This is a genomic window from Paraburkholderia sp. RL17-383-BIF-A, from assembly GCF_046028015.1.
Lineage (GTDB): Bacteria > Pseudomonadota > Gammaproteobacteria > Burkholderiales > Burkholderiaceae > Paraburkholderia.
This window is the reverse complement of record NZ_JARESR010000006.1, coordinates 1-55647: the sequence shown is the minus strand read 5'-3', so window position 1 is coordinate 55647 and position 55647 is coordinate 1. Positions and strand designations below refer to the sequence as shown.

Here is a 55647-nt window from a genome sequence, read left to right as displayed (position 1 = left end):
TGTTCCCCACGCGCATTCGCTATACGTCGATGTCACTGCCGTATCACATCGGCAACGGCTGGTTCGGCGGCTTCCTGCCGGCGACCGCGTTCGCGATCGTGGCGGCGAAGGGCAATATCTTTTCGGGACTGTGGTATCCGATCGTGATCGCGCTCGTTACCTTCGTGATCGGCATGCTGTTCGTCAAGGAAACCAAGGACTCGGACATCTACGCGAAGGACTGAAACGCCTGATAGCGGCGGCAACTTGAAAAAGTTGTGCGCCGGGGGTTGACAGCCTCCGGCGGCGTCCGCATAATCTCGCTTCTTTCGGCGAATTAGCTCAGTTGGTTAGAGCGACGGAATCATAATCCGCAGGTCCGGGGTTCGAGTCCCTGATTCGCCACCAGTTGCAAGAAAAAGCCGCTGATCCGCAAGGTTCAGCGGCTTTTTTGTTTTGGCTTTCCAAACTGCAACTACAGCAACTTCAAGGAGGTTTCTTGATGACGTTCCGCACCGCCACACTTGCCGTGGCCACCGCTTCCATCGTGCTTCTCGGCGGCGCTGCCGCGTCGGCCGTTCAGGCCCAGACCCCGTCCGACAGCCAATGGCGCACGAGCGCGACCACGCTATCCACGCTGCTGCAGAACGGCTACAAAATCGTCGCTGTCGTGAACGGCGCTCAAGGCAGCGCCGGCCTGGCCGACACGATTTTCGTCCAGCGCGATCAGAGCGCCTTCAAATGCTTCGACCCGCAGCAGCCTGACGCGAAAACGAAAACGTCTGTCGCGCCGCCAGTCTGTTTCGAACTGGTTCCGCCGTCTGGAGCGGCGGGAACTCCCGAGTCGAAGTAGCCGTCGCGCGGGCAACCGCATGACTCGCACGGCCGTCGTGCGGGAAAACGCAATGACCTGATTCATGTGGCGCCCCTGATCGCGGGGCGATCGCGACGCGGGCGCCACCGCCCGACTAGGGCCGCGCTCCATTTAACGCATCCGCGCGACGATCGAGTCAGCCTGCTCGGTGACGCGTCGCGGATCCCTCGATCGAGCCGCGATATCAATGCATCACCGGTCCACCAACCGGCTCAGATTGCCCCGCACCCGCTGCAACAGGGCGATCAACTGCTTCGCTTCTTCGTCGGTGAAACCGCTCAGCGCTTCGAGCGCAACTTCGTCGCCGACCTTGCGCGCCCGGCCGAGGGTGCGCTCGGCCTTCGGCGTCATGCGGACCTGCCGTTCGCGGCGGTCCTGCGGGTTGGCGATCCGCTCGATCCAGCCACCCTCTTCCATGCGGTCGAGCAGACGGCCCGCCGATATCGGTGCGACCTCGAGCAGGTCAGCAAGCCGAGCCTGATTGGTGTCGCCGTAATGCGCGAGATAGGCGAGCACGCGACATTGCGCGCGCGTCAGGTCGACTGAGGACTTCGCAAGGTCGTCGAAACGCTTGCCGGTCAGACGGCCGACGTCGGAAATCAGAAAGCCGAAGCGCTCATCGAGTTGGGTTTTCATGGGCGGATTATACGAAAGGCCGCCGTTTTTCAGCGCTGAAGCCCGCGCAATTCAGGCTCCGCATAATTCCCGATGGCGCGCACTTCCTCAACCGATATACTAAGCATGCTTACTATATCGACGATCCTCGCTCATTCATGCATTCCGATACCCCGGCGGCAAAGACCGCCGCGCCGCTCAACCGATCGATGATCACCATTTCGATCATGCTGGCGACGCTGATCCAGACGCTCGACAGCACGATCGCCAACGTGGCGCTGCCGCACATGCAGGGCACGCTGTCCGCGTCGCAGGATGAGATCACGTGGGTGCTGACTTCGTACATCGTCGCCGCCGCGATCGCCACGCCGCTCACGGGCTGGCTCTCGGACCGGTTGAGCGTCAAGCGGTTGCTGATCGTCGCGATCGGCGGCTTCACGGTGTCGTCGGCACTGTGCGGATTGTCGGAGACGCTCACGCAGATCGTGGCGTCGCGCTTGTTGCAAGGCGTTTTCGGCGCGTCGCTGGTGCCGTTGTCGCAGTCCATCCTGCTCGATATCAACCCGCGCGAAAAGCAGGGCCAAGCCATGGCTGTGTGGGGCATGGGCGTGATGGTCGGACCGATTCTCGGGCCGACGCTCGGCGGCTGGCTCACCGACAGCTACAACTGGCGCTGGGTGTTTTTCATCAACGTGCCGATCGGCGCGTTCGCATTGTTCGGCGTGGCGACCTTCCTGCCTTCGCGCGAGCCGAAGCACGACGTGAAGTTCGATGCGTTCGGCTTCGCCACGCTCGGTCTGGCCATCGGCGCTTTGCAGGCCATGCTCGATCGGGGCGAGCAACTCGACTGGTTCGGGTCGAACGAAATCGTCATCGAAGCGCTACTCGCCGCGATCAGCTTCGCGTTCTTTCTCGTGCATACAGCAACGGTCGGCAAGAAGTCGTTCTTCAAATACGAGCTGCTGAGGGATCCGAACTTCGCCACCGGCACGTTCTTTATCTTCGTGATCGGCGCGGTGATGTATGCAACGCGCGCCTTGCTGCCGCCCATGTTGCAAAACCTGATGAACTATCCGGTCGCGACCACCGGGCTCGTCACGGCGCCGAGCGGCGCGGGCACGATGGTCGCCATGCTGTTCGCCGGGCGACTGCTGAAGCGGATCGACGCGCGGATCTTGCTGCTCGCCGGCTTCCTGATCTCGGCGTTCGCGCTGTGGCAGATGATGCATTACACGATCGTGCTGTCGGCGTCGGATATCGTCTGGCCTGGCGTAATTCAAGGTTTCGGCCTCGGCCTCGTGTTCGTGCCGCTGAGCGCGCTGACCTTCTCCACACTCACTCCCGAACTGCGCGCGGACGGCACCGCAACCTACAGCCTGATGCGCAATATAGGCAGCAGCATCGGCATTTCGATCGTGCAGACGCTGATGACCCGCAACACGCAGGTCTCGCACGCGGACCTTGCGGCCAATATCTCGGCGTTCAATCCAGCGGTCCAGCCCATGCTCAATAGCGGCTCGAACTACGACATGGCCGCGCTGAACGTCTCGATCACCCAGCAAGCGTCGATGATCGCGTATCTGAACGACTTCAAGCTGATGTTCATGGCGACGCTGCTGGTCATTCCGCTCCTGCTGCTGATTCGCCCGTCGCACAGGGCGCCGGATGCGTCGGTGGCGCACGCCGCGATGGATTGAGGCGCGGCGGCTGGCATGTCGCCCCGAGTCCGGCGGGCTCCGAACCGGCAACCGAGAAACGTTCTGGCGCGGCCGCTGAACCATCACCGCCGCGTGACCCTACGTGCAGCGCCGCGGGCCGCCTAGGCCTCGATCCGCGCGCGTGTCACACCTAACAGTCCCGCCATCGCCGCGCGCGCCGCGGCGGCATCGCGATCACGAATCGCTTCGAATACCGCCGTGTGCTCGGCCAGCGATGCATTGAACACGTCCGCGCGTTTTGCATTCAGACGCAGTTGCGCTTCGAGCGTGCGCTCGATCAGCGTACCGAGCGGAATCAGCAACTCATTGCTGCACGCAATCAGCACGCTCAAATGAAACTGCAGATCGGCGCGCACCCATTCGTCGACATTGCGCGCGGACACCATGGCCGCATGAGCCGCCGCGAGTGCGTGGAAGGTGACGTCCGTGTGCGAGTCCGCCGCGAGACCCGCGGCATACGGCTCGATCATCTCGCGCATTTCCTGCAGCTTGAGCGCGAACGCCATCGGCTCGGCGACCCGCGAGTACCAGTCGAGCACGTCGGCATCGAGCAGGTTCCACGCATGTTTCGGACGCACGCGCGTGCCCACGCGCGGACGTGATTCGATCAAGCCCTTCGAAGTGAGCGTACGCAACGCCTCGCGCAACACCGTGCGACTCACGCCGAAGGTCTCCATCAACTCCGCTTCGCGCGGCAGGATCGAATCGGGCGCGTAATCGCCGCGCAGAATCGCGGTGGCCAGCAGATGGGCCACACGCCCATGCAGATCATGCTGAATAGCTTTCTCCCAGCGGCCTTGCGGCGCTATTGATATTGGAACTGAGCCCGGAAAAGAGCGCGATTATCGGGTATCTCCACCTTGATATCACCTGCTTCGGCTACGTCGTGTCGAGGTGGGGTCTCTCCACTATCTGGCGAATAGTACTATTAATAGTACTTAAATGCGCTTTTGTTGTAGCATGTGAATCCTCAAATATTCCGCATGGGACGAGGGAGCGCTAATCCGCTCACCAGACCGATGCCTCGCATGGGGCGGGAGTAAGCGCTAAAGCGCTAACTCCCGCCGTGCTTTGCATGGGGCCGGACTAAGCGCTAAAGCGCTAACTCCGGCCGACACACAGGAGACGTACACCATGAAAATCACCAAGCTCGAAACCTTCATCGTTCCACCGCGCTGGTGCTTCCTGAAAATCGAAACCGACGAAGGCATCGTCGGCTGGGGCGAGCCGGTGGTGGAAGGCCGCGCGCATACAGTGGCGGCCGCCGTGGAAGAACTGTCCGACTATCTGATCGGCAAGGATCCGCTGCTGATCGAAGACCACTGGCAGGTGATGTACCGCGCAGGCTTCTACCGTGGCGGCCCGATCACGATGAGCGCGATCGCCGGCGTCGACCAGGCGCTGTGGGACATCAAGGGCAAGCATCACGGCGTGCCGATTCACGCGCTGCTCGGCGGCCAGGTGCGCGATAAGATCAAGGTGTATTCGTGGATCGGCGGCGACCGTCCGAGCGACGTGGCCAATAACGCGCGCGCCGTGGTCGAACGCGGCTTCAAGGCCGTGAAGATGAACGGCTCCGAAGAGTTGCAGATCATCGACACCTTCGACAAGGTGCAAGGCGTTATCAACAACGTGGCGGCGGTGCGCGAGGCGGTCGGACCGAACATCGGCATCGGCGTGGACTTCCACGGCCGCGTGCACAAGCCCATGGCGAAGGTGCTGGCGAAAGAACTCGACCCGTACAAGCTGCTCTTCATCGAAGAGCCGGTGCTGTCGGAAAACGCCGAGGCGCTGCGCGACATCGTCAACCAGACCAACACGCCGATCGCGTTAGGCGAGCGCCTGTATTCGCGCTGGGACTTCAAGCACATTCTGTCGGGCGGTTACGTCGACATCATTCAGCCGGACGCGTCGCACGCGGGCGGCATTACCGAGTGCCGCAAGATCGCATCGATGGCCGAAGCCTACGACGTCGCGCTCGCGCTGCATTGCCCGCTCGGCCCGATCGCGCTGGCAACCTGCCTGCAGATCGACGCAGTGAGCTACAACGCGTTCATCCAGGAGCAGAGCCTCGGCATTCACTACAACCAGGGCAACGACCTGCTGGACTACATCAAGAATCCGGAAGTCTTCAAATACGAAGACGGCTTCGTGTCGATTCCGCAAGGTCCGGGCCTCGGTATCGAGGTCAACGAAGAGAAAGTGCGGGAGATGGCGAAGGTCGGCCATCGCTGGCGCAATCCGGTGTGGCGCCATGAGGACGGCAGCGTCGCCGAATGGTAATCGCATGACGCAACGCCGCCCCAAGGGCGGCGTTTTTGATTTGCGCGGACGCGCTTTGGTATTCGCGCTCTGTTATTCGCGCTCTTGCCTTTGCGCTTTCGTATTTGCGTTCCGACCTTTGCGCCTCCATAAGGCACGGCTGACGCGTTACGTCGACGTGACGCGCACAGCGTCGCAGTAACGTAACATCCCGGACCGAACGGACTGAAACAGGCGTTTTGCGGCCCTTTCCTGCCTTGGCGTCATCCTCGCAAAGCCTTATCCAGAAAGGCTTTCACGCGATCTGTTCGGCATCGGACATACGCATGGCCCACTCCTTGCTCAAATGCATTCAAACGACAAATGCATCGGGGTACATCATGGGCGAATTCCTTCCAGACTATCTGCTGCGCGAACAGGCCGCCGTCGGCGCGCTGGTGATGTTCGGCGTGCTGCGCATCATCGGCGCGGCGCTGGCATACGAACGCGGCTGGCGCATCTCGGTCGTCGAGAAATGCTTTATCGGCGCCGCGGTGGTCTACTGTCTGCCGCAACTATTCGATCTCATGACGCATACATACGGTATGCGCGCCGCGGGAGCCGAACTCGAAGGCAAAGCCGCGGGCTGTGCCATCGCACTTTTTTGCGCGCCGATCCTCGGACATCGGCTCGGCCTCGAATAATCGGAGGCTGATCATGCAGCTGGCCAAGCGGCTCACGAGGCGGGCAAGACCCGCATATCGAGCGGGCGACGTGCTGAAGCTCAAATCGGGCGGCCGTCCGATGACCGTGACCTGGAGCGGGCCCGTACTGTTCGCGTCGGGCAACTGGCTGATCTGCCAGTGGTTCAACGCGGCTGGCGACTTGCAGCAGGAGATGTTTCCGGAGGAGACCCTGGAACGGGCGAGCCACGCGCTTGCCGCCTGAAGAGCAGTAGCGGATTGCCGGCCACCGCCGGGCGACCGTGTGTATTGCGCCGCACGCGTTTTAACGTGCGGCGCTTTTTTTGACGTTCAGGGCGCCTGCGGGCCGTCGCAGACTTGAGTCACCGCGGACACGCACGGCGCTCAGATGGCGGCAGCCGCGTCGCTCGTTTTGCGGCCGGTTTTGCGACCCGTTTTGCGGCCAATTTTTGCGACCCGTTATGCGGCTCTTTTACGACTCGTCTTGCGGCTCATCCCGCGCCGAGGGGTCAACCGAGCGCGGCAAACGCCGGCACGCTATGCGACAACGCGGCCGCCGCGACGAACGCGCCGATCATTGCCAACGCTTCCAGATACAGGACGTTGACGAAGGTATGGGCGTCCATTGTCGAGGCCGTCCGGCGCAGACGCGGCAGCGCCGAAAAGCGGTTGAGTCCGCCGAGCACCAGCGCGAGCGCGATAAGCGCGAGCTTGAGCATCAGCACATGACCCCACGTGCTGAGTTCGATCGCCTCGAACGAGCCGCCCGAACCGCGCACCGCGTTGAAGATGCCGGAGAGCAGCACCAGCGCGACCGCCACCACCGATACATTCGACACCTGCGTCGCCGTGCGGATCAACATGCCGCGCGCGGTCGAGGTGCCGAGCGCCGGCAGAACCGCGAGCCCCGCCGCCATGGCCAGCCCGCCCCACACGGTGGTGACGAGCACGTGCAGCGTTTGCATGGCGACAGCGGCCGAGGCCGGCCCGGCATCGGCCGCATGCCCGAGCGACGCCTTGCCCGCGGCCACCGCGATCACGGCCAGCCACAGCAGCGCGTTGCGCAGCATGCCGGTATGACTGGTCATGGCCGTGCCGAGCAGCACCAGCGCGCCGGCAAACGCAAGGCTCCAGCCATAGCCGACGTGGGTTTGCATGAGCACGGTCGGCACCACGCCGAGCGCGGCCGGCAAGCCGACGCCGCTCATCGATGCCGCCTGATACAGGAGCCAGCCGAGATCCGCAAGCACCAGCACGACCGTGGCGGTCAGCATCGAGCGTTGCGCGCGCAACCAGGCGAGGCGCGCGGGCGAGACCTTCTGCTGGGCGTCCTTCGCGAGCCACGCGCCGAGCAACGCCGAACCGACGGCAAACGCGAACGCAACGTTCATGAGCGCGGCCATGGCGACCTGCCCGATCCAGAGTGCGTCGATGCTCATTTGACGATGAACGTAAAGTTGCCCTGGGTACGGTGGCCGTCTGTGGCTACCGCCGTCCAATGCACCGCATAGCGGCCGGCGCTCAACTGCGGCAGCGGCAGACGCATGACCTTGGCGTCGCTCCCGTCGACTTGCGACGAAACCTGCGCGGCCGCGTTACCGCTCGCGTCGGCAAGGGCGATCTTGCTGAATGCCGGCTCGAGCGGCTCGGTGAAACGGATCGTCACTTCGGTGGGCGCAACGACTTCGGCGTTTGCCGCCGGTACGCTCGATGCCAGGTGCGCATGGGCGAATGCGGTGGACGCCGCAACCAGCGCCGCGACGCCGAGCATCGACGCTCGTAGCGCCGGACGGGAAAAATGGAGTAGCTTCATGTATGGCCGATAGCGGATCATCAGGAGAACGGTGGGCGTCAACCCGGGCGCATCCAGACCGGATAGGGCCGGCGCGCCCGGAAGTGTACGCTTCGATGGTTCGCGCGGGCGTCGGTTCAACCCGCTTTGTGGATAGATCGCCCGCGTTAGCCGCTTGTCCCCTTGATTGCTCAGGCAAAATTGAGATGATCGACAGGTAGTCCGAAGAGCCCTGCGCGTCAAACTGTCGCATGGTGGTGACAGCCGGAACCTTCTCTAATGACTCAAATAGTCACCATCACCCTTCGATGATAGAATGCTGCGTCGCCGCAGCGCCGGCTGCCCTTCACACCGAGCCGCTCGAAGTTCGGTCAGGTCCCCGATTTTGATGGAGTTACGCGTGTCTTCAAGACGCATTTTCCGCCCGCTGCTCGCCCTTCTGCTGATCGGCTCCGCGGGTGTCTATAGCGCTGCGAAAGCGCAGACTCAACCGAAGGCCCCCGACACGATGGAAGCGCGCGTGCAAGGCTGCACGGCCTGCCACGGCACTCACGGCCAAGGTACCGACAACGACTACTTCCCACGCCTCGCGGGCAAGCCGGCCGACTATCTGTACAACCAGTTGCAGAACTTCCGCGAAGGGCGCCGCAAGTACCCGCCCATGAACTACCTCGTCACGTATCTCTCGGACGACTACCTTCATCAGATCGCCACGTACTTCTCGCAGCAGCGTCCGCCGTATCCGCCGCCGGCCAAGCCGACGGTGTCGTCGAGCACGCTCGCGCGCGGCCAGCAGATCGTGCTGAACGGCGACGCCTCGAAGCAGATTCCGGCTTGCGCGGCCTGCCACGGCAAGACGTTGACCGGTATGCAACCCGCTATTCCGGGTCTGGTCGGCCTGCACTCCGACTACATCAGCGCGCAGCTGGGCGCATGGCGCTCGGGCTCGCGTCACGCCATTGCGCCTGATTGCATGCACACCATCGCCACGCGCCTGACTGACGAAGACGTGAACGCCGTTGCCGCATGGCTTTCCACGCAACAGGCTCCACAAAACCCCGTGCCGGCTCCGGCCCGCTCGATGAAGACTCCGCTTGCCTGCGGCAGCGAACCGCAATAAGGCACCGGGAGAGACACTCAAATGAAACGCAAGTCTTTGTTCGCCCTCTCGGCAGTCGTCGTCGTTGCGGCTGCCGCACTCGTTCCCGTCCTGTGGTCGGGCGGCGACAACCTGCATAACGGCACGGCCATGGCGGCAACGCCCGCCGACCAGGCCGCGCTGATCAAGAAGGGCGAGTACCTCGCCCGCGCCGGCGACTGTATCGCCTGCCACACGGTGCGCGGCGGCAAGCAATTCGCCGGCGGCCTGCCCATGGCTACGCCGTTCGGCACGATGTTCACGCCGAACATCACGCCTGACGACCAGTACGGTATCGGCAAGTGGACGCAGGACGACTTCTACCGCGCCATGCACACCGGCCGTTCGAAAGACGGCAGCCTGCTGTATCCGGGCTTCCCGTTCACGAGCTACACGAAGGTCACGCGCGCCGACTCGGACGCGATCTACGCGTACCTGCGTTCGGTCACGCCGGTCAACGTGGCGAGCCGTCCGCACGAACTGAAATTCCCGTTCAACCAGCGCAACATGCTGATCGGCTGGCGTACGTTGTTCTTCCGTGAAGGCGAGTACAAGCCGGATCCGACCAAGTCGGTCGAATGGAACCGTGGCGCCTACCTGATCGAAGGCCTCGGCCATTGCGGCATGTGCCATACGTCGATCAACGCCATGGGCGGCCCGGTCAATTCGGCGGCATTCGCCGGCGGCCTGATCCCGCTGCAGAACTGGTATGCGCCGTCGCTCACGTCGAACAAGGAAGCCGGCCTCGGTGACTGGGAAACCAAAGACATCGCCGATCTGCTCAAGACCGGCGTGTCGAACCGCGGTGCGGTGTTCGGCCCGATGGCTGAAGTGGTTCACAACAGCCTGCAGTACATGTCGGACGAGGACATCAACGCGATGGCCACGTACCTGAAGACGATTCCGCAAAAGAGCGAAGCACCGGAACCGCTGCAGCTCGAAACGTCGGAGAAGTTCGGCGGCGAACTGTTGAAGCAAGGCCAGAAGATCTACGCTGACAACTGCGCGAAGTGCCACGCGGAAAATGGCCTCGGCATGCCGCCGGCCTTCCCGCCGCTCGCGAACAACCAGTCGATCCAGATGCCTTCGGCGGTCAACCCGATCCGCATGGTGCTGAACGGCGGTTACCCGCCGAGCACGGACGCCAACCCCCATCCGTACGGCATGCCGCCGTTCGCGCAAGCGTTGTCGAATCAGGAAGTGGCAGCCGTTGTGACGTACATCCGTATGTCGTGGGGCAACCACGGTACGGCCGTGTCGCCGCAGCAAGTGTCCGATCTGCGCTCGGCGCCGCTCGACTAAGCAGCGTTCGTCGCACCCGGGGCGCGACCAGCGAAATTCGCGGCCGCGCCCTTCGTTTTTTCAGGACCGGTATCATGTGGACGTTCTGGTCCTTATGAACCGCGCAGGAGGAAAGAGTCGTGCATGTCGGTGAGCGTTTCAACAGCATTACCCACCTCGTCGGCGCCGTGCTGTCGGTGGCGGGTCTTGCAACGCTCGTCACGATGGGCGCACTCGACGGCGACGCATACAAGGTGGTCAGCTTCAGCGTCTACGGCGCGATGCTGTTCGTGCTGTATGCTATCTCCACGCTTTATCACAGCGTGCGCAGTCCGCGCGTGAAAGCGGTTCTTCAGAAGTGCGACCATTCGGCGATCTACCTGCTGATCGCCGGCAGTTACACTCCGTTCACGCTAGTCACATTGCGCGGACCGTGGGGCTGGTCGCTATTCGGCGTAAGCTGGGGGCTTGCCGCCCTTGGCATCGTGCAGGAACTGACGCTCGGGCGACGCACCCGCAGCGTTTCGATGGTGCTGTATGTGTTGATGGGATGGCTCGCGCTCGTTGCCGTCCGCCCGCTGGTGCATGCCTTACCGGCAGCGGGTACCGCCTGGCTCGTGGCCGGCGGGATCATCTACAGCGCCGGCATCTACTTCTTCATCAACGACGAGCGCATCCGGCACGGACATGGTATCTGGCACCTGTTCGTACTGGCGGGCAGTCTGTGTCAATTCGTCAGTGTTGCGCGCTACGTCGCGTGACATCCCACGGCGGCGAAATGCAACTTAAGGCCAGTCAACGTGTCTGCATAGCGCGTTGAAGCATTCGGCACGCGCTTCCCGCGTGCCGCCGATTTCTCTGCGACCGGGAACTGGGCTTCGGGCCTCGAACATGCCATGTGGGTGTGTTCATGCCGCGTTGATGCCTGCCTGGGCCCATGTGTGCCGTTCGCGAAACTGCATTGCAAAGAGCTTTTATGTCTTTTGATTCTCTCGGCTTGTCCGAACCGTTGGTCCGCGCTGTCCACGAACTTGGCTACACCACGCCGACTCCGATCCAGACGCAAGCGATTCCCGCCGTGCTCAATGGCGGCGACCTGCTGGCCGGCGCGCAAACCGGCACCGGCAAGACCGCCGGCTTCACGTTGCCTATTCTGCAGCGTCTGAACTCCATGCCCGCCGTTGCAACCGGCTCGGGCAAGCGCGCGGTGCGCGCGCTGATCCTCACGCCCACGCGTGAGCTGGCCGCACAGGTCGAAGAAAGCGTGCGCGCCTACGGCAAGTATCTGAAGCTGAAGTCGACCGTGATGTTCGGCGGCGTTGGCATCAATCCGCAGATCGGCGCGTTGAGGAGCGGCGTGGACATCGTCGTCGCGACGCCGGGCCGTTTGCTCGACCACATGCAGCAGAAGACCATCGACCTGTCGCATCTCGAGATTCTCGTGCTCGACGAAGCCGACCGCATGCTCGATATGGGCTTCATCCATGACATCAAGCGCGTGCTCGCCAAGCTGCCGCCGAAGCGTCAGAACCTGCTGTTCTCGGCCACCTTCTCCGACGAGATCAAGACGCTCGCTGACAATCTGCTCGACTCGCCGGCGTTGATCGAAGTCGCGCGCCGCAATACGACGGCGGAAACGGTCGCGCAGAAGATTCACCCGGTGGATCGCGACAAGAAGCGCGAACTGCTCACGCATCTGATCAAACAGCACAACTGGTTCCAGGTGCTGGTGTTCACGCGCACCAAGCACGGCGCCAACCGCCTTGCTGAACAGTTGACGAAGGACGGCATCAACTCGCTGGCGATTCACGGCAACAAGAGCCAGTCGGCCCGTACACGCGCGCTCGCCGAGTTCAAGGACGGTACGCTGCAGGTGCTGGTGGCGACCGACATCGCCGCGCGCGGCATCGATATCGATCAATTGCCGCACGTGGTCAACTACGATCTGCCGAATGTGCCGGAAGACTACGTGCACCGCATCGGCCGTACGGGCCGCGCAGGCGCGACGGGCGAAGCGGTTTCGCTGGTGTGCGTCGACGAACTGCAATTGCTGAAGGACATCGAGAAGCTGATCAAGCGTCCGGTGCCGCAGGAAGTGATCGCCGGCTTCGAGCCGGACCCGACCGCGAAGCCGGAGCCGATCCTGCGCCGCGGCCAGGGTGGTGGTGGCGGTGGTGGTCGCTCGCCGCGTCAGGGTCAAGGCGCACCGAAGCGCGACGACGCACGGCGCGATGGCGGCGGTTCTGCGAAACCGGCACAACGCTCGAGTCAACGCCCGGCGAACGGTCAGCAGCAACCGAAGCCTCAGGGTGCGAAGCCGACCGGCAACGGCGGCCAGGCGCGTCGTGACGGTCAGCGCCACGACGATCGGCCCCGTGCCGTCGCGCATGAAGGCAGTGCCGCTCAGCATGCGCCGCGTAAGCCGCAGGGTGCGAAGCCGCAAGGCGGCAATCCGGGCGCGTTGCTGGGTGGCGCGAAGCCGCGCAACGACGCGCCGCGCGGTGGCCAGCCCACGCGCAGCGGCCAGCGCGGGCGTTGAGGTTTTGCGTTGAGGTTTTGCGTTGAGCCCCTGCGTTGAGCCCCTGCGCTAAGCCCCTGCGCTAAGCCCCTGCGCTAAGCCCCTGCGCTAAGCCTCCAAGCGGCGGCCACATCGGCCGCCGCTTTCTCGCAAACAACGACTAGCGGCCAGCAGCAGCCGCTGCTTGCTTCAGGTGTTCGATCTGCCGCTCCCATCGGTCGAGCACCGCCTTTCCCTCCCCTTCCAGGGCGAACGTAATGCCGCTAGTCAGGCGCGCATAACGAACGCTTTGCGCCTCAGCCGTGTCAATCGAACCGTGCAGATAGACGAGCCCGCTGGCATCGCCGGCAACACTCGCTAGCGGCGTCATCAGCAGCTGCACTTGACAAAACGCTTCGTCGCAAACAAAGGTCAGTGCCGCCCGGCCGCTTTGCGTAATGGCGCGCGTCGCCCTCGCTTGCGGCCACAACGCGATGCATAGCGTGCGCGAATCAGGCGCATACAACTCGCCGACGCCAAGCAGCGACGTGCGCACATGGCCATTCGTATCGACGCTCAGCAGCGACGCGGTAAAACCCGTCTTACTCGCAAGCGACGAACCGTCGAACAACGCGCGCACGGCGTCGGGCCATTCATCGAACACGTTGTGTTCAAGCGGGCGTTCGGAGGCGGGGGAATCGCTCATCATGTCGATCCGGTTGGAAGTGGCCAATCACGCATCATGCCTTGAAAAACAAATGGCCCGCACGAGCGGGCCATTTTCAAAGCGAGCCGTCGACGCAGGCCGACGGCAGGCCGATCCGCGCGGTCAGCGGAAAAAAACGTGCTGCGTGATCTTGGCGAGTGGGTAATGCACGCCCGGCTGAATCCTCGCCGGCAGATCGAGCGGCTTGAGCAGCATCTTCACGCACATATCCGCCGACAGGTTACGCCGCACCAGCGCATTGATACGCGCCGCGCGTTCGCGGTTATAGGCCGAGTCATGCACGCGTTCCGGATAACGAACCGCGAAGACATGCCGCAAAGCGATCTCCGAGTCTTCGTTCTTGATCTCCATTACGCGACGCATCAGCGCGCCCAGCACTGCGAGACGGCCGTTGCCTTCGATCCTGTTGTACTTCTTGAAGTACTTGAAAAAGTGCTTGTAGTGACGGACTTCGTCGGTGCGGATGTTGTCGGTGATCTGCTTGAGCACCGGCTCGTCCGAGCACTCGCCGATCGCGCGATACAGCGTAGCCGTGCCGGTCTCCACCACGCAGCGCGCGACCATTTCGAGCGCGCGGGTCTTCTCGAAGTCCTCCACCGAACAGGTCAGCGAGTACTCTTCCATGAAATTGCGAAATGCCGTGTCCCAGTCGAACTCCGGCCACACGTAAGCGATATACGTCTTGAGCGCGCGGCCATGCTGCAACTCTTCCGGCTCCCACTCCTGGTTGAGCCAGGCCGAGACTTCAGGATCGCCGTTAAAGAACGTACTCAGATTGCTGGTGTAAAGATCGGAGCCGCTTTCAATAAACGAAGACGCGCACAGCAGCAGCAGCAAATCTTCGTTAGCGACGGCCTTTTGCCGATCAATGCGGGTGAGGTCGATATCCTCGATCCGCCAAGGCATGACATGGTTCAGCTCTGTGTGCATCGTGTCTTGCTCCGAAAACTGTATCGACTCGTGGAGCATGCTCGAAACAGCCCGCTCTCGCCCGAGCGGTCCGCCGTGTCAGATACAGCGCCTTGATTAGAGTTAACCCCTTGTATCTTGCATCTTAGCCGGTGTTTCGCAACTCTGCAGATAACCCAGCACAGACCATGCCGAGACGCGGCAGTTCCAATTTCGGGTAGTCAAAACATTCGGTCGGATAAAAGCGCGGCGCGCGAGGCAGAAAAAAAGCCAGCTCGAAGAGCTGGCTTAAGTCTGCGACGATCATCGTCGATGAGGACTGGCAGGACCGGGCGATGTGCCGATTCGAAGCAACCGGCCCTGGCCGCTCAGGCAGGCTGTACACCTTGAGGCACACGGACGCGGCGCACGCGCCAGGCCACGACGATGAGCGAGAGGCCAGACAGCACCGCGGCAATCAGCACGTAGTAGCTGGGCGCAAGTTTGTCGCCGGTCAGGTGAATGAACGTTTCGACGATCGTCGGTGCGAAGCCGCCGAAGATCGTCACGCCGATGCTGTAAGCGATTGAAAGACCGGTCGAGCGCACCTGCGTTGGAAAGATCTCGGACATCAAGGCGGGCATCGGCCCGGAATAGGCGGCCTTGAAAATACCCGCCGTGCCCTGCAACAGCAGCAGCCAACCGATGGTCGGATGAGTCTGCAACAGCGCGAACATCGGATAGATCAGCGCCCCCATCAGGATCGACGTGGTTAGCATGATGCGAATCCGGCCAATGCGATCGGACAACGCACCCATCACCGGCGAAAGCAGAAACTGCAGGCCGCCATTGAGCACCACCACGCCGAACGATGCCGCCGCCGGCATATGCAATTGCTTGACGGCGTACATCGGCATGTAGAGTTGCAGCACGTACACGCCCACCGTGGATTGCGCGACGATGCCAACGGCAAGCAGCAGGTTGACCCACTGGCTGGCGAACGACGCGTCCTTCTCTTCGCTCGCCGCCGCGCGAGTGCCGCTCGCCTCACGCGCGGCGCGCAGCGCCAGGAACTCGGGCGTCTCGTCGAGGTGCGAACGGATGTAATAGCCCACCGGGCCGACCAGCAAACCGAACACGAACGGAATGCGCCAGCCCCAGTTATTCAGTTGCTCGGGCGGCAGCCACGCGGTCAGCAGCGAGCCGAACGCGGCAGCGGTGATCGCGGCGAGCCCCTGGCTCGCGAACTGCCAGCTGGCGTAATAGCCGCGGCGCGACGCGCTATGTTCGACCATGAAGGCCGTCGCACTGCCGAACTCGCCGCCCACCGCGAAGCCTTGCACGAGCCGCGCGAGCAGAATCAGGATCGGCGCCGCAATGCCGATCGACGCGTACGGCGGCATCACGGCCATCGTGAAGGTGCCGACCATCATCAGCGCGATGGCGAGCGTCAGCGCGGCCTTGCGTCCCTTGCGGTCGCCGTAGATGCCCAGCACCACCGCGCCCAGTGGCCGCATGAGGAACGAGATGCCGAAGGTGGCGATGGCGAGCAGCGTGGAGAGCCACTCGTCCTGCATCGGGAAAAACTGTTTGGCGATGATGGTCGCGAAGTAGCCGTAGACCAGAAAGTCGAACCACTCGAGTGCATTGCCGACCGACGACGAAAACACGATCCGCCGCACCATCGCTTTGGAAAGCGGTGCCGATCGAGAATGAGCGGAAGTTGTCGCCGTGGGCGACGCGGGGGTCTGCATGAAGTCTCCTGCCTGTCTGAGGTCTGATGCCCGATGCCGGGTGTACCGGAAGCGCCGTTGGCGTCCGGCAATTCTGATTGTTGCGATGCCGTGAAATGGCAGTCGGTCACGCGCGCCGCCGACTCCGTGCACGATGCCGCGCGTGCGTGGCTGCGCGCGTAGCGAAGCGGCCGACTCGATGGGCGGCCGCCGCGCGCGTGGATGCTTTCAGAACCCGGCGGCCAGCCCGTCACGGCGGCTGTCGCTCGCCGCCACATAGCCGCGCTCCGGATCGTTGCGATCGAGCTTCCAGATGTACTGGCCGGAGCCGAAGTCCATGTACGGATCGTCCACCGATTTGATGACGTGGCCGCGCTTCTGCAAGGCCTCGGCGGTCTTCGGATCGAGCGTCGACTCGATGTCGATCGTGAAGTCGCGATTGACCTTCCAGCGCGGCGCGTCGCACGCGGCCTGCGGCTGCTGACCGTAGTCGAGCATCCGCACGACGGATTGCAGATGACCTTGCGGCTGCATGTCGCCGCCCATCACGCCGAAGCTCATCACCGCTTCCTGCTGGCCGTTCACCTGCTGCGTGAGGAACGACGGGATGATCGTGTGGAACGGACGCTTGCCGCCTTCCACCACGTTCGGCGACTTCGGGTCCATCGAAAAACCGCAACCGCGGTTCTGCATGGCGATGCCGCTGTCCGGCACCACGATGCCCGAGCCGAAGCCCATGTAGTTCGACTGGATGAAGCTGACCATCATGCCGCGCTCGTCCGCCACCGACATGTAGATCGTGCCGCCTGCCTTCGGCATGCCGAAGTCGAACTGTGTGGCGCGCTTGTGATCGATCAGCTTGGCGCGCGAGGTCAGGTACGCGTCGTCGAGCATCTGCTCGGGCGTGACTTCCATCGAACGCGGATCGGCCACGTAGCGATAGACATCGGCGAACGCGAGCTTCATGGCTTCGATCTGCAAGTGCTGCGACTCGACGTTGTCGACCGCCAGTTCCTTCACATCGAATTTTTCGAGGATGCCCAGCGCGATCAGCGCCGCAATGCCCTGCCCGTTCGGCGGAATCTCGTGCACCGTGTAACCGCGATAGTCCTTGCCGATCGGCTCGACCCAATCCGCTTTGTAGTTGCGCAGATCGTCGGTGGTCAGCGCGCCGCCGCCTTCGCGCGCAAACGCGGCGATCTGCTCGGCGATCTCGCCCTCGTAGTACGCGCGCGGGCCTTGCTCGGCAAGCTTGCGCAGCGTCTTTGCGTGGCCGGGAAAGCGTACCAGCTCACTCACTTCGGGCGCGCGGCCGCGCGGCATGAAGGTTTGCGCGAAGCCCGGCAGGTCCTTCAGTTCCGGCACGGCCGCCGCCCATTTGTAGGCGACGATGCTTGCCACCGCATGACCGCGCTCGGCGATCTCGATGGCCGGCTCCATCAGGTCGGCGAACGGCAGCGTGCCGAATTTCTGATGCAGCGCTTCCCAGCCGGCGATCACGCCAGGCACCGTCACCGCGCCCCAGCCACGCGTGGGCTGCTTCGCAAGACCGTTTTCCTCGCCGTACTTGCGCTTGAAGTAGTCGACATTCCATGCCGCCGGCGACACGCCCGACGCGTTCAGCCCATGCAGCTTCTTGCCGTCCCACACCAGGGCGAAGGCATCGCCGCCCAAACCGCACGATACCGGCTCGACCACGGTGATAGCGGCCGCTGCCGCAATGGCCGCATCGACGGCATTGCCGCCCTTCCAGAGCATGCGCAGCCCGGCTTGCGCCGCGAGCGGATGCGAAGTCGAAACGATGTTGCGCGCGAATACAGGAAGACGCGGCGTCGGATAAGGGTTTTGCCAGTTGAAGCCAGTCATGTCGAACACTCTTGAAAGCGCGGCCCGGCTTGCGGAACGCGGAACCATCGGAAACGGGGCGAATCAGGAAAACGCCGGCGAAGCACGAATCAAACGAAGAACCCGGGATTGCATCGTGATCCGACCCAAAAAACAAATTCATTTATGAACTGAATAAATGCGTAAACAACCTGAATGCGTCTCGCTGGCCGCCGCACCGTCGTCTCACATCTTATGCATGTCGCACGTGTTGGCAGACAAGGCGCGCGATGGTCTTACAATACGCTCACCCCGTTCACGCATTACCCGCTTACTGGCCAAGCCTCACGCGCCGGCGGCGGGTCACGCAGACAAAAATCCCACGAACCGAGACACATGACCCGAGACCCCCGCCTGACTCTCAACGCCCGGCAACAGGAACTGCTGGAGTGGGTGCAACGCGACGGCTTCGTGACCGTGGACGACCTCGCGGCCCACTTCGACGTGACGCCGCAGACGATCCGCCGCGACGTCAACTGGCTCGCCGACATGAACCTGCTGCGCCGCTATCACGGCGGCGCCAGCCTGCCGACCAGTTCCGAGAACGTCTCCTACACCGCGCGTCAGCGCATGTTCCATGAAGAGAAGCGGCGCATCGCGGCGCTAGTGGCCACTCACATTCCCGACCAGGCGTCGCTTTTCATCAACCTCGGCACCACCACCGAAGAAGTAGCGCGCGCGCTCAACCGCCACCGCGGCCTGCGCGTGATCACCAACAACCTGAACGTCGCCAGCATGATGAGCGGCTATCCGGATTGCGAGGTGCTGGTGACGGGCGGCATCGTGCGGCCGTGGGACAAAGGGATCGTCGGCGAACTGGCGATCGATTTCATCCGGCAGTTCAAGGTGGACTTCGCGATCATCGGCACCTCGAGCATCGAACCCGACGGTACGCTGCGCGATTTCGATACGCGCGAAGTGCGCGTGGCCGAGGCGATCATCCAGCATGCGCGCACCGTTTTCCTCGCCGCCGACAACTCGAAATTCGGCCGGCCCGCGCTGGTCCGTCAAGGCCATCTGGATCAGATCGACGCGTTGTTCACGGACATGGCGCCGCCTGCCGAGATGACCGAGACGCTCACCGCCGCCAACTGCCAGGTGTATGTCGCCGAATAATTCCAGGCGTTCTCCGCCATGTTGCAGCGCACGGGAAACTTCGAGTGAAATCAAGAATCTGGCTGCGACCCCCAACCGCCGCTGACACGCCCAATTGTCAAAGGGAAAATTTACTGGGGCCGATTTGGTGTTTAACGTGCGGTTGACTACACTCCAGTTCCCCAGCGTGCATTGCGCGTTCCGCGTAGCGCCGGTTGCGTGAAACTGTCGTGTTAGCCGTACCTCCCGCCTGATTCTTTGCGGACTTCACTGGTTTGAGCCAGTTGCCGGCAAGGCCGTCCGCGTTTGCTTGACATGGAGAGAACGATGCTGAGTCCGCATGAATTCGCCACGTTGTTGCTCGTCAAGGACGCTCCCAATCAAGTCGACATGGAGCGAGAAGAACTCGACGCACTGCTGGAACGCCAGCTCGTGCAACTCGAACGGCTCGCGTCGGGCAACGAACAATGGCGCGTGACTGAAACGGGCGATAGCGCATTGCGGGCCATCAAGCGACTTTCCTAGTTTTCCGGGTCTTACCGCGATTTAACGGGTTTTACCGCGTCTCACCGCCGGACTGTCAGTCGATGTCCGGCGCGGTGACGCGGGCAAGCAGCGCGTGCATGCGGTGCGATGAGATGGCCCGGACACCATTCGTGCGAAAAGCAGGACGCCGTCCCGTGTCCGCTTTATTGTGCCCAACTCATTTACGCAGTAAATTGACGCGACGGACCTTCTGCCTTCGCGCATGCCCAAAACGCTTTCCCCCGACGACATCCAGCAATTTCGCGAGGCCATGCGGCGCGTGGCCGAGGACGCGTTCGCCACGCGCGGCGCGGAGGGCGTGACGATGCGCGAACTGGCCAAGGAGTTGGGGTGCAGCGCCATGACGCCCTATCGCTACTTCCGCGACAAGGACGAGATTCTCGCGATGGTCCGCGCGGCCGCCTTCAATCGCTTCGCGACGCGCCTCGAAGCGGCAGCCAAAGCCGCCCCGGAAACGGATCATTCTTTGGTGAGCGAAGCCTACGTCGCTTTCGCACTCGACGAACCGCATGCCTACCGTTTAATGTTTGATTTGACTCAACGGGACAGCGTCTACCCGGAACTCGCCGCCGCCTCGCAGCGCGCGTGGCGCATGCTCCGCGCACACTTCGAGCGGCTCGTGGCCGCGGGCATTCTGGAGGGCGATCCCCAGTTGATCGGCTACGCCTACTGGGCGAGTCTGCATGGCTTCACCATGCTGACGCTAGCCAATCAGTTGCCGCTGCCTCAGGCGCAGCAACCGGCCGTCCACGATACGCCGACGCGCGAAGCCGTATTCGCTCAGATTCGCCGCATGTTATGGCGCGGCGCGCAGCCGCAGCGCGGCTAGCGCAAACCACACTTGCATCCGTTCAGCCACCGGCAGCAAACGTTGTGGAACACAGCCCCCGCTTGAATCTCAGCCGTTGCGCAAAGTCGGATCGACGGCCGCGCGCCAGCTCAACGCCCTGGCCCGCTGGTCGATGAAGAACGTCACCCACTGATTGCGTACTTGCGGATCGGCGCTCGTGCCCTGGCTCGTGTAACGCTGCGCGATCGACGTCTGGAACGCGCAGAAATCGTCCTTCGACAACTTGCCATGCCGGTTCGCCACATAAGCGTCGAACATGGCCGCGTAGACGCCTTGCGCGTCGTTGCCGTAGTCGACCGTCTGGGCACTGCACATCTGTTGCAACGACACGAACGACGGTGCGCCCATTGTTCCCGTCAGGCTCGGCGAGCTGACGCATCCCGCGAGAAGCGCTGCGGCGCCGATCATCAAAAGTCCACGCATGAATTCACCTCGAAATGGCTGCTGCCGAGAGTATCGTCCGTGGCCGCGCGTTGCGCCACTACCCGCACGCCGGTTAGAGGGTCAGCCAAACGATCCGAACTTTACTTTTTCGAATATGTTCATTAAAGTTCGAAAACGAACACTATCGATTCGATAGATTTTCTAAACGGCTTTTCATATCTCAGATACACAGCGCAGGGGACACAGCAGGTGACGCAAGGCTCAAGATACGATTTGCTCGTCGTGGGCGGTGGGATCAACGGCGCCGGCATCGCTCGCGATGCGGCGGGCCGCGGCCTGTCGGTGCTGCTGTGCGAACAGGACGACCTGGCGGCGCACACGTCGTCGGCCAGTACCAAGCTGATTCACGGCGGCCTGCGCTATCTGGAATACCGCGAGTTCGGGCTGGTGCGCAAAGCCCTGCAGGAGCGTGAAACGCTCTTGCGCGCCGCGCCGCACATCATGTGGCCGCTGCGCTTCGTGATGCCGCACATGCCCGATCTGCGCCCGGCCTGGCTGATCCGCGCCGGTCTTTTCCTGTACGACCATCTCGCCAAACGCGAACTGCTGCCGGGTTCGCGCGGCATTGTGATGCGCAACCATCCGGCGGGCGTGCCGCTGGTCGATTCGATCAAGCGCGGCTTTGTGTACTCGGACGGCTGGGTCAACGACGCGCGTCTGGTCGTATTGAACGCACTGGACGCCAAAGAGCGCGGCGCGAAAATCCTCACGCGCACGAAACTGCTGAGCGCCGTGCGCGCCGGCGGCGAATGGCGCGCCCAGCTCAAGCGCGACGACGGCACGATTCTGGACGTGCGCGCCGCATCGATTGCGAACGCCGCGGGCCCGTGGGTCGGCGAACTGCTGCAAGGCGCGCTCGGCCGCGCGGCATCGCACAGCGTGCGGCTCGTGAAAGGCAGTCACATCGTCACGCGGCGGCTGTTCGAGCACGATCACGCGTATATCTTCCAGAATCCGGACAAGCGCATCATCTTCGCGATTCCCTACGAACACGATTACACGCTGATCGGCACGACGGATCTCGAGTATCGCGACGACCCGTCGAAAGTGGCGATCAACGCGGAAGAAACGCAGTACCTGTGCGACTCGATCAACCGCTATTTCAAGCAGAAGATCTCGCCCGCCGACGTGCGCTGGACCTATTCGGGCGTGCGTCCGCTGCTCGAGGAGGAAGGCGCGGACAACCCGTCGGCGGTCACGCGCGACTACTCGCTCGAACTCGACGCGCCTGCCGGTGAAGCGCCGTTGCTGTCGGTGTTCGGCGGCAAGATCACGACCTTCCGCAAACTGGCGGAAGAAGCCGTCGACAAACTCGCGCAAGCGCTGCAAAACGGCGCGTCGTCATGGACGGCCGGTGCGCCGTTGCCCGGCGGCGATATGCCGAACGCCAACTTCGAGCGCTTTCTCAGCGAATTCAAGCAGCAGCATGCGTGGCTGCCGGCCGATCTGGCGCACCGCCTTGCCCGCGCCTACGGCACACGTGCCAAGCATGTCATCGGCAACGCGCGCTCTGTGGCCGATCTCGGCCGCGCTTTCGCGCCCGGCCTGTACGAAGCGGAACTGACTTATCTGCGCGACACCGAATGGGCGCGCAGCGCGCAGGACGTGCTGTGGCGCCGTTCGAAACTCGGCTTGCATGTCGAACCGGGCACGCTCGATTCGATCACACGCGATATCGATACATGGTTCGCCCGCGAATCCGCGCGACAGAGCGCATAGTCAGATATCGCTACGCAGCGCACCGCTGCATCCGAAGGAACCGGATCGCTTCACCTCTCGGCTGGACCTGGCTGGGCCGCATCGTCACACGTGTTGCAGCCCGCTTAAAACAACAAGCCGTTCCCGTCGCCGGCTACCCGTCCGGCGATTCATAAAACGCATGGAGAAGAGACAATGCAGGATCAGTACATCCTCGCGCTTGACCAAGGCACCACCAGCTCGCGCGCGATGCTGTTCGACCGGCTCGGCAATATCGTGTCGACCGCTCAAAAGGAATTCCAGCAAATCTACCCGCGTCCGGGCTGGGTCGAGCACGATCCGCAGGAAATCTGGTCGACTCAGGCGGGCGTCGCCGCTGAAGCCGTGACGCGCGCCGGCATGAACGGCACCTCGATCGCCGCGATCGGCATCACCAATCAGCGCGAGACCACCATCGTGTGGGATCGCGAAACCGGCCATCCGATCTATAACGCGATCGTTTGGCAGGACCGCCGCACTGCCGACTTCTGCGACCAGTTGAAGGAGCAGGGTCTCGAAGAAAAAGTCCGCGCGAAAACCGGCTTGCCGATCGACTCGTATTTCTCGGCGACCAAGATCCGCTGGATTCTCGACAACGTAGAAGGCGCGCGCGAAAAGGCCAAACAGGGGCGCCTTGCATTCGGCACCGTCGATAGCTGGCTCGTGTGGAATTTCACCAAGGGCGGCCTGCACGTCACCGACGTCACCAACGCGTCGCGCACCATGTTGTTCAACATCCACTCGCTGAAATGGGACGACGATCTGCTCGAAGCGCTCGACATTCCGCGCAGCATGCTGCCGGAAGTGCGCGCTTCCTCGGAAGTGTACGGGCCGACCAAGACCACCGTGTTCGCTTCCAAGATTCCGCTCGCGGGCATCGCCGGCGACCAGCACGCTGCCCTCTTCGGCCAGATGTGCACCGAGTCGGGCATGGTGAAGAACACCTACGGCACCGGCTGCTTCCTCGTGATGAATACCGGCGACAAGCCGATCGAATCGAAGAACAATCTCGTCACCACGATCGCCTGGCAGATCGGCGATCAGATCAATTACGCGCTGGAAGGCAGCATCTTCATTGGCGGCGCCGTGGTGCAATGGCTGCGCGATGGCCTTGGCATCATCAAGAACGCCGCTGAAATCGAGACGCTGGCGCGCAGCGTGCCGCATTGCGACGGCGTGTATCTGGTGCCCGCCTTCGCCGGTCTCGGCGCGCCGCACTGGAACGCACGCGCTCGCGGCACGCTGTTCGGCGTGACGCGCGGCACGTCGTCGGCGCATATCGCACGCGCCGCGCTCGACTCGATCGCCTATCAATCGCTCGACGTGTTGAAGGCGATGGAAGCCGACTCCGGCATTCGCATCGGCGAATTGCGAGTGGACGGCGGCGCCTGCGCGAACAATCTGCTGATGCAATTCCAGGCGGACATTCTCGGCGTCGACGCCGTGCGCCCCAAGGTATCGGAAACGACCGCATTGGGCGCGGCTTATCTGGCCGGGCTCGCAGTCGGCTACTGGAAGGATGTCGACGAACTGCAAAGCCAATGGAAGCTCGACCGCCGCTTCACCCCCGCGCTGCCGCATGCCGACGTGAAGGAATGCCTCGACGGCTGGAAGCGCGCGATCCGCGCCGCGAAGGCATGGGCCGACACGCCCTGAGCAGGGTTTTCTAACACTCGCCTCTCGACATAAAGAAGCCGCTTATCCCGCGGCTTCCCTGACAACTATATTTCGGATACCAAACGATGCATCCTTACATTGCAGAATTCATCGGCACGGCGCTCGTGGTGCTGCTCGGCGACGGCGCCGTCGCCAACGTGCTGCTCGCGCGGACCAAAGGCAAAGGCGCGGACCTGATCGTGATCGTGATGGGCTGGGCGATGGCCGTGTTCATTGCCGTCTATGTCACCGCTTCGTTCAGCGGCGCGCACCTGAATCCTGTCGTGACCGTCAGCCTCGCGCTGGCCGGCAAGTTCGCGTGGGCCAAAGTGCCGGGCTATGTGGCCGCGCAGATGCTCGGCGGCATGGCTGGCGCGCTGCTCGTGTGGGTCGCGTATCGCCAGCACTTCGCGAAAGAAGGCGATGCCGACGTGAAGCTCGGCGTGTTCTGCACCGCGCCGGCGATTCGCAGCGTGCCGCATAACCTGCTCACCGAAATGATCGCCACGTTCGTGCTGATTCTCGGCGTGCTGTATCTGGCGTCGCCTCAAGTCGGCCTCGGCGCGCTCGACGCGCTGCCGGTCGGCCTGCTGGTCCTCGGCATCGGCATCTCGCTCGGCGGCCCGACCGGCTACGCAATGAGCCCCGCGCGCGACCTGTCGCCGCGTCTGATGCATGCGCTGCTGCCGATTCCGGGCAAGCGCGACAGCGATTGGCACTATGCGTGGATTCCGGTGTGCGGTCCGTTGCTGGGCGGCGCGGCGGCTGCGTGCCTGTATCTGTATCTGCACGCGCATTGATCTGACGGCGTAGTCAAGAGCCGCCTCGAACGCCCACCCAGGACGTTCCGAAGCCGTGACGGAGAACGGCGGCGCCGCGCAGGCGGCGCCAAAGCACGTATCATGACGCTTTCACTCTCCGCGCATAAGCTTGCAATTGCCTTGCCCATGCGCTTCGCTTTCCGTTTTCAGCCATGATCGACCACCTCATTTGCGACTGCGACGGCGTGCTCGTCGACAGCGAAATCATCGCTGACCGCGTCATGTTCGAAACGCTGACCGCCACGTTTCCCGGCCTCGATTTCGAACCCATCGTCAAAACGGCTTTTGGCCAGCAAACGTCGCGTTTTCTCGAAGGTATCGAGAAGTCGTTCGACATCACGCTCCCCGCGAATTTTTTCGACACCATCGAACACAACGTCGAGATTGCGCTTGCAGCCTCGCTCAGCCCGATCAACGGCGTGCGCGATGCCTTGCAACGTGTCACGTTGCCGGCCGCCGTCGTCTCGAACAGCCGCATGGCGCGCGTGAACGCGTCGGTACGGCGCGCGGGTTTGCAGCAGATTTTCGGTGAACGCATTTTCAGCGCGGAACAGGTGGCCCGGCCGAAGCCTTATCCCGACGTCTATCTGTTCGCCGCACAGACGCTGGGTGTGGAGCCGTCACGGTGTGTGGTGGTGGAGGACAGCGTGGCGGGTTTGAATGCCGCGCGTGCGGCGGGTATGAAAACGATCGCCTTCGTCGGCGCGAGCCATATTCCCGATGGCTACGCGGACGCGCTTCGCAAGATGGGTATGACTCGCATCATGCAGCATATGGACGAATTGCCCGCGCTGGTCGAAGCCGGCGTACGCGGCGAGTTCGGCGACGTGCAGTCGTAGTTTGTTCGCGGCAATCGGATAAGCCGGCTGTCGAGCCGGCGTACGCGGCGACGTACGAACGTAGCCGTTTGCGGCAAATGGAAAGCCGGCTGGAAGAGCCGGCTTTTTTGCGTCCGAACTGGAGCGAGTGCGCGCCTCACCTCACGCGCGCGCACCCTTCCCGCACTAAGCCTCGTCAGCCACGCATTCGCGCGCTTGCGCCAACGCCTGACGAAACTCCACCAGTTCGGCAATGGTCAGCATCGGCAGATTGTGTTGCGCGGCGAAGCGCTCCACGTCCGCGCCGCGCGTCATCGTGCCGTCCGGGTTCATCAGTTCGCACAGCACACCGGCCGGCTTCAGACCCGCGAGAATAGCCAGGTCCACCGTGCCTTCGGTATGGCCGCGACGGGCGAGCACGCCGCCGGGTTGCGCACGCAACGGGAACACATGGCCCGGGCGCACGATATCGGCGGGCTTGGCCGTATCGGCGATCGCGGCGCGAATTGTCGTCACGCGATCGAGTGCGGATACGCCGGTGGTCACGCCGTCGCGCGCTTCAATCGAGACGGTGAACGCGGTGCCGTGACGGCTTTCGTTGTTGACAGCCATCGGCGGCAATTCGAGCGCGCGGATCTTCTCGTCCGGCAGGCACAGGCACACAATGCCGCTGCACTCGCGAATCAACAACGCCATGGTTTCGACGGACAGACGCTCGGCGGAGACGATCAGATCGGCTTCGTTCTCGCGGTCGTGGTCGTCTTGCAGCACGACGGCGCGGCCATCGCGCATGGCTTGCAAGGCGGCGGCGATACGTGGCGGAACGGGCTCGGTGTCGAGCAAGGGGAGATCGAGGAATGCGCTATCCGCAATCGTCGACGGAGCAGGAAAAGTAGCAAAAGACATAGTTGAAACGCTCATCGCAAAAGTTGGGCGAAAAACGTTTCAGGGCATTGCAAACAGACAAAGACGCGCCGCTGAACGCCGCTTCAGGCGGCGTTCGCGCACCGCCCGGACCTGCAAGCGGCGCCACGGAAACGAACATGACTATCTGCACATCTTCTTCCATCCGGACTCTAACCGTCGGCTCTGGCTTCTCACCAGATCTGCTGACCCCATGTCGACCAGCGTGATCGCTTTGGCGATTACGCTGGTCCCATGCAACGCAGTTGCACAGGTCCAAACACACTGACGACGCGGGCGCTCGCGGGCTCACCGGCTCACGCTTTCGCGCTGCCGGCATACCGCCGGTGGGGAATTTCACCCCGCCCTGAAGACGCACTGATTACCGGATCGACCGGCTGGCAAAGCATACAACAGCCGCGCCGCCCATGCAGCGCAACCCTACTGATCAGACGGAAATCCCCAATTCCTGGCTCACCCGTCTGCGAAACGTGATCAAACCGGCGCGGCCTCGCGCGCGGTCTCGCCGTGCGCGGGCACGTCCCAGCGCGGCGGCGTCTCCGCCTTCAGCGTCACGCGAAACGCGCGCGCTTCCGTGTCGCCGGGATTGCGCAGGCTGTGCGGCTGGTCGGCGTCGAACACGATCGCGTCGCCGGTGGCCAGCAACTGGCGCTGATCGTGCACGCTGACTTCCAGCGTGCCTTCGCTCACCACCAGATTCACCGTCGTGCCTGGCGCGCGGCGCGTGCCGGCCTCGGTGTGCAACGGCGCGATACGCAGTTCGTGAAACTCGGCGGCGGTCGGCTCGGCGTCGGGATAAAGCGGCCGGGCCGAATAGCGCCCATTCGAACTGACGACGCGCGACGAGCGCTCCGCCGGCAAATGCTCGAAGCCGTTAGTCGCGTGACGGCGCAAGAAAGCCGCCACCGACACCTTCAACGCAGCGGCCACCTTGCACAGCACCTTGATGGACGGCACGCTGCGTGCCGACTCGATTTGCGCGAGCATCGCGCGCGACACGCCGGACGCGCGGGCCAAAGCGTCGAGCGACAGTTGCCGTTCGGCGCGCAAGCGGGCGAGATTCACGCCGACCAGATGTTCCAGTGCATCGAAGGGTTCTGCGGCACGCGGCGACGCATCGGTGTCAGCCGTGGGATCGCGAACCAGCGCAAGCGGGGAATGCATGATTGCCTCCAGAAGCGCCGCCGGACGGCGGGCAAGCGGTTAGTGCAAGCACGATAGCATCGCGTCCCGCCGCGCCCAACGAAGTTATCTTCACACTGTTATCAGCATTGCGGAGGACGTTTTCCGCAATGCTTGTGCGAATTTTTCATAAGGGCGCGCACACGCGCCGACTCGCCGGCTGACACATCCACACCTTCACGCGCCCTGCACCACGCTCGAGGACGGCGCGTCCATGCGCGCCGCGAGCCACGTGAGCAGCAGCGCCGACACGCTGACCGCCGCCGCTACCCACGGCAGGGTATCGAGCGAATGGCCATGGTTGATCACGAGCCCGCCGAGCCACGCGCCGCCCGCATTGCCGACATTGAACGCCCCGATGTTCAGCGTCGAAGCCAGATTCGGCGCCGCAGCGGCCTTCTCGACCACGCGCATCTGCAAAGGCGGCACCGTCGCGAAGGCGGCAATACCCCACACGAAAATCGTGATCGCCGCGGCCACTTGCGAATGACTGGTGCGCGCGAAAATCGCCATGACCACCGCCAGCGCGACCAGAATGCCCATCAGTGAGGGCATCAGCGCGCGATCCGCCAGCTTGCCGCCGACCGTGTTGCCGATTGTCAGGCCCACGCCGAACAGCACCAGGATCAGCGTGACGCCGCGTGGCGAGAAACCGCTCACCTGTTCGAGAATCGGCGCGATATAGGTGAACACGACAAATACACCGCCGAAGCCGAGCACCGTCATCGCGAGCGCGGTCCAGACTTGCGGGTCCTTCAGTACGCGCACTTCATGACCGAGACCGACCGGGCCTGCGTCGTGACGATTCGGCAACAGCGCCGTGATGCCCGCGAGCGACAGCACGCCGAATGCGCTGACGATCCAGAACGCCGCGCGCCAGCCGAACTCCTGCCCGATGAACGTGCCGAACGGCACGCCGAGCACGTTCGCGAGCGTCAGGCCGGTGAACATCAGTGCAATCGCGCTCGCGCGCTTTTCCGCCGGCACGAGCGACGCCGCCACCACCGCGCCGATGCCGAAGAACGAACCGTGCGCGAACGAAGTGACCACCCGCGCGACCATCAGCACGGAATAGCTGGACGCGATCGCGCACAGCGTATTGCCGACGATGAACACGCCCATGAGCAACTGCAACGCCAGCTTGCGCGGCATCTTGCTGGTCACCACCGCGAGCAGCGGCGCGCCGACGGCGACGCCGAGCGCGTAGCCGCTCACCAGCAAGCCCGCTGATGGAATCGACACGGCCAGATCGTGCGCGACCTCGGGCAGCAAGCCCATGATGACGAATTCGGTCGTGCCGATCGCGAATGCGCTGATCGCCAGCGCCAGTAATGGAATGGGCATTTTTCTACTCCAGCATTCAAGGTTGAGCGTGATGCAGCGCCGTCACGAATTCGACGACGACGCCCGGCGCAAGCGCCACGAAGAGTTGCGCCTGAGCTTCCTGCGGGCCCATCTGCGGCACATGCGCCGTTTGATAGTCCACGCCGTGGGTATGCAAGCGGCCGAGCAGCGCCTGCCATTCGGCGGCGCTCTCCATACGGAACGCGATGTGATCGATACGCGGCGCCATCCTGCCGGCCGAGGCAGGCACCGTCGCGTCGATCAGATGAATCAGCGGGCTGCCGTTTGCATAGAGCCAGTAGCCGTCGACCGAAAACGGCGGACGCGCGCCCTCGGTCAGCCCGGCGACATCGACGAAGAGATGTCGGGCGGAATCGAGGTCGGCGGTGACGATCGTCGCGTGATCGAGGTGCATGGTTCGGGCGGCATCAGGGATTTCGATGCTGGGATTGTCGAGGACACGCGTCGATTTGATAATTGGCGTAGCATTTGAAGCATTTTCAAATCTGATTTGAAAGAACTGCCATGGACAACCTCGGTGACATTCGCCTGTTCGTTGAAGCGGCGCAGCAAGGCAGCCTGTCGGCGGCGGGCCGCAAGATGGGCCTGACGCCGGCCGCCGCCAGCGCGCGCCTCGCCAAGCTCGAAGCCGGCCTCAAAGCGCGCCTGTTCGAACGCACCACCCGTCAACTCCGACTCACCGACGAAGGCCGCCTGTACCTGAATTGCTGCCGTCAGGCGCTGCAATCGCTCGACGACGCCGAAGCCGCCCTGCAAGCCGGCCAAGGCGTGGTGCGCGGCAAGGTGCGGGTGTCGGCCACCTCGGACTTCGGCCGCAATCTGCTGATGCACTGGCTCGACGAGTTCAACGCGCTCTATCCGGAAGTGACCTTCGCGCTGACGCTCTCGGACTCGCTGTCGAATCTAGTGCAGGAGGATATCGATCTGGCGATCCGCTTCGGCGTGCCGCAGGACAGCTCGCTGGTCGCCCGCAAACTGGCGCCGAACCGCCGCGTGCTGTGCGCGTCGCCGGACTACATCGCACGCAAGGGCGAACCGAAGGATCCGCACGATCTCGCGAATTTCGACTGCATCGTGCTCGGCACCGCATCCGGGCCGGTGAACGAATGGCGGTTCACGCGCGGCGACGAGGTGCAGCACTACACCGTGCCGTTCGAAACCGCCCGTGAGACCAACGACGGCGCGGTGGCCCGCGAATGGGCGCTGCGCGGTTACGGCATCGTGATCAAGTCGATGTGGGACGTGGAAGCCGACCTGCGCGCCGACGGCCTGAAAATCCTGCTGCCGGAATGGCGTTATCCGAATGCGCCACTGCACGCGCTCTACCATCGCAACCGCTTCATGGCGCCGCGTGTGCGCGTGCTGCTCGACTTCCTGAGTGAACGCTTCGCGCGCGTGTCGGATGAACTGGAAGGGTTGCTGGGCTTGCCGCCTGAGCCGGCGGGCCGCAAGGCGGCCGCGGAAACCGCATCGCGCGAAGGGCTATAATATTGAGCTACGCTGCAAACGTGCCCCGAAACCCGCCCGCCAGTGGCCGAAAGCGCCGCCACACGGCCCGCGCGCACGTTTCGCCCCTCTTCACCTTTTAAACGACGCCCCCAGGTTAACCACTGCGACCGGCGAAATTCGATGACCAAGAAAGTTTATGTAAAGACCTTTGGCTGCCAGATGAACGAGTACGACTCCGACAAAATGGTCGACGTACTCGGCGCGGCTGAAGGACTCGTCAAGACCGACACGCCGGAAGACGCGGACGTCATTCTGTTCAATACGTGCTCGGTGCGCGAAAAGGCCCAGGAAAAAGTTTTCTCCGACCTCGGCCGCGTGCGCGAACTGAAAGAAGCGAATCCGAATCTGATTATCGGCGTGGGCGGCTGCGTGGCGAGCCAGGAAGGCGCGTCGATCGTTGCGCGCGCGCCGTATGTCGATCTGGTGTTCGGCCCGCAAACGCTGCACCGTCTGCCGCAAATGATCGACAAGCGCCGCGAAAGCGGCCGCGCGCAAGTGGACATCACGTTCCCGGAAATCGAAAAGTTCGATCACCTGCCGCCGGCTCGTGTGGACGGCCCGAGCGCATTCGTGTCGATCATGGAAGGCTGCAGCAAGTACTGCAGCTATTGCGTCGTGCCGTACACGCGCGGCGAAGAAGTGTCCCGTCCGCTGGACGACGTGCTGACCGAAATCGCCGGCCTTGCCGATCAGGGCGTGCGCGAAGTCACGCTGCTCGGCCAGAACGTGAACGCCTACCGCGCCGGTCTCACGCTCGGTTCGTTGGAAATCGCCGACTTCGCCACGCTGATCGAATACGTCGCGGATATTCCGGGCATCGAACGGATTCGCTACACCACGTCGCATCCGAAAGAATTCACGCAGCGCCTGATCGACACCTACGCGAAGGTGCCGAAGCTCGTCAGCCACCTGCATCTGCCCGTGCAGCACGGCTCGGACCGCATCCTGATGGCCATGAAGCGCGGCTACACGGTGCTCGAATACAAGTCGGTGATCCGCAAGCTGCGCGCGATCCGCCCCGACCTGTCGCTCTCCACGGACATGATCGTCGGCTTCCCCGGTGAGACGGAAGAAGACTTCGACAAGATGATGGCGCTCGTGCACGAGATGAAGTACGACACCAGCTTCTCGTTCATCTACAGCCCGCGCCCCGGCACGCCGGCCGCGAATCTGCACGACGACACGCCGCGTGAGGTGAAGCTCAAGCGTCTGCAGCATTTGCAGGCCACCATCGAGGAAAACGTGCAGCGCATTAGCGATTCGATGGTCGGCAAGATCGAGCGCATTCTGGTCGAGCGCCCGGCGCGCAAGGACCCGAACGAACTCGCGGGCCGCACCGAAAACAACCGGGTGGTGAATTTCCCGGCGCCGGTCGCGTCGCACTCGCGGCTGATCGGCCAGATGGTGGACGTGAAAATCGTCAAAGCGTACCCACATTCGCTCCGTGGCGAGCTCGTGCTGGTGCATGACGACGCACCGGCCACGACCCACTGAGCGACGCCAACCCGCGACGCAAATCCGCGAAGCAACCCGCGTATCGAAACCGACAGGATCGAACCACCGCCTTGAAGACCACTCAGCAGCATCTGGAATTCACCGCACCGCGTGAAGACAACGCGCGGCTCGCCAACCTCTGCGGCCCGCTCGACGAAAATCTGCGCCAGATCGAGCAGGCGCTCGACGTGACGCTGCAACGCCGCGGCCACCGCATCACGATTCGTGGACGCGGCGCGAAACTCGCACTCACCGCGCTCGAAAAGTTCTACGACAACTCACAGAAGCCGCTGTCGGTCGACGACATCCAGCTCGCGCTCGTTGAAGTGCGTCAACCGGCACGGCATCGCGCGAACGGCAACGGACACGGCACGGAAGCGATAGACCCGCGTTTCCCGGGCAATCCGGATCATCCGTTCGACCAGCCCGCCGACGCCGTGGACGACGACGTCGAAGAACTCGGCCCGAAGCTGTACACGCGGCGCGCGGATCTGCGCGGCCGCACGCCGGCGCAGCGCGAGTATCTGAAGCAGATCATCTCGCACGACGTGACCTTCGGCATCGGCCCGGCCGGCACCGGCAAGACCTATCTGGCGGTGGCCTGCGCGGTGGACGCGCTGGAGCGCGATCAGGTCAAACGCATCGTGCTGACGCGTCCGGCTGTGGAAGCGGGCGAGCGTCTCGGCTTCCTGCCGGGCGATCTGGCGCAAAAGGTCGATCCGTATCTGCGTCCTTTGTACGACGCGCTGTACGACCTGCTCGGCTTCGACAAAACCGCCAAGATGTTCGAGCGGCAGATGATCGAAATCGCGCCGCTCGCGTACATGCGCGGCCGCACGCTGAACCACGCGTTCATCATTCTCGACGAGGCGCAGAACACCACGCCCGAACAGATGAAAATGTTCCTCACGCGGATCGGCTTCGGTTCGAAAGCGGTCGTGACCGGCGACACGACCCAGGTCGACTTGCCGCGCGGCCACAAGAGCGGTCTGATCGAAGCACAGCAGGTGCTCGCCGACGTACGCGGCATCGCGCTCACACGCTTTACGAGTGCGGACGTGGTGCGGCATCCGCTGGTCGCGCGAATTGTGGAGGCGTACGATGCGCATTCGCAGAAAACCGCCAGTCCGGCGGATTCGCGCTAATCGCCCGCAACCGCAACGAACGCAAAAAACGCAACACGACGAAACCGCATGAGCCGCGCCCCAAAACTGACGTTGAACCTGCAATTCCCCGCTGCCAAGGCCTGGCCGGAACACAAGGCGCTGCTGCCGCGCGCCACCGTGGCCGGCTGGATCAAGGCGGCGCTCTTTGCGGACGGTGAACTGACCGTGCGTTTCGTCGACGCCGAAGAAGGCCGCACGCTGAACCGCACCTATCGCGGCAAGGATTATTCGACCAACGTGCTGACCTTCGCCTACGCCGAGTCGGAAGACGATCCGGTGACGGGCGACCTGATCCTGTGCTGCCCGGTGGTCGAGAAGGAAGCCGCCGAGCAGGGCAAGCCGCTCGTCGCGCACTACGCGCATCTGCTCGTGCACGGCACGCTTCACGCCCAGGGCTACGACCACGAAGTCGAGGAAGAAGCCGAGGAAATGGAAGCGATCGAAACGGAAATCCTCGGCAAGCTCGGGTTTCCCGATCCGTACCAGTAGGCGCTGATCGCCAACGCGCCTCCAACGCCCAACCCGCACAAAAGCCCATCGTGAGCACCTCGTCCCCTGAAGCCGACACCCGAACGCCCTGCCCGGACTATCCACCGGTGCTCGGCGAATCGCGGCTGCTGACAGACGAGGAACTGCGCGCATCGCTCGACTGCACGCTGCGCGACTGGGACCGCAAAAGCGATCTGTGGCTGTTCGGCTATGGGTCGCTGATCTGGAATCCCGGCCTGCCCACCGTCGAAGCAACCCGATCGCGAGTTCACGGCTACCATCGCGGACTCTATCTCTGGTCGCGCGTCAATCGCGGCACGCCCGAACAGCCGGGCCTCGTGCTCGCGCTCGATCGCGGCGGCTCGTGCACCGGCATCGCGTTCCGGCTGGCGGCCGAAGGCTCGGCGCCGCATCTCGAGGCGCTCTGGCGCCGCGAAATGGCAATGGGCTCGTATCGGCCGGCGTGGCTGCCGTGCGTGCTCGCCGACGGCCGGCGCGTCGATGCGCTGGCGTTCGTGATGCGCCGCGACGTGCCAAGCTACACGGGCAAGCTGCACGACGACATCGTCAAAACCGTGTTCGGTTGCGCCAGCGGTCGCTACGGTACTACGCTCGATTACGTCAGCCGCACCGTGCATGCGCTGCGCGAAAGCGGCATGCCGGACCGCGCGCTCGAAGCGCTGCTCGAACGGTGCCGCGAGGAAAGCCGCGAGGCGGGCCGGAAAGTGGGCGCGACGGCGGACGTCAAAGCTAACGTCAAAGCGGACCTCAAGACCGACCAGGAATAATCGTCACGAATGGCGCTTTTTTTCCTGGAAACGCTTTTCCGCGCGTAATCAGTTAGGATTGACCCACGCCCGCCCTTCACGGCGAAGCCGCTTCACCCCAGCTTCACTCATCGCCCAGCCCGGCGGGACACGGTCCTGCCATGTGCCTGGTGTATCCTTAATGCTCTGCAACAGCGCGCCCAGTCTTGCCGGGCGCACTACCATGAACGACACGTATCCCAGTCGACGCCATACCGACAAACCGCAGGAAAAGCGCTCACTCCTCGAGCGTCTGACTGACTTCATCTCGCCTGAGCCCGACTCGCGCGCCGAACTCCTGGAAATTCTGCAGGACGCGCACGAACGCAACCTGATCGACGCCGACTCGCTGTCGATGATCGAAGGCGTATTCCAGGTCTCTGAACTCAGCGCGCGCGACATCATGGTGCCGCGTGCGCAAATGGACGCGATCAACATCGCGGACAATCCCGCCGAATTTATCCCGTACGTGCTGGAAAAAGCGCACTCGCGCTATCCGGTCTACGAAGGCAATCGCGACAACATCATCGGCGTGCTGCTCGCCAAAGACCTGCTGCGCTACTACGCCGAAGAAGAGTTCGACGTGCGCGGCATGCTGCGCCCGGCCGTGTTCATCCCCGAGTCGAAGCGTCTGAATGTGCTGCTGCACGACTTCCGCGTGAATCGCAATCACCTCGCGGTGGTGGTCGACGAATACGGTGGCGTGGCCGGCCTGATCACGATCGAAGACGTGCTGGAACAGATCGTCGGCGATATTGAAGACGAATACGATTTCGACGAGGAAAGCGGCAACATCATCGCCTCGCCGGACGGACGCTTCCGCGTGCGCGCGCTGACCGAAATCGAACAGTTCAACGAAGCCTTCGGCACGCATTATTCAGACGACGAAGTCGATACGATCGGCGGACTGGTCACGCATCACTTCGGACGGGTGCCGCATCGGGGCGAAAAAGTCCGCCTCGACGATCTGATCTTCGAGATTCTGCGCGGCGACGCCCGCCAGATTCACATGCTGCTGGTGCGCCGCGATCCGCTCGCCGGCCAGCGCGAGCGCGAAGCGCAGCACGTGCAGACCTGATCCGGTTGCGGCCGGTTTTCTCGCCGCTTCTTCAGGTCGCTTTTCGGCTCGCTGCTTAGTCCGCTTTTTGGCTCGCTGCTTAGCTCGCTTTTCGACCCGCTTTTCAATCCGCTTCTCAACCCCTCACGCCGACCGCGCAACAATGGCCGACCCGATAACTTCCCGTTCGCGCCGCGGCGTGAACGCTTCCGCCGCCGAGCAAGTTCGCGGCCGCACGCTGCCTCGCTGGCACTACCTCGTCGCGCTGGCCGCCGGCGCGGCCAACACGCTTTCGTTCGCGCCGACGCCGCACGGCGGCTGGCTCGAACTCGCGATCTTCGTGTTCTTCTTCGCCTGGCTCACGCGTACCACAGGCTGGAAAAGTGCCGCGCTGACGGGCGGCGCCTTCGGCTTCGGCAATTTCGTGACCGGCGTGTGGTGGCTCTACGTCAGCATGCATTTTTACGGCGGCATGGCGGCGCCGCTCGCCGGCGCGGCCGTGGTGCTGTTCTCGCTCTATCTGGCGGTTTATCCGGCGCTGGCGGCCGGTGTCTGGTCGTTCTGCGCCGGTCACGCGCGCAATGGCGCAGCCCCGGACGACACACCGTTCTCGCCCACATGGCACGGGGCGCTGGCGTTCGCGAGCGCATGGGCGATCGGCGAATGGTTGCGCGGTACGGTGTTCACGGGCTTTCCGTGGCTTGCCAGCGGTTACGCTCAAGTGGACGGCCCGTTCGCCGGTTTCGCACCGGTGGCGGGCGTATACGGCGTCGGCTGGATGCTAGCGCTGGTGGCTGCGCTGATCGTGCAGGCGCTGCTGCCGCTACTACGCTCGCGCAAGCCGCGCGGCAACGCCAACGGCGACGCCGGCCGCAACGGCGCGAAGCCGGGTGTGTCGCGCGTCGCCGCGCCTGGCGCGATCGCGCTGGCGCTGATCGCAGCCGGACTGCTGCTGCCGCTCGTGCAATGGACCGTGCCGGCCAACGCCCCGCTGACCGTGCGCCTGCTGCAAGGCAACGTCAAACAGGAAATGAAGTTCGAGGAATCCGGCATGCGCGCCGCGATCGACCAGTATCAGCAGATGATCACCTCGAAGCCGGCCGATCTGATCGTCACGCCGGAAACCGCCATTCCGGTACTCGCGCAACAATTGCCGGCGCCCTTCGCGTCGGCGGTGCGCAACTTCTCGGACACGACGGGCAGCGCAATCCTGTTCGGCGCGATCGGCGGCACGATCACACCGGAGGGCCAGGTAATCGACTATACGAACAGCCTGTTCGGCGTCACGCCCGGCACGCGCGACGTCTATCGCTACGACAAACACCACCTCGTGCCGTTCGGCGAATTCGTGCCGTGGGGCTTCCGCTGGTTCGTCAACCTGATGAGTATCCCGCTCGGCGATTTCTTCCGTGGCGCGCCGGTGCAGAAGCCGTTCATGGTCCACAACCAGCCGGTCGCGGTGGACATCTGCTACGAGGATATTTTCGGCGAAGAGATTGCGCGGACCATTCGCGAAAGCGACACGCCCGCCGGCGTGCTGGTCAATTCGACCAATCTGGCCTGGTTTGGCGACACGATCGCGCTCGACCAGCATCTGCAGATCGCGCGCATGCGTTCGCTGGAAACCGGCCGCCCGATGCTGCGCGCGACCAACACCGGCATGACCGCCGCGATCGATGCCAACGGCAAAGTGCTCGGGCGCCTGCAACCCTACACGGTCGGCTCGCTCGACCTCACGGTGCAAGGCACTTCCGGCAGCACGCCGTATGTCACGAGCGGCAACAACACCGTGCTGGCGGTTTCACTGTTTCTGCTGGCGTTCGGCTTTGCGTTCGGGCCGGGTATCAGGCGTCGAAAGAACGGCAAGCAGTAAGACGCCGGCCTAGTTGACGGGCACCGTATCGATGAACGACTGGCGCAGCGAGAGCTTCTGGAAGTGTTTGTCCAGATTCGGGTACGGCTCGCGCCAGTTCAATTCGGGCATGCGGAAATCCAGATAGCCCAATGCGCAGCCCACCGCGATGTCGGCGAGCGTGTAGTGATTGCCTGCGCACCAGGTCTTGCTGCCCAATCCCTGCGCCATTGCGATCAGGGCTTCGTCGATCTTGCGCTGCTGGCGGGCGACCCACGCGTCCACGCGCTGCTCCGGCGCGCGCTGCGTGCCTTCGAGGCGAATCAGCACCGCTGCGTCGAGCACGCCGTCGGCGAGCGCTTCCCAGCAACGCACCTCGACGCGCTCACGTCCCGACTGGGGAATCAGCTTGCCGACCGGCGACAGCGTATCCACGTATTCGCAGATCACCCGCGAGTCGAACACCGCTTCGCCATCTTCCATGACGAGGCACGGCACCTTGCCGAGCGGATTGAAGGTGTGAATCCGGGTGTCCGGCGCCCAGACATTCTCGGGCACCAGTTCGTAGTCGATCTTCTTGTCGGCCAGCACGATGCGCGCTTTGCGCACGAAGGGGCTGCCGAGCGAACCGATGAGTTTCATCATTACCATCTGCCTTTTCCTGAATCCGGCGAAAGTATAAGTGCTCGGCGGCTTTAGCGAGCGTTCACGCGCGTCGTGGCGACGCTTCGCGAGCCGCATGCAGCCTCGCTGTGGGCGGGTTGCAACGGCGCCGCGGACACCTTCGCCCCCGCTCGCGTCAGTATCCCGCGCAAAATAACTCCGTGCATGGGCGCTACAATCGCACGATGAACCAGCCGACCGAACCCACCATCGCCATCGACGTCTACCGCACGCGCCGTGAGCGCGTACTCGCCGCGCTCCGGGCGGCGGGCGGCGGCGTCGCCATCGTCCCCACCGCACCGGAAGCGCTGCGCAACCGTGACGCCGATTATCCCTATCGGCACGACAGCTATTTCTACTACCTGACCGGCTTCACCGAACCCGAGGCGTTGCTGGTGCTCGACGCCAGCGCCGCGCCCGGCGCGCCGGCTTCGGTGCTGTTTTGCCGCGACAAGAATGTCGAGCGCGAGACGTGGGAAGGTTTCCGCTTCGGCCCGGACGGCGCGCGCGCGGCATTCGGTTTCGACGCGGCGTTCGCCGTCGGCGAAATCGATACGCAGCTGCCGCGTCTGCTCGCCGACAAACCGGCGCTGCACTATGCGCTCGGCACCTCGCCGCAACTGGACGAACGGGTGCGCGGCTGGCTCGACGCGGTGCGCGCTCAGGCGCGCGGCGGTGTCGCCGCACCGGCCGCCGCCCACGATCTCGTTCCGTTGCTCGATGACATGCGGCTCATCAAGGACGACCACGAACTCGCCATCATGCGCCGCGCCGGGCAGATCTCGGCCCACGCGCATCGTCGTGCAATGGCCGCGTGCCGTCCCGGCGTGCGTGAATATGAACTCGAAGCCGAACTGCTCTACACGTTCCGCAAATTCGGCGCGCAGGCACCGGCTTATACGTCGATCGTCGCCGCGGGCGCGAACGCCTGCGTGCTGCACTACCCGGCGGGCAGCGCCATTGCACAGGACGGCGACCTGATCCTGATCGACGCGGCCTGCGAACTCGACGGCTACGCCTCCGACATCACGCGCACCTTCCCCGCGAGCGGCCGCTTCACGCCGGCGCAGCGCGAGCTGTACGACATCGTGCTGGCCGCGCAGCAGGCCGCCATCGACGCCACCCGCGCCGGCGCCACCTTCGACGACCCGCACCAGGCCGCCGTGCGCGTGCTGTCGCAGGGCTTGCTCGACACCGGCATCATCGAGCGCGCAAAGTTCGCCTCGGTAGAAGACGTGATCGCGGAGCGCGCCTACGCGCCTTTCTACATGCACCGCACCGGCCATTGGCTCGGCATGGACGTGCACGATGTCGGCGACTATCGCGAACGCGGCGCGCCGCGCGACGAAGCGGGCGCGTTGCCGTGGCGCACGCTGCAGGCATCGATGACGCTGACCATCGAGCCCGGTCTGTATATCCGGCCGACCGAAGGCGTGCCCGAGCGCTACTGGAACATTGGCATCCGCATCGAGGACGACGCCGTCGTCACGCCCACCGGCTGCGAGCTGATGACGCGCGAAGTGCCGGTCGCCGCCGACGAGATCGAAGCGCTGATGCAGGAAGCCCGCGCGGCTCGCGAAACAAGCAAGTAATAGGGAAGTAATCCGCAATGAACGATGTTTCCCAGTCGACGGTGATCCTGAAGCCCGCCGCGGCCGGCCAGCCTTTCGATTTCGACGTGACGATCGTCGGCGCCGGTCCGGTCGGGCTGGCGCTGGCCGGCTGGCTGGCGCGCCGCAGCGCGACACGGGAGTTGAAGATCGCGCTCGTCGACGCGCGCGAGCCGGAAGATTCGATCGCCGATCCGCGCGCCATCGCCGTGTCGCACGGCAGCCGGATGATCCTGGAGCCGCTGCGCTGGCCCGCCGACGCGACCGCGATCCAGCGTATCCACGTCTCGCAGCGCGGCCACTTCGGCCGCACGCTGATCGACCACAGCGAGCACGGTCTGCCGGCGCTCGGCTACGTGCTGCGCTACGGCTCGATCGTCCACGGTCTCGCCGAGGCGGTGCACGCCACCTCCGTGCACTGGTTCCGCTCCACCTCGGCCGGAGCGCCGACGCAGGAACGCGACGGCGTCACGCTGCCGATCGAAACCGCGGGCGTCACGCGGCAGTTGCGCACGCGCATTCTGGTGAATGCCGAAGGCGGCCTGTTCGGCGACCAGAAGTCAGGAAAAGGCCCAGTCAAACGGAACGACCAGGGAGCCGGCGTGAATGTGGGCGAGCACGCCGGCCACCATGAGAACGGCGAAACTCGTGACAACCGAGCCGCCGGCATCGAGGCGACAAGCGCCGGTCAGCAAACCGGCCGGAACGGCGCGGCCGCACGGCGCGCTGGCCGAGCCGCGGTCGAACCGGGCTCGCGGGACTACGGCCAGACCGCACTCGTCGGCACGGTGACCGTGTCGGCGCCGCAACCGCACGTCGCGTGGGAGCGCTTCACGTCGCAAGGTCCGATCGCGTTGCTGCCCATGGGCGGCGTGCGCGGCGCCGATTACGCGCTGGTCTGGTGCTGCGCGCCCGAGGAAGCCGCGCGCCGCGCGCAGCTCTCCGACGAAGCCCTCCTCCAGGAACTCGGCGCCGCGTTCGGCGACCGCATGGGCCGTTTCACGCATATCAAGGGGCGCGCGTCGTTCCCCTTGGGACTGAACGCCGTGGAAACGCTCGTCAACGGGCATATCGTCGCGATCGGCAACGCGGCGCAGACGCTGCATCCGGTAGCCGGTCAGGGCCTGAATCTGGGACTGCGCGACGCACACTCGCTCGCCGACGCCCTCTCGGCGGAAGGTCCGACGCCGCTCGCGCTGGCCACCTTCGCGCAACGCCGCGCGCTCGACCGCCGCATGACGATCGGCGCCACCGACACCCTCGCGCGTCTCTTCACCATCGACTTCGCGCCGCTCGCGATCGTGCGCGGCCTCGCCCTGACCGCGCTCGAATTCCTGCCACCGGTGAAAACCGCGCTGGCACGGCAAATGATGTTCGGACAACGCCGCTAGGCGCGCTGCTCGCCCGCGCCGCGCCGCCTTTTTGCTACACGCGGAAGGTGCCGCGCGGGCGGCGCCGGTTCTATGAAACGGCGCACTTTCATAGAAGATTTAATGGGTTACGACAGACACATGTCGGGTGTCGGCTATCCGTTAACGCTAAAATAGCGGTTTTCCCTCGCATTTCGCGAGTGCTCCGATTGACAGAAACTGAGTAATCGGCCGCGCGCGCGTTCACGTCATGCCCACTCTCGGCTCCCACAATCTGCGTAATAACCTGTTCGTCGCGCCCATGGCCGGCGTGACCGACCGTCCGTTCCGCCAGTTGTGCAAGCGGCTGGGCGCGGGCTATGCGGTGTCGGAAATGGTCGCCTCGAACGCGCAGTTGTGGAAAAGCGAGAAGACCATGCGGCGCGCCAATCACGCGGGCGAGGTCGAGCCCATCGCCGTGCAGATCGCCGGCGCCGATCCGGCCATGATGGCCGAAGCGGCCCGCTACAACGTGGCGAACGGCGCGCAGATCATCGACATCAACATGGGCTGCCCGGCCAAGAAGGTGTGCAACGTGGCGGCGGGTTCGGCCCTGTTGCAGAACGAGCCGCTGGTGCAGCGCATTGTCGAGGCGGTGGTCGGGGCGGTGGGCGTCGGCCCCGACGCGGTACCCGTCACGCTCAAGATCCGCACGGGCTGGGATCGCGAGAACAAAAATGCGCTGAACGTCGCGCGTCTGGCCGAATCGGCCGGTATTTCGATGCTGACCGTGCACGGCCGCACGCGCGCCGACCTGTATCACGGCGACGCCGAATACGAGACCATCGCCGCGGTGAAAGCGGCGGTGCGCATTCCGGTGGTCGCCAACGGCGACATCACGTCGCCGCAAAAAGCCCGCGAGGTGTTGGCCGCGACCGGCGCCGACGCCATCATGATCGGCCGCGCCGCGCAGGGGCGCCCGTGGCTGTTCCGCGAGATCGAGTATTTCCTGCAAACGGGTGAATTGCTGCCGCCGCCGCGCATCGACGAAATCCAGCAGGTGATGAACGAGCATCTCGAAGACCACTACGCCTTCTACGGCGAATTTACGGGCGTGCGCACTGCGCGCAAGCACATCGGCTGGTACACTCGCGGCCTTTCTGGCGCCAACGTGTTCCGGCATCGCATGAATACGCTGGACACCACGCGCGAACAACTCCTCGCCGTCAACGAGTTCTTCGACGCACAAAAGGCGATCTCCGACCGCCTCGTCTATGTCGACGAAACGCTCAACCCGGGCGAGGACCCAACCGACCGACTAGCAGCATGAGCAAGAACAATATCGAACAATCTGTCCGCGACAGCCTGGGGATATATTTCCAGGACCTCGACGGCTCCAATCCGCACGACGTCTACGATATGGTGATTTCGTGCGTGGAAAAACCCCTGCTCGAAGTGGTGCTCGAGCAGGCCGGCGGCAATCAGTCGCTGGCCGCCGAGTATCTCGGCATCAACCGCAATACGCTGCGCAAGAAGCTGCAACAGCACGGTTTGTTGTAGCGCGTTGTAGTTTCTTGCGCCCTGCCACGTTTCCCTTCGGCTTTTCGTCTTCATCATGATCAAGCAAGCGCTCATCTCCGTTTCCGACAAGTCCGGCATCGTCGACTTCGCCAAATCGCTGTCGGACCTCGGCGTCAAGATCCTGTCGACCGGCGGCACCGCGAAACTGCTCGCGGACGCAGGTCTCTCCGTCACCGAAGTCGCCGATTACACGGGCTTCCCGGAAATGCTGGACGGGCGCGTGAAAACGCTGCATCCGAAGGTGCACGGCGGCATTCTGGCGCGCCGCGACCTGCCGGAACACATGGCAGCGCTTGAAAAGCACGACATTCCGACCATCGACCTGCTGGTCGTGAATCTGTACCCGTTCGTGCAGACCGTGTCGAAAGAAGAATGCTCGCTGGAAGACGCGATCGAGAACATCGACATTGGCGGCCCGACCATGCTGCGTTCGGCCGCGAAGAACCATCGCGACGTGACGGTGGTGGTCGATCCGGCCGACTACGCGGTCGTGCTCGACGAGATGCGCGCGAACAGCAACGCCGTGTCGTACAAGACGAACTTCCGCCTCGCCACCAAAGTGTTCGCGCACACCGCGCAATACGACGGCGCGATCACGAACTACCTGACGAGCCTGACCGACGAGTTGCAGCATTCGTCGCGCAACGCTTACCCGGCCACGTTCAACCTGGCGTTCAACAAGGTGCAGGACCTGCGCTACGGCGAAAACCCGCATCAGAGCGCGGCGTTTTACCGCGACCTGGCGGTGCCGGCGGGCGCCCTGGCGAACTACAACCAGTTGCAGGGCAAGGAACTGTCGTACAACAACATCGCGGATTCCGACGCAGCGTGGGAATGCGTGAAGACCTTCGACGTGCCGGCGTGCGTGATCGTGAAGCACGCGAATCCGTGCGGCGTGGCAGTCGGCGCGGACGCCAACGAAGCGTACGCGAAGGCGTTCCAGACCGATCCGACCTCGGCGTTCGGCGGCATCATCGCCTTTAACCGCGAAGTGGATGAGGCGGCGGCGCAAGCGGTGGCCAAGCAGTTCGTCGAAGTGCTGATCGCCCCGTCGTTCAGCGCCGCAGCGCGCCAGGTGTTCGCGGCGAAGCAGAACGTGCGTCTGCTCGAAATCGCGCTGGGCGAAGGCCATAACGCTTTCGATCTGAAGCGCGTAGGCGGCGGCCTGCTGGTGCAGTCGCTCGACTCGAAGAACGTGCAGCCGCGCGAATTGCGCGTGGTCACGAAGCGTCACCCCACGCCGAAGGAAATGGACGATCTGCTGTTCGCCTGGCGCGTGGCGAAGTACGTGAAGTCGAACGCCATCGTGTTCTGCGGCAACGGCATGACGCTCGGCGTCGGCGCGGGCCAGATGAGCCGCGTGGACTCGGCGCGCATTGCGAGCATCAAGGCGCAGAATGCCGGCTTGACGCTGGCGGGTTCGGCCGTGGCGTCGGACGCGTTCTTCCCGTTCCGCGACGGCCTCGACGTGGTGGTGGCGGCGGGCGCGACCTGCGTGATCCAGCCGGGCGGCTCGATGCGCGACGACGAAGTGGTCAGCGCGGCGGACGAACATAACATCGCGATGGTGCTGACGGGCGTGCGTCACTTCCGGCATTGATTTCAGATTCGCGGGCGGCGCAGGTTTCTTGATGAGACTGCGCCGTGTGGCGAGAACTGAGCTTGGAAAGACGGCCTGGCGGATTCTCCGCCGGGCCGTTTTCTTTGGCGCGGCGTTTGTGGCGGGTATGCGCCGCGTTCGTTGCGTCTTCATGCCGTTTCGATGCCGTGCGTGTGCCGTGCTTGTGCCGTGCTTGTGCCGTGTTAGCACCGCGCTCGTACAGCATAATCGCCGCCCCTTCACGCACCGCTCAGTCGTCCACTTCCTTTCTCGTATAACCTCCGCTCACCTCCGCGTGCTGGCTGATATAAGTGCCGAGCCCCTGCCCACGCCGCGCAAGACGCTTGAGCGCGGCAACGTGCCATTCGCCGACACTCGCTTCCGTGTACCAATACACAACCCCCGGCCTGAAGCGGACCGCGACAAAATCGTCGCCGATTTCATAAGCCTCGACGCCCGAGTCGCCGCTGAGATTCCGATAGCGCTCCATTCGCAAACACCTCCCCCACGCCGCCTTACACCACACACAGCAGTTTTTATTCCGCTGACATCGCCGCGCGCCGTCCGCCGCGCAGCGCGTGTGTTGTAGTATCGCAAGCACCTGGTTTTTACCGCTCCTGCGGCACCTCATGAGAATTCTCGGCATCGACCCCGGCCTGCGCGTGACCGGCTTCGGCGTGATCGACCAGAGCGGCCACACGCTCAGCTATGTCGCGAGCGGCGTCATCAAAACCGCCGACGCCGACCTGCCCTCGCGTCTGGGCACCATCTTCGAAGGCATTTCGACGCTCATCCGCCAGCATTCGCCGGATCAGTCAGCAATCGAAAAAGTGTTCGTCAACGTCAACCCGCAGTCCACCTTGCTGCTTGGCCAGGCGCGCGGCGCGGCCATCTGCGGACTGGTCGCGGGCGGCGTGCCGGTTGCCGAATACACGGCCCTGCAATTGAAGCAGGCTGTGGTGGGCTATGGCCGCGCCACCAAGGAGCAGATGCAGCAGATGGTGGTGCGCCTGCTCAATCTCTCCGGCGTACCCGGCACCGACGCCGCCGACGCGCTCGGCATGGCGATCTGCCACGCGCACGGCGGCACGACACTGAGCACGTTGGGCGGCATCGCACCTTCGCTGGCCAAGAAAGGTTTGCGCGTGAGACGCGGACGCCTGGTCGGATAGCGGCCGATGCGGCATCGCGCATATCAACCGCGATTGCGCATGACTCGCAGGCCACTCGCCGCTCACTCGCTGCGCTACACTCGCCCTTTCTCTCAAGATTGAATTCGCCATGATCGGTCGCATTGCCGGCGTTCTGCTGGAAAAAAACCCGCCGCATCTGCTCGTCGATTGCAACGGCGTCGGTTACGAAGTCGATGTGCCGATGAGCACGTTCTACAACCTGCCCTCGGCCGGCGAACGCATCGTGTTGCTCACGCAGATGATCGTGCGCGAAGACGCGCACCTGCTCTACGGATTCGGCACCGCGGAGGAACGCTCGACCTTCCGCGAACTGCTGAAGATCTCCGGCATCGGCGCGCGCATGGCGTTGGCGGTGCTGTCGGGCATGAGCGTTCACGAGCTCGCACAAACCGTCACGATGCAGGACGCGGCGCGTCTAACGCGCGTGCCGGGCATTGGCAAGAAAACGGCGGAGCGGCTGCTCCTCGAACTGAAGGGCAAGATCGGCGCCGACCTTGGGGCGATGGCGGGCGCAGCGTCGGCATCCGACCACGCCTCCGATATCCTGAACGCACTGCTCGCATTGGGTTACTCCGAAAAAGAAGCATTGGCGGCCGTCAAAAACGTGCCGGCCGGCACCGGTGTTTCCGAAGGCATCAAGCTGGCGTTGAAGGCGCTGTCCAAGGGCTGACGTTCGACCGTCGTATTCGGCAGCGAGGCAACGAGTGAAGCTTCGCACATGCCGGCGAGCCGCGCATCCTGGCCATTCGGCCGAGTTTCGCGGCGAGCGGCTCGCGGTACAATGTCCGCATGATCGAAACCGACAAACTCGCCGCCGAGCGCATCATCGCGGCCACGCCCGTCTCGCCGAACGAAGAAGCGTTCGAGCGCGCGTTGCGCCCGCGCCAGCTCGAAGAATATGTCGGGCAGGAAAAAGTCCGCGGCCAGCTGGAAATCTTTATCGAGGCCGCCAAACGCCGCTCCGAATCGCTCGACCACGTCTTGCTGTTCGGGCCGCCGGGCCTCGGCAAGACCACACTCGCGCACATCATCGCGCGGGAAATGGGTGTCAATCTGCGGCAAACGTCGGGGCCAGTGCTTGAGCGCGCCGGCGACCTCGCCGCGCTGCTCACCAATCTCGAAGCCAACGACGTTTTGTTCATCGACGAAATCCATCGGCTCTCGCCGGTTGTCGAGGAAATTCTGTATCCGGCGTTGGAGGATTATCAGATCGACATCATGATCGGCGAAGGGCCGGCCGCGCGCAGCGTGAAGCTGGACTTGCAGCCGTTCACGCTGGTCGGCGCGACCACGCGCGCGGGGATGCTGACCAACCCGCTGCGCGACCGCTTCGGTATCGTGGCGCGGCTCGAGTTTTATAACGCCGAGGAGCTGGCGCGCATCGTCACGCGTTCTGCGTCGTTGCTCAATGCGCAGATCCATCCGGACGGCGCGTTCGAGATCGCCAAGCGCGCACGCGGCACGCCGCGGATCGCGAACCGCCTGCTGCGGCGCGTGCGCGACTTCGCTGAGGTGAAGGCAGACGGCAACATCACCGCGCAGGTGGCCGACGCCGCGCTCAAGATGCTCGACGTGGACGCGGTCGGCTTCGACCTGATGGACCGCAAGCTGCTCGAAGCGATCCTGCACAAGTTCGACGGCGGCCCGGTCGGCGTCGATAATCTCGCAGCCGCTATCGGCGAAGAGCGCGACACGATTGAAGACGTGCTCGAACCGTATCTGATCCAGCAAGGCTTCCTGCAGCGCACGCCGCGCGGCCGCGTCGCCACGCTGCTCACCTACCGGCATTTCGGCCTTGCCGCGCCCGACTCGTCGAGCGCCCTGCCAAGCCTGTGGGACTCGGCCGCGACCTGAGCCGACACGCGTAGCGCGAGACCGAATCAGGATGTCCGACCAAACCAGCCAGCCCAACTCGCGTAGCGGTTTCTCGCAGTTTCTCACCCGCAGGCTCCGCTCGAAGCTGGCAGCCGGTGTCACGCATCTGACCAGCGGCAGCGGCCCCACGCTCGACTATTCGTCGCCTCCGGGCGACCCCGGCCTGTTCGGCCCGCATTCGGTTTGCTGGAAAGTCCACGCCGATTTCACGTCGATGATGACGGGCGGCATCAGCGCGCTCCTGCTCCAGGCGTTGCATCCGCTCGCGCTCGCCGGCGTGTGGGACCATTCGACGTTTCGCACCGACATTCTCGGCCGACTGCGGCGCACCGCGACTTTCATCGCGGGCACGACGTATGGCAATCGGCACGACGCGCTCGTGCTGGTGGAGCGTGTGAAGCGCATCCATCTCGGCGTCAGCGGCGTTGCGCCTGACGGCCGGCCATATCGCGCGAGTGAGCCAGCGCTGCTCACATGGGTGCATGTCGCCGAAGTGTCGAGCTTCATGACCGCGCATTTGCGCTATGTGAATCCGCTGCTGCCCATGGCCGCGCAGGATCAGTACTTCGCCGAAACCGCACGGATTGCCGAAATGCTCGGCGCGACCAACATTCCTCGCTCGCGAGCGGAGATCGACGCTTACTTGCTGGCAATGCAGCCTGAACTTGTGGCAAGCGAGCGCACACGTGAAGTCGTGAGGATTTTGATGAACACGCCCGCCCCGAGTGCGTCGATGCGGCCCGCCGGCGTGTTGATGCTCAACGCCGGCGTCGACCTTCTGCCCGATTGGGCGCAGGCGATGTTGGGACTACAGCGCTACGCGGCACTGCGCCGTGCGGTGGCGAGGCCCGGCGTGCGGCTGGTCGCGCCGGTGATCCGCTGGGCGCTGGTGAACGGCGTGTCAAAGCGGGCGCGCCGCCGGGTGGCCGCGGGTGGGCGCGAGCCGGAATAACGCAGCCGGACGCGGCTCGCACGAGCGCAAACAACTCACGTCGGCATGTTGAGTCTCGCCGATGGAATATGTGCGCAAACCGCGAGCCGATGGTCAGCTCAGCGAACGGCGCGGCACGCTTGCAAGCTGACTCACGCGGATGGGATATGCGTGCAAACCGCCGCGCCGATGGCCAGCTCAACGAACCGCGCACGGCACGCTTGCAAGCTGACTCACGCGGATGGGATATGCGTGCAAACCGCCGCGTCGATGGCCAGCTCAGCGAACCGCGCACGGCACGCATGCAAGCTGACTTGCCAACGGTCGGCAACGCCAATGCGCACCGGGTTCGCGAACGGTCCAAGTCGGCCGCCGCGCAAACTCACACCACCCAACCGGGCACGCGCCGATCAACGCCCCGGCTCTGCCGGCTTCCTGAAGCTGTCGTCCTCGCTCGGCGAATCGAGATGCGAGACATCCGCCCATGCCACGATCGTCGCGTGGCCGTCGCCGAAATCCACCGTGTTCACGCTCGTGTTCAGCAACGGGTAGTCACGCGGCGCATCGAGCGATAGACCGCAGGCAAAGCGCCGCACGCAATCAAGCACGCCACCATGCGCGACGCAGGCAATCCGCCCGCCAGGATGCGCGGCCACCAGCGGTTCGATCGCGTGCAGCACGCGATGGTAAAGCGCGCGTTGCGACTCACCATCCGGCGGTGAGAAGCCGGGATCGCGAGTTTGCCAGTGCGCGTATTCGTCGGGGAAACGCAGCGCGATCTCGTCGCTGTCATGGCCCTGGAAAGCGCCATACGAACGCTCGCGCAGGCCTTCGCGCAACTGCAGCGGCAAGCCCAGTGTGTCGGCGACCGGCTGCGCGGTTTGCTGCGCGCGTTGCAGGTCGCTCGAATAGATCGCGTCGAGCCGCGCACCCTGCTTCGCCTCATGGGCGAAGCGGCGCGCGAGTCGTTGCGCCTGTGCGAGGCCCGTGGTCGCAAGCGGAATGTCGATGTGGCCTTGAATGCGCTTGATGCGGTTCCAGTCGGTCTCGCCGTGCCGGATGAACAGAATCTGCGTCGTCATGGGATGAAAGTGGGCGCCATTGGCCGGTTATGCCGAGCCGCTATTGTCGCAAAAAGCGGCTGGAGGGCTGAAAGGTCGCTGCGTGCCGCAGCACGCATGCGGGAACGACGGCAGAAGATCAGGCGTTGGTCTGCAGCCAGAACGTGACCGGCCCGTCGTTGACGAGCGACACCTGCATATCGGCGCCGAATTCGCCGGTTTCGACGATCGGATGTTTCGCGCGCGCTGCCGCGACGAAATAATCGAAGAGGCGCTTGCCTTCATCCGGCGGCGCGGCCGGCGTAAAGCTCGGACGCAGGCCGCTGTTGGTATCCGCGGCCAGCGTGAACTGCGACACGAGCAGCAGGCCGCCCGCGCGCCCGGCGCCGTCGAGATTTTGCACGGAGAGATTCATTTTGCCGGCCGCGTCGCTGAAGACGCGGTAGCCGAGCACCTTGGCGAGCAGCCGGTCGGCCGCCGCCTCGGTATCGCCGCGTTCGGCGCATACCAGTGCCAGCAGGCCGGCCTCGATCGCGCCGGTCACCCGGTCGGCCACGCGCACTTCCGCGCGCCGCACGCGTTGAATCAGCGCGATCATCGGTTCGACGCCAGAGGCGATACTCGACTCATCATGCCGTCAGCGTGACGCGGGCAAAACGGCGTTTGCCGACTTGCACGACGTACTCGCCGGCTTCGACTTTCAGGCCCTTGTCCGACACGGTCGTGCCATCGATCTTCACACCGCCCTGCTCGATGTTGCGCAGCGCTTCGCTCGTCGACGGCACGAGGTTGGCCTGCTTGAGCAACTGGCCGATCGCGAGCGGTGCGCCCGCGAGCGTCACGGCCGGGATATCGTCCGGCACGCCACCCTTCGCACGATGGTTGAAGTCTTCGAGCGCGCGTTCGGCGTCGGCTTGCGAGTGGAAGCGCGCAACGATTTCCTGGCCGAGCAACACCTTGAAGTCGCGAGGATTACGGCCTGCTTCGATTTCCTTCTTGAAGCCGGCGATTTCTTCCATTGGCCGGAACGACAGCAGTTCGAAGTAACGCCACATCAGCACGTCGGAAATGCTCATCAGCTTGCCGAACATGTCGGTCGGCTTTTCGCTGATGCCGATGTAGTTGTTCTTCGACTTCGACATTTTCTCGACGCCGTCCAGCCCTTCGAGCAGCGGCATCGTCAGAATGCACTGCTGTTCCTGGCCGTATTGCTTCTGCAATTCACGGCCGACCAGCAGGTTGAACTTCTGGTCCGTGCCGCCGAGTTCGAGGTCCGCATTCAGCGCGACCGAGTCGTAGCCTTGCATGAGCGGGTACAGGAACTCGTGGATCGAGATCGGCACGCCGCCCTGAAAACGCTTGGTGAAATCTTCGCGTTCCAGAATCCGCGCCACCGTGTAGCGCGACGCGAGCTTGATCATGCCGTCGGCGCCGAGCGGCATCGACCATTCGCTGTTGTAGCGAATCTCGGTCTTGTCGCGGTCGAGCACGAGCGCGGCCTGCTCGAAATACGTCTTGGCGTTCGATTCGATCTGCTCGCGCGTGAGCGGCGGGCGCGTGGCGTTACGGCCCGACGGATCGCCGATCAGCGACGTGAAATCGCCGATCAGAAAGATCACCGTGTGGCCGAGATCCTGCAACTGGCGCATCTTGTTCAACACGACCGTGTGGCCGATGTGGATGTCCGGCGCGGTCGGATCGAGACCGAGCTTGATACGCAGCGGCTTGCCCGTCGCCGCGCTCCTCGCGAGTTTTTGCGCGAATTCGTCTTCGATCAGCAGTTCATCGACCCCGCGCTTGGTGACGGCGAGGGCGTGACGGACTTCGTCGGTGATCGGGAAGGCAGGGCTGGGCTTGGTGGACTCGGTGCTCATGCTGGAAACTTGAAGTCGCGAAAAAAGGAGATTGTCCCATAGATGCGCGCCGCCGCGCCCATCGACGCAGCCGCAGGCGGGCCGCGGACACGCGATTTCCGCGTCCGGCGCCGTGCCGCCGGCATTGCTGCGCTTTATATTCGGCCGCGCTTCACCCGATAATCTGCTACAACGGATCGCAACGAACCATCGAGAGGAGCAGCAACGTGGCGCAAGACCCCGCAGACGGCGTCTACTTTGGATTGATGTCCGGCACGAGCATGGACGGCGTGGACGGCGTGGCCGTCAGGTTCGCGCAAGGCAAGCCGCCCGTCGTGCTGGCCGAAGCATTTGTCGGCTTTGCCGCGGGCCTGCGCGAGGCATTGTTCGCGCTCCAGCAACCCGGAGACAACGAGATCGAGCGCGAGGCGCTGGCCGCCAACGCACTCGCCACGCGTTACGCGGTGTGCTGCCACGAACTGCTGCACGGCAGCCGCGTACCCGCCGCGGAGGTGCGCGCGATCGGCGTGCATGGGCAGACGGTGCGGCATCGGCCGGAAAAGGGTTACACGCGGCAAATCAACAACCCGGCGCTGCTCGCGGAAATGATGCATATCGACGTGATCGCCGATTTCCGCAGCCGCGACGTGGCGGCCGGCGGCCAGGGCGCGCCGCTCGTGCCGGCGTTTCACGCCACCGTGTTCGGCGCGAAGAACGAAACACGGGTGGTCTGCAATCTCGGCGGGATCAGCAATATCACGATTCTGAACGCGACCGGCAGCGTGCGCGGCTTCGATTGCGGGCCGGCCAACGCGCTGCTCGACGAATGGGCGCAACGCCATCTGGGCAAACCATTCGACGAAAATGGCCATTTCGCGGCGGGCGGCCAGGTGGATCGCACGCTGCTGAACGCCCTGCTCGACGAGCCGTTTTTCAGCCAGCAGCCGCCGAAAAGCACCGGCCGAGATCTGTTCAATGCGCAATGGCTCGACGCGAAGCTACAGCCGTTCGCCACACTCGCCCCAGCGGACATTCAAGCGACGCTGGTTGCGCTTACCGCGGTGACGGTCGCGCGCGAAATCGAGCGGCATGCGTCGGACGCGCGAGCGGTCTATGTGTGCGGCGGCGGCGCGCGCAATCCGGAGATCATGCGGTCCTTGCAGCAGGCACTGGAGGACAGCGGCGTGAGCGGCGTTCCCGTCATGACGACCGAAGCGCTCGGCGTGCCGCCGAGCCAAGTGGAGCCACTGGCGTTCGCGTGGCTCGCGATGCGCTGCGTGGCGCGTCGTCCGGGCAATTTGCCGGCGGTGACGGGCGCGTCCGCCGAGCGCGTACTCGGGGCAATCTACCCGCGTTGAGCGCGGCGCAGATTTTAGCTCAGGCGATAAAAAACGGGGCCGAAGCCCCGTTTTTCACAATCTGATGCTCAACAACCGGCCGTCAAACCGAGAACGATGAACCGCAACCACAGGTGGTCGTGGCGTTCGGGTTCTTGATGACAAACTGCGCGCCGTTGATGTCGTCCTTGTAGTCGATCTCAGCGCCCACCAGATACTGGTAGCTCATCGAATCGATCAGCAGCTGGACGCCGCTCTTGTTCATGACGGTGTCGTCTTCGTTGACGGCTTCGTCGAACGTAAAACCGTACTGAAAGCCCGAGCAGCCGCCGCCCTGCACGAAAACGCGCAGTTTGAGGTCCGCATTGCCTTCTTCTTCGATCAGTTGCTTGACCTTGTCAGCCGCTGCGTCGGTAAAAACGAAGGGGGCGGGCATCTCGGTCACGGGTGTTTCGGTGACTGCGTTCATTCGAACTCTCCAAAAAGCTTCTAACCGCTATTGTAGGGCTGATCTCGATATCGTGCCGAAGCCCACAAAGTCAATGGGTTCTTACAGAAATCAACGACAGGCGCGTTTGCCGCCACCAGCCCGTCAGAGCGGGATAAATCGCCACTCCGGCGACGAGTTCGTTGCCGCAATTGCCGCACCAGCAGCGAGCCGCGAACCCATGAAAAAAGCCGCCTTCGCGAAAGCGTTGGCGGCTTTTGCAGCGCACCGGCCCGAAAGCCGGTTTGCACCCGAAACGATTAACGCTTCGAGAATTGCTTCCGGCGACGTGCCTTGTGGAAGCCGACCTTCTTACGTTCGACTTCACGAGCGTCACGCGTGACGAAACCAGCTTTCGACAGTTCCGGCTTCAGCGTTGCGTCGTAGTCCATCAGCGCGCGGGTGATGCCGTGGCGAACCGCACCGGCTTGACCCGTTTCACCGCCACCCGTCACGTTGACCTTGATGTCGAACGTAACGCCGTGGTTCGTGAGTTCCAGCGGCTGACGCACGATCATCAGCGACGTTTCGCGCGAGAAGTAATCGGCGATAGGCTTGCCGTTCACAACGATATCGCCCTTGCCTGCCTTGATGAAGACGCGTGCGACGGCGCTCTTGCGGCGGCCCGTGCCGTAATTCCAGTTACCGATCATGTGGGCTCCCCTTAGATCTCGAGCGCTTTCGGCTGTTGTGCCGAATGCGGATGCGTTGCTTCAGCGTAGACCTTCAGCTTCTTGATCATCGCGTAGCCGAGCGGGCCCTTCGGCAGCATGCCCTTGACCGCTTTCTCGAGCGCACGGCCCGGGAAGCGTTCCTGCATCTTGCCGAACGTCGTTTCATAGATACCGCCCGGGTAGCCCGAGTGGCGGTAGTACTTCTTGTCAGTAGCCTTGTTGCCCGTGACCTTCAGCTTGCCGGCGTTGATAACGATGATGAAATCACCGGTGTCGACGTGCGGAGTGAATTCAGGCTTGTGCTTGCCGCGAAGACGGTGTGCCACTTCGCTGGCGACACGCCCGAGAACCTTATCCGTCGCGTCAATCACGTACCATTCACGCGTAACCTCATGGGCTTTTGCGGAAAACGTCTTCATGATCGATCCAAAAAAATTGCTGCGCCCAATGTGTTTTTTCCTGCTTGTAGTGTGCGCATCGAGGCGCGTGCAGGCTCTCCCTGGTTCTTCCTCCGCGGGCGCGGATGCGGAAAAGCCCTGAATTATAAAGGAATTTGCTACGGCAAGTCAAAACGTACGGGACTTTGCGTGAGATTCACGGCAATCCGGCAGCCGGGGAGCGCGTTTCGGAGCCCTTTCGTGCCTGATTCGGCTTGCCCGGAAGGGACAAGACGCGGACGTCATGCGGCCTTGCGGATGAAACGCGCGGGCGAAAAAAAACCCGAACTAGCGGTTCGGGTTTAATCCACCAAAGGAGGAGGTGGAGGAGACAGATCGAATTATATGAGCGCACCTTGTGCGACGCAAGAACATTTGCATTGCGAAATTCAATTTCATAATACGGCAATCACCATTCTCGGCCTCAAAGCAACGAATTCTGTTTTAAATCAGTCACTAAAGGTCGGTCGACCTGATATTCAGGTAGACATCGTCTAGAGTAAAACCCCTAAACTCGTCAGGGCATTCCCGAATCGGCTGAACATGCCGCAGCGCAACACGCAAGCCGTCATCACGCATAACCTTCGACAAAAGTCGCCTCGGGCGGACGCTCAAACACCGGGCTACAATGCCGTCTCGATATAGCGAAGCGCGGTGGAGCACAGCATGGAATGCAAAGTGAGCTGGATGGGGCAAGACGGGATGGCGTTCGCAGCCGAGACGGGCAGCGGCCACCTGGTGGCGATGGACGGCGCGCCCGAAGGCGGCGGCCGCAACCTCGCGCCGCGTCCGATGGAAATGGTTTTGCTCGGCACGGGCGGCTGCACCGCCTACGACGTCGTGATGATCCTGAAGAAAAGCCGTCAGGAAATCAGCGATTGCTCGGTGACGCTGAAGGCCGAACGCGCCAGCGAAGACCCAAAAGTGTTCACCAAGATTCATTTCCACTTCACCGTGACGGGCAAGAATCTGAACCCGGCCACCGTGGAACGCGCAATCAACCTGTCGCACGACAAGTACTGCTCGGCGTCGATCATGATCGCGAAGACCGCTGAGCTGACGCACTCGTTCGACATCGTGGCGAACTGAGCGCAGAGCTGCGGCTGCGGCGCGG

At 63.6% G+C, this 55647-nt stretch carries 57 protein-coding genes, 1 tRNA gene and 1 riboswitch (1 of these 59 only partly in view); of the genes, 36 read left to right on the top strand and 22 right to left on the bottom strand.

Annotation, left to right across the window (positions count from 1 at the left end):
- From P0D71_RS09150 to P0D71_RS09140, 3 genes are all read left to right on the top strand, one after another.
- Positions 1-224: the 3' portion of an MFS transporter gene (locus P0D71_RS09150; protein WP_408351659.1), read on the top strand. Its footprint begins 1435 nt before the window's first position; the window shows 224 of its 1659 coding nt (coding positions 1436-1659); its start codon lies beyond the left edge, outside the window; it ends in the stop codon at positions 222-224.
- An 86-nt stretch (positions 225-310) separates the two neighbouring features.
- Positions 311-387, top strand: a tRNA-Met gene (locus tag P0D71_RS09145).
- 94 nt (positions 388-481) lie between these two features.
- The gene (locus P0D71_RS09140; RefSeq protein ID WP_408479870.1) at positions 482-832 is read left to right on the top strand and encodes a hypothetical protein; all 351 of its coding nucleotides are present in this window, start codon (positions 482-484) and stop codon (positions 830-832) included.
- A 213-nt stretch (positions 833-1045) separates the two neighbouring features.
- On the opposite strand, the gene P0D71_RS09135 is transcribed toward P0D71_RS09140, so the two are convergent.
- Positions 1046-1489, bottom strand: coding sequence for a MarR family winged helix-turn-helix transcriptional regulator (locus P0D71_RS09135; RefSeq protein WP_091799318.1), 444 nt, complete (start codon positions 1487-1489; stop codon positions 1046-1048).
- Between the two features lie 137 nt (positions 1490-1626).
- Here P0D71_RS09135 and P0D71_RS09130 point away from each other — a divergent pair, with 137 nt between their 5' ends.
- Positions 1627-3165 carry a DHA2 family efflux MFS transporter permease subunit gene (locus P0D71_RS09130; RefSeq protein WP_408479773.1) on the top strand — a complete coding sequence of 513 codons (1539 nt, stop codon included), beginning with the start codon at positions 1627-1629 and terminating at the stop codon, positions 3163-3165.
- A gap of 122 nt (positions 3166-3287) precedes the next feature.
- Here P0D71_RS09130 and P0D71_RS09125 read toward each other — a convergent pair whose 3' ends face one another.
- Complete coding sequence (locus P0D71_RS09125; protein WP_408479869.1) at positions 3288-3965, bottom strand: FadR/GntR family transcriptional regulator; 678 nt, start codon at positions 3963-3965, stop codon at positions 3288-3290.
- 355 nt (positions 3966-4320) lie between these two features.
- On the opposite strand from P0D71_RS09125, the gene dgoD reads away from it, so the two are divergent.
- The 3 genes from dgoD to P0D71_RS09110 all read left to right on the top strand — a co-directional run bounded on the left by dgoD (position 4321) and on the right by P0D71_RS09110 (position 6375).
- A complete protein-coding gene (gene dgoD / locus P0D71_RS09120) occupies positions 4321-5469 on the top strand; it encodes a galactonate dehydratase (protein WP_074765636.1) in 1149 nt (382 codons plus the stop codon).
- Between the two features lie 359 nt (positions 5470-5828).
- Positions 5829-6131, top strand: coding sequence for a hypothetical protein (locus tag P0D71_RS09115; RefSeq protein ID WP_408295927.1), 303 nt, complete (start codon positions 5829-5831; stop codon positions 6129-6131).
- Positions 6132-6144: 13 nt separating this feature from the next.
- The gene (locus tag P0D71_RS09110; protein ID WP_408479772.1) at positions 6145-6375 is read left to right on the top strand and encodes a YodC family protein; all 231 of its coding nucleotides are present in this window, start codon (positions 6145-6147) and stop codon (positions 6373-6375) included.
- A gap of 265 nt (positions 6376-6640) precedes the next feature.
- Here the strand turns inward: P0D71_RS09110 and P0D71_RS09105 are convergent, their stop codons facing one another.
- Both P0D71_RS09105 and copC read right to left on the bottom strand, forming a co-directional pair.
- Positions 6641-7570, bottom strand: coding sequence for a CopD family protein (locus P0D71_RS09105; RefSeq protein ID WP_408295924.1), 930 nt, complete (start codon positions 7568-7570; stop codon positions 6641-6643).
- Positions 7567-7944 carry a copper homeostasis periplasmic binding protein CopC gene (gene copC / locus P0D71_RS09100; protein ID WP_408351671.1) on the bottom strand — a complete coding sequence of 126 codons (378 nt, stop codon included), beginning with the start codon at positions 7942-7944 and terminating at the stop codon, positions 7567-7569. Before copC ends, P0D71_RS09105 begins: the two co-directional genes overlap by 4 nt.
- A 367-nt stretch (positions 7945-8311) precedes the next feature.
- Here copC and P0D71_RS09095 point away from each other — a divergent pair, with 367 nt between their 5' ends.
- The 4 genes from P0D71_RS09095 (at position 8312) to P0D71_RS09080 (ending at position 12881) form a co-directional block, all read left to right on the top strand.
- The gene (locus P0D71_RS09095) at positions 8312-9043 is read left to right on the top strand and encodes a c-type cytochrome (protein WP_012434267.1); all 732 of its coding nucleotides are present in this window, start codon (positions 8312-8314) and stop codon (positions 9041-9043) included.
- 21 nt (positions 9044-9064) lie between these two features.
- Positions 9065-10363: a c-type cytochrome gene (locus P0D71_RS09090; protein WP_091799299.1), complete on the top strand. Its 1299-nt coding sequence runs from the start codon at positions 9065-9067 to the stop codon at positions 10361-10363.
- 119 nt (positions 10364-10482) lie between these two features.
- A complete protein-coding gene (gene trhA / locus P0D71_RS09085; protein ID WP_091799296.1) occupies positions 10483-11103 on the top strand; it encodes a PAQR family membrane homeostasis protein TrhA in 621 nt (206 codons plus the stop codon).
- Positions 11104-11318: 215 nt separating this feature from the next.
- Positions 11319-12881, top strand: coding sequence for a DEAD/DEAH box helicase (locus P0D71_RS09080; RefSeq protein WP_408479771.1), 1563 nt, complete (start codon positions 11319-11321; stop codon positions 12879-12881).
- 139 nt (positions 12882-13020) lie between these two features.
- Here P0D71_RS09080 and P0D71_RS09075 read toward each other — a convergent pair whose 3' ends face one another.
- From P0D71_RS09075 to ggt, 4 genes are all read right to left on the bottom strand, one after another.
- On the bottom strand, positions 13021-13545 hold the full coding sequence (locus tag P0D71_RS09075; protein ID WP_408479868.1) for a hypothetical protein: 525 nt from the start codon (positions 13543-13545) through the stop codon (positions 13021-13023).
- Positions 13546-13668: 123 nt separating this feature from the next.
- Complete coding sequence (locus P0D71_RS09070) at positions 13669-14496, bottom strand: ferritin-like domain-containing protein (protein WP_091801020.1); 828 nt, start codon at positions 14494-14496, stop codon at positions 13669-13671.
- A 347-nt stretch (positions 14497-14843) separates the two neighbouring features.
- Positions 14844-16208 (bottom strand): MFS transporter, encoded by a 1365-nt coding sequence (locus P0D71_RS09065; RefSeq protein ID WP_408479770.1) that lies wholly within the window; start codon positions 16206-16208, stop codon positions 14844-14846.
- A gap of 207 nt (positions 16209-16415) precedes the next feature.
- Positions 16416-18053 (bottom strand): gamma-glutamyltransferase, encoded by a 1638-nt coding sequence (gene ggt, locus P0D71_RS09060; RefSeq protein WP_408479769.1) that lies wholly within the window; start codon positions 18051-18053, stop codon positions 16416-16418.
- Between the two features lie 354 nt (positions 18054-18407).
- Between ggt and P0D71_RS09055 the strand changes: the two genes are divergently transcribed.
- The 3 genes from P0D71_RS09055 to P0D71_RS09045 all read left to right on the top strand — a co-directional run bounded on the left by P0D71_RS09055 (position 18408) and on the right by P0D71_RS09045 (position 20541).
- A complete protein-coding gene (locus tag P0D71_RS09055) occupies positions 18408-19187 on the top strand; it encodes a DeoR/GlpR family DNA-binding transcription regulator (RefSeq protein WP_091799287.1) in 780 nt (259 codons plus the stop codon).
- A 306-nt stretch (positions 19188-19493) separates the two neighbouring features.
- The gene (locus tag P0D71_RS09050; protein ID WP_177205069.1) at positions 19494-19691 is read left to right on the top strand and encodes a hypothetical protein; all 198 of its coding nucleotides are present in this window, start codon (positions 19494-19496) and stop codon (positions 19689-19691) included.
- 223 nt (positions 19692-19914) lie between these two features.
- Entirely contained in the window at positions 19915-20541 is a 627-nt protein-coding gene (locus P0D71_RS09045) for a TetR/AcrR family transcriptional regulator (RefSeq protein WP_408479768.1), read from the top strand.
- A 69-nt stretch (positions 20542-20610) separates the two neighbouring features.
- On the opposite strand, the gene P0D71_RS09040 is transcribed toward P0D71_RS09045, so the two are convergent.
- Positions 20611-20985 carry a hypothetical protein gene (locus P0D71_RS09040; RefSeq protein ID WP_408479767.1) on the bottom strand — a complete coding sequence of 125 codons (375 nt, stop codon included), beginning with the start codon at positions 20983-20985 and terminating at the stop codon, positions 20611-20613.
- A 210-nt stretch (positions 20986-21195) separates the two neighbouring features.
- On the opposite strand from P0D71_RS09040, the gene glpD reads away from it, so the two are divergent.
- The 4 genes from glpD (at position 21196) to P0D71_RS09020 (ending at position 26059) form a co-directional block, all read left to right on the top strand.
- Positions 21196-22725 carry a glycerol-3-phosphate dehydrogenase gene (gene glpD, locus P0D71_RS09035; protein WP_091799275.1) on the top strand — a complete coding sequence of 510 codons (1530 nt, stop codon included), beginning with the start codon at positions 21196-21198 and terminating at the stop codon, positions 22723-22725.
- Between the two features lie 174 nt (positions 22726-22899).
- The gene (gene glpK / locus P0D71_RS09030) at positions 22900-24399 is read left to right on the top strand and encodes a glycerol kinase GlpK (RefSeq protein ID WP_408479766.1); all 1500 of its coding nucleotides are present in this window, start codon (positions 22900-22902) and stop codon (positions 24397-24399) included.
- An 86-nt stretch (positions 24400-24485) separates the two neighbouring features.
- Positions 24486-25199 carry an MIP/aquaporin family protein gene (locus P0D71_RS09025; protein WP_408186179.1) on the top strand — a complete coding sequence of 238 codons (714 nt, stop codon included), beginning with the start codon at positions 24486-24488 and terminating at the stop codon, positions 25197-25199.
- Positions 25200-25372: 173 nt separating this feature from the next.
- A complete protein-coding gene (locus tag P0D71_RS09020; protein WP_091799266.1) occupies positions 25373-26059 on the top strand; it encodes an HAD family hydrolase in 687 nt (228 codons plus the stop codon).
- 165 nt (positions 26060-26224) lie between these two features.
- Here the strand turns inward: P0D71_RS09020 and ribB are convergent, their stop codons facing one another.
- The 5 genes from ribB to P0D71_RS08995 form a co-directional block, all read right to left on the bottom strand.
- Positions 26225-26944, bottom strand: a complete 720-nt coding sequence (gene ribB, locus P0D71_RS09015) for a 3,4-dihydroxy-2-butanone-4-phosphate synthase (protein ID WP_091799263.1) — start codon at positions 26942-26944, stop codon at positions 26225-26227.
- A complete protein-coding gene (locus P0D71_RS09010; RefSeq protein WP_177205068.1) occupies positions 26901-27107 on the bottom strand; it encodes a hypothetical protein in 207 nt (68 codons plus the stop codon). Before P0D71_RS09010 ends, ribB begins: the two co-directional genes overlap by 44 nt.
- A riboswitch (FMN riboswitch) is annotated at positions 27092-27320 on the bottom strand. (Overlaps the previous gene by 16 nt.)
- 116 nt (positions 27321-27436) lie before the next feature.
- Entirely contained in the window at positions 27437-28126 is a 690-nt protein-coding gene (locus tag P0D71_RS09005) for a helix-turn-helix domain-containing protein (RefSeq protein WP_091799260.1), read from the bottom strand.
- A gap of 195 nt (positions 28127-28321) precedes the next feature.
- On the bottom strand, positions 28322-29488 hold the full coding sequence (locus P0D71_RS09000) for an MFS transporter (RefSeq protein ID WP_408479765.1): 1167 nt from the start codon (positions 29486-29488) through the stop codon (positions 28322-28324).
- Positions 29489-29504: 16 nt separating this feature from the next.
- Positions 29505-29903 carry a VOC family protein gene (locus tag P0D71_RS08995; RefSeq protein ID WP_408186177.1) on the bottom strand — a complete coding sequence of 133 codons (399 nt, stop codon included), beginning with the start codon at positions 29901-29903 and terminating at the stop codon, positions 29505-29507.
- 110 nt (positions 29904-30013) lie between these two features.
- Here P0D71_RS08995 and P0D71_RS08990 point away from each other — a divergent pair, with 110 nt between their 5' ends.
- The 7 genes from P0D71_RS08990 to lnt all read left to right on the top strand — a co-directional run bounded on the left by P0D71_RS08990 (position 30014) and on the right by lnt (position 37903).
- On the top strand, positions 30014-30997 hold the full coding sequence (locus tag P0D71_RS08990) for a LysR family transcriptional regulator (protein WP_408479764.1): 984 nt from the start codon (positions 30014-30016) through the stop codon (positions 30995-30997).
- 141 nt (positions 30998-31138) lie between these two features.
- A complete protein-coding gene (miaB, locus tag P0D71_RS08985) occupies positions 31139-32512 on the top strand; it encodes a tRNA (N6-isopentenyl adenosine(37)-C2)-methylthiotransferase MiaB (RefSeq protein ID WP_408479763.1) in 1374 nt (457 codons plus the stop codon).
- A gap of 71 nt (positions 32513-32583) precedes the next feature.
- Positions 32584-33657: a PhoH family protein gene (locus P0D71_RS08980; protein ID WP_095418276.1), complete on the top strand. Its 1074-nt coding sequence runs from the start codon at positions 32584-32586 to the stop codon at positions 33655-33657.
- A gap of 48 nt (positions 33658-33705) precedes the next feature.
- Positions 33706-34167 carry an rRNA maturation RNase YbeY gene (ybeY, locus tag P0D71_RS08975; protein WP_091799244.1) on the top strand — a complete coding sequence of 154 codons (462 nt, stop codon included), beginning with the start codon at positions 33706-33708 and terminating at the stop codon, positions 34165-34167.
- A gap of 50 nt (positions 34168-34217) precedes the next feature.
- Complete coding sequence (locus P0D71_RS08970; protein ID WP_408479762.1) at positions 34218-34955, top strand: gamma-glutamylcyclotransferase; 738 nt, start codon at positions 34218-34220, stop codon at positions 34953-34955.
- A gap of 202 nt (positions 34956-35157) precedes the next feature.
- The gene (locus tag P0D71_RS08965) at positions 35158-36051 is read left to right on the top strand and encodes a CorC family transporter (RefSeq protein WP_408186172.1); all 894 of its coding nucleotides are present in this window, start codon (positions 35158-35160) and stop codon (positions 36049-36051) included.
- A 142-nt stretch (positions 36052-36193) separates the two neighbouring features.
- Positions 36194-37903: an apolipoprotein N-acyltransferase gene (lnt, locus tag P0D71_RS08960; RefSeq protein ID WP_408479761.1), complete on the top strand. Its 1710-nt coding sequence runs from the start codon at positions 36194-36196 to the stop codon at positions 37901-37903.
- 9 nt (positions 37904-37912) lie between these two features.
- On the opposite strand, the gene P0D71_RS08955 is transcribed toward lnt, so the two are convergent.
- Complete coding sequence (locus P0D71_RS08955; protein ID WP_408479760.1) at positions 37913-38527, bottom strand: glutathione S-transferase C-terminal domain-containing protein; 615 nt, start codon at positions 38525-38527, stop codon at positions 37913-37915.
- 203 nt (positions 38528-38730) lie between these two features.
- On the opposite strand from P0D71_RS08955, the gene P0D71_RS08950 reads away from it, so the two are divergent.
- From P0D71_RS08950 to purH, 5 genes are all read left to right on the top strand, one after another.
- Positions 38731-40137, top strand: a complete 1407-nt coding sequence (locus P0D71_RS08950; protein ID WP_408479759.1) for an aminopeptidase P N-terminal domain-containing protein — start codon at positions 38731-38733, stop codon at positions 40135-40137.
- A gap of 17 nt (positions 40138-40154) precedes the next feature.
- Complete coding sequence (locus P0D71_RS08945; RefSeq protein WP_408301239.1) at positions 40155-41546, top strand: UbiH/UbiF/VisC/COQ6 family ubiquinone biosynthesis hydroxylase; 1392 nt, start codon at positions 40155-40157, stop codon at positions 41544-41546.
- A 229-nt stretch (positions 41547-41775) separates the two neighbouring features.
- Positions 41776-42834, top strand: coding sequence for a tRNA dihydrouridine synthase DusB (gene dusB / locus P0D71_RS08940; RefSeq protein ID WP_408301237.1), 1059 nt, complete (start codon positions 41776-41778; stop codon positions 42832-42834).
- Positions 42831-43064 (top strand): Fis family transcriptional regulator, encoded by a 234-nt coding sequence (locus P0D71_RS08935; protein WP_006049915.1) that lies wholly within the window; start codon positions 42831-42833, stop codon positions 43062-43064. The genes dusB and P0D71_RS08935 overlap by 4 nt, the downstream gene beginning before the upstream one ends.
- Positions 43065-43119: 55 nt before the next feature.
- A complete protein-coding gene (gene purH, locus P0D71_RS08930) occupies positions 43120-44685 on the top strand; it encodes a bifunctional phosphoribosylaminoimidazolecarboxamide formyltransferase/IMP cyclohydrolase (RefSeq protein WP_408301235.1) in 1566 nt (521 codons plus the stop codon).
- Between the two features lie 250 nt (positions 44686-44935).
- Here the strand turns inward: purH and P0D71_RS08925 are convergent, their stop codons facing one another.
- On the bottom strand, positions 44936-45175 hold the full coding sequence (locus tag P0D71_RS08925) for a hypothetical protein (protein WP_408301233.1): 240 nt from the start codon (positions 45173-45175) through the stop codon (positions 44936-44938).
- Positions 45176-45314: 139 nt separating this feature from the next.
- Between P0D71_RS08925 and ruvC the strand changes: the two genes are divergently transcribed.
- From ruvC to P0D71_RS08905, 4 genes are all read left to right on the top strand, one after another.
- Positions 45315-45857 carry a crossover junction endodeoxyribonuclease RuvC gene (gene ruvC / locus P0D71_RS08920; RefSeq protein ID WP_007180437.1) on the top strand — a complete coding sequence of 181 codons (543 nt, stop codon included), beginning with the start codon at positions 45315-45317 and terminating at the stop codon, positions 45855-45857.
- A 109-nt stretch (positions 45858-45966) separates the two neighbouring features.
- Positions 45967-46548, top strand: coding sequence for a Holliday junction branch migration protein RuvA (ruvA, locus tag P0D71_RS08915; RefSeq protein ID WP_091799214.1), 582 nt, complete (start codon positions 45967-45969; stop codon positions 46546-46548).
- A gap of 119 nt (positions 46549-46667) precedes the next feature.
- Positions 46668-47732, top strand: coding sequence for a Holliday junction branch migration DNA helicase RuvB (ruvB, locus tag P0D71_RS08910; RefSeq protein ID WP_095418265.1), 1065 nt, complete (start codon positions 46668-46670; stop codon positions 47730-47732).
- A gap of 31 nt (positions 47733-47763) precedes the next feature.
- The gene (locus P0D71_RS08905; protein WP_408186167.1) at positions 47764-48705 is read left to right on the top strand and encodes an oxygenase MpaB family protein; all 942 of its coding nucleotides are present in this window, start codon (positions 47764-47766) and stop codon (positions 48703-48705) included.
- Between the two features lie 389 nt (positions 48706-49094).
- On the opposite strand, the gene P0D71_RS08900 is transcribed toward P0D71_RS08905, so the two are convergent.
- The 3 genes from P0D71_RS08900 to tyrS all read right to left on the bottom strand — a co-directional run bounded on the left by P0D71_RS08900 (position 49095) and on the right by tyrS (position 51619).
- A complete protein-coding gene (locus tag P0D71_RS08900) occupies positions 49095-49766 on the bottom strand; it encodes a histidine phosphatase family protein (RefSeq protein WP_091799205.1) in 672 nt (223 codons plus the stop codon).
- 118 nt (positions 49767-49884) lie between these two features.
- The gene (dtd, locus tag P0D71_RS08895) at positions 49885-50343 is read right to left on the bottom strand and encodes a D-aminoacyl-tRNA deacylase (protein ID WP_134457836.1); all 459 of its coding nucleotides are present in this window, start codon (positions 50341-50343) and stop codon (positions 49885-49887) included.
- A gap of 31 nt (positions 50344-50374) precedes the next feature.
- Entirely contained in the window at positions 50375-51619 is a 1245-nt protein-coding gene (tyrS, locus tag P0D71_RS08890) for a tyrosine--tRNA ligase (protein WP_408301230.1), read from the bottom strand.
- Between the two features lie 206 nt (positions 51620-51825).
- Between tyrS and P0D71_RS08885 the strand changes: the two genes are divergently transcribed.
- Complete coding sequence (locus P0D71_RS08885) at positions 51826-52956, top strand: anhydro-N-acetylmuramic acid kinase (RefSeq protein ID WP_408479758.1); 1131 nt, start codon at positions 51826-51828, stop codon at positions 52954-52956.
- A gap of 82 nt (positions 52957-53038) precedes the next feature.
- Here P0D71_RS08885 and erpA read toward each other — a convergent pair whose 3' ends face one another.
- From erpA to rplM, 3 genes are all read right to left on the bottom strand, one after another.
- Complete coding sequence (gene erpA / locus P0D71_RS08880; RefSeq protein ID WP_013340463.1) at positions 53039-53404, bottom strand: iron-sulfur cluster insertion protein ErpA; 366 nt, start codon at positions 53402-53404, stop codon at positions 53039-53041.
- Positions 53405-53682: 278 nt separating this feature from the next.
- Positions 53683-54075 (bottom strand): 30S ribosomal protein S9, encoded by a 393-nt coding sequence (rpsI, locus tag P0D71_RS08875; protein WP_011489810.1) that lies wholly within the window; start codon positions 54073-54075, stop codon positions 53683-53685.
- Positions 54076-54086: 11 nt separating this feature from the next.
- Positions 54087-54515, bottom strand: coding sequence for a 50S ribosomal protein L13 (rplM, locus tag P0D71_RS08870; RefSeq protein WP_020069304.1), 429 nt, complete (start codon positions 54513-54515; stop codon positions 54087-54089).
- 684 nt (positions 54516-55199) lie between these two features.
- On the opposite strand from rplM, the gene P0D71_RS08865 reads away from it, so the two are divergent.
- Positions 55200-55622 (top strand): OsmC family protein, encoded by a 423-nt coding sequence (locus P0D71_RS08865; protein WP_408352147.1) that lies wholly within the window; start codon positions 55200-55202, stop codon positions 55620-55622.
- Positions 55623-55647: the final 25 nt, after the last annotated feature.

Excerpts from the sequence above, each read along its gene's own strand:
- P0D71_RS09140 (WP_408479870.1), top strand. The coding sequence starts at position 482 with ATGACGTTCCGCACCGCCACACTTGCCGTGGCCACCGCTTCCATCGTG.
- P0D71_RS09135 (WP_091799318.1), bottom strand. The coding sequence starts at position 1,489 with ATGAAAACCCAACTCGATGAGCGCTTCGGCTTTCTGATTTCCGACGTC.
- P0D71_RS09130 (WP_408479773.1), top strand. The coding sequence starts at position 1,627 with ATGCATTCCGATACCCCGGCGGCAAAGACCGCCGCGCCGCTCAACCGA.
- dgoD (WP_074765636.1), top strand. The coding sequence starts at position 4,321 with ATGAAAATCACCAAGCTCGAAACCTTCATCGTTCCACCGCGCTGGTGC.
- P0D71_RS09115 (WP_408295927.1), top strand. The coding sequence starts at position 5,829 with ATGGGCGAATTCCTTCCAGACTATCTGCTGCGCGAACAGGCCGCCGTC.
- P0D71_RS09110 (WP_408479772.1), top strand. The coding sequence starts at position 6,145 with ATGCAGCTGGCCAAGCGGCTCACGAGGCGGGCAAGACCCGCATATCGA.
- P0D71_RS09105 (WP_408295924.1), bottom strand. The coding sequence starts at position 7,570 with ATGAGCATCGACGCACTCTGGATCGGGCAGGTCGCCATGGCCGCGCTC.
- copC (WP_408351671.1), bottom strand. The coding sequence starts at position 7,944 with ATGAAGCTACTCCATTTTTCCCGTCCGGCGCTACGAGCGTCGATGCTC.
- P0D71_RS09095 (WP_012434267.1), top strand. The coding sequence starts at position 8,312 with ATGGAGTTACGCGTGTCTTCAAGACGCATTTTCCGCCCGCTGCTCGCC.
- P0D71_RS09090 (WP_091799299.1), top strand. The coding sequence starts at position 9,065 with ATGAAACGCAAGTCTTTGTTCGCCCTCTCGGCAGTCGTCGTCGTTGCG.
- P0D71_RS09080 (WP_408479771.1), top strand. The coding sequence starts at position 11,319 with ATGTCTTTTGATTCTCTCGGCTTGTCCGAACCGTTGGTCCGCGCTGTC.
- P0D71_RS09075 (WP_408479868.1), bottom strand. The coding sequence starts at position 13,545 with ATGAGCGATTCCCCCGCCTCCGAACGCCCGCTTGAACACAACGTGTTC.
- P0D71_RS09070 (WP_091801020.1), bottom strand. The coding sequence starts at position 14,496 with ATGCACACAGAGCTGAACCATGTCATGCCTTGGCGGATCGAGGATATC.
- P0D71_RS09065 (WP_408479770.1), bottom strand. The coding sequence starts at position 16,208 with ATGCAGACCCCCGCGTCGCCCACGGCGACAACTTCCGCTCATTCTCGA.
- ggt (WP_408479769.1), bottom strand. The coding sequence starts at position 18,053 with ATGACTGGCTTCAACTGGCAAAACCCTTATCCGACGCCGCGTCTTCCT.
- P0D71_RS09055 (WP_091799287.1), top strand. The coding sequence starts at position 18,408 with ATGACCCGAGACCCCCGCCTGACTCTCAACGCCCGGCAACAGGAACTG.
- P0D71_RS09050 (WP_177205069.1), top strand. The coding sequence starts at position 19,494 with ATGCTGAGTCCGCATGAATTCGCCACGTTGTTGCTCGTCAAGGACGCT.
- P0D71_RS09045 (WP_408479768.1), top strand. The coding sequence starts at position 19,915 with ATGCCCAAAACGCTTTCCCCCGACGACATCCAGCAATTTCGCGAGGCC.
- P0D71_RS09040 (WP_408479767.1), bottom strand. The coding sequence starts at position 20,985 with ATGCGTGGACTTTTGATGATCGGCGCCGCAGCGCTTCTCGCGGGATGC.
- glpK (WP_408479766.1), top strand. The coding sequence starts at position 22,900 with ATGCAGGATCAGTACATCCTCGCGCTTGACCAAGGCACCACCAGCTCG.
- P0D71_RS09025 (WP_408186179.1), top strand. The coding sequence starts at position 24,486 with ATGCATCCTTACATTGCAGAATTCATCGGCACGGCGCTCGTGGTGCTG.
- P0D71_RS09020 (WP_091799266.1), top strand. The coding sequence starts at position 25,373 with ATGATCGACCACCTCATTTGCGACTGCGACGGCGTGCTCGTCGACAGC.
- ribB (WP_091799263.1), bottom strand. The coding sequence starts at position 26,944 with ATGTCTTTTGCTACTTTTCCTGCTCCGTCGACGATTGCGGATAGCGCA.
- P0D71_RS09010 (WP_177205068.1), bottom strand. The coding sequence starts at position 27,107 with ATGGAAGAAGATGTGCAGATAGTCATGTTCGTTTCCGTGGCGCCGCTT.
- P0D71_RS09005 (WP_091799260.1), bottom strand. The coding sequence starts at position 28,126 with ATGCATTCCCCGCTTGCGCTGGTTCGCGATCCCACGGCTGACACCGAT.
- P0D71_RS09000 (WP_408479765.1), bottom strand. The coding sequence starts at position 29,488 with ATGCCCATTCCATTACTGGCGCTGGCGATCAGCGCATTCGCGATCGGC.
- P0D71_RS08995 (WP_408186177.1), bottom strand. The coding sequence starts at position 29,903 with ATGCACCTCGATCACGCGACGATCGTCACCGCCGACCTCGATTCCGCC.
- P0D71_RS08990 (WP_408479764.1), top strand. The coding sequence starts at position 30,014 with ATGGACAACCTCGGTGACATTCGCCTGTTCGTTGAAGCGGCGCAGCAA.
- miaB (WP_408479763.1), top strand. The coding sequence starts at position 31,139 with ATGACCAAGAAAGTTTATGTAAAGACCTTTGGCTGCCAGATGAACGAG.
- ybeY (WP_091799244.1), top strand. The coding sequence starts at position 33,706 with ATGAGCCGCGCCCCAAAACTGACGTTGAACCTGCAATTCCCCGCTGCC.
- P0D71_RS08965 (WP_408186172.1), top strand. The coding sequence starts at position 35,158 with ATGAACGACACGTATCCCAGTCGACGCCATACCGACAAACCGCAGGAA.
- lnt (WP_408479761.1), top strand. The coding sequence starts at position 36,194 with ATGGCCGACCCGATAACTTCCCGTTCGCGCCGCGGCGTGAACGCTTCC.
- P0D71_RS08955 (WP_408479760.1), bottom strand. The coding sequence starts at position 38,527 with ATGATGAAACTCATCGGTTCGCTCGGCAGCCCCTTCGTGCGCAAAGCG.
- P0D71_RS08950 (WP_408479759.1), top strand. The coding sequence starts at position 38,731 with ATGAACCAGCCGACCGAACCCACCATCGCCATCGACGTCTACCGCACG.
- P0D71_RS08945 (WP_408301239.1), top strand. The coding sequence starts at position 40,155 with ATGAACGATGTTTCCCAGTCGACGGTGATCCTGAAGCCCGCCGCGGCC.
- dusB (WP_408301237.1), top strand. The coding sequence starts at position 41,776 with ATGCCCACTCTCGGCTCCCACAATCTGCGTAATAACCTGTTCGTCGCG.
- P0D71_RS08935 (WP_006049915.1), top strand. The coding sequence starts at position 42,831 with ATGAGCAAGAACAATATCGAACAATCTGTCCGCGACAGCCTGGGGATA.
- purH (WP_408301235.1), top strand. The coding sequence starts at position 43,120 with ATGATCAAGCAAGCGCTCATCTCCGTTTCCGACAAGTCCGGCATCGTC.
- P0D71_RS08925 (WP_408301233.1), bottom strand. The coding sequence starts at position 45,175 with ATGGAGCGCTATCGGAATCTCAGCGGCGACTCGGGCGTCGAGGCTTAT.
- ruvC (WP_007180437.1), top strand. The coding sequence starts at position 45,315 with ATGAGAATTCTCGGCATCGACCCCGGCCTGCGCGTGACCGGCTTCGGC.
- ruvA (WP_091799214.1), top strand. The coding sequence starts at position 45,967 with ATGATCGGTCGCATTGCCGGCGTTCTGCTGGAAAAAAACCCGCCGCAT.
- ruvB (WP_095418265.1), top strand. The coding sequence starts at position 46,668 with ATGATCGAAACCGACAAACTCGCCGCCGAGCGCATCATCGCGGCCACG.
- P0D71_RS08905 (WP_408186167.1), top strand. The coding sequence starts at position 47,764 with ATGTCCGACCAAACCAGCCAGCCCAACTCGCGTAGCGGTTTCTCGCAG.
- P0D71_RS08900 (WP_091799205.1), bottom strand. The coding sequence starts at position 49,766 with ATGACGACGCAGATTCTGTTCATCCGGCACGGCGAGACCGACTGGAAC.
- dtd (WP_134457836.1), bottom strand. The coding sequence starts at position 50,343 with ATGATCGCGCTGATTCAACGCGTGCGGCGCGCGGAAGTGCGCGTGGCC.
- tyrS (WP_408301230.1), bottom strand. The coding sequence starts at position 51,619 with ATGAGCACCGAGTCCACCAAGCCCAGCCCTGCCTTCCCGATCACCGAC.
- erpA (WP_013340463.1), bottom strand. The coding sequence starts at position 53,404 with ATGAACGCAGTCACCGAAACACCCGTGACCGAGATGCCCGCCCCCTTC.
- rpsI (WP_011489810.1), bottom strand. The coding sequence starts at position 54,075 with ATGATCGGTAACTGGAATTACGGCACGGGCCGCCGCAAGAGCGCCGTC.
- rplM (WP_020069304.1), bottom strand. The coding sequence starts at position 54,515 with ATGAAGACGTTTTCCGCAAAAGCCCATGAGGTTACGCGTGAATGGTAC.
- P0D71_RS08865 (WP_408352147.1), top strand. The coding sequence starts at position 55,200 with ATGGAATGCAAAGTGAGCTGGATGGGGCAAGACGGGATGGCGTTCGCA.